The organism is Sphingomonas sp. BK580 (genome assembly GCF_014194975.1).
Classification (GTDB): domain Bacteria; phylum Pseudomonadota; class Alphaproteobacteria; order Sphingomonadales; family Sphingomonadaceae; genus Sphingomonas.
Genome location: NZ_JACIAY010000012.1, coordinates 55278 through 111715, shown reverse-complemented (window position 1 = coordinate 111715; position 56438 = coordinate 55278). Strand labels below are relative to the sequence as shown.

Sequence of the window (56438 nt, the reverse complement as noted above, 5' to 3'; positions counted from 1 at the left end):
CCATCTCGGGATCGCCGCCGAGGGTGGTAAGCGAGATGACGATTGGGCCCTCCGCGGGCACGGCGGCGAGTTGCTCCTTGAACCGTGCGTACATCATGTCGTCCACGGTGCCGTGGAGCTGGATGTGCGGGTTGGCGAGGAGCGGGTAGCGCGCCGCGTTGCTGTCGGTCATGGCGGCGGTAAGCGACGGGGCGGACGAGGGTTCCCGAGCGGCCGCAAGAAAAGGCGGGCACGGCGCCCGCGCGGTGCTCGCGTGATCTACGATTAGGAGTGTTCGAGTTCGATGCTGCGAAAAGTGCCGCGAACCGGCTCAAGCACGGCATCGACTTTCCTACGGCGCAGGCGCTGTGGCATGATCCAAGCGCGTTGCGCGTGCCGGTAAACCGATCGGCGCTGGTCGAGTCGCGCTGGCTCGTCGTCGGCCGTATCGCCGGCCGTTTGTGGACGGCCGTGGTGACCGAGCGCAGTGACCGGATCCGGATCATCTCGGTGCGCCGTGCGCGACCGGAGGAAGCGAGGGCCTATGAGCGAGCCGATGAGCAGTGAGGACTTCGATCGACGCTTCGACGCGGGCGACGACATCAGCGACCTGATCGATTGGGGTGCGGCCGAGCGGATCAACGACATCGAGCGCGTCGCGCTAGACCTGCCCGGATGGCGCGTCCGCCGGCTTGACCGACTCGCCGCCGAGAGCGGTACCACGCGTCAGGCGCTGATCGCGCGCTGGCTCGCCGAACGCCTCGACGGCGCGGCCTGACCAGGCCCTCGCCGCCGGCGAGCGCCTGGTCGAGGTCCGCTGATCAGTACACGCGCTTCTTGGGCTTGATGTACTCGACGTCGTCGGTGAGCGTGTAGTCGTGCACCGGGCGATAATCGATCGCGGTGGCGCCGCTCTTGCCGCCCCAGCCGTCGAAGGTCGCGATCGTGTGCTTCATCCAGTTGGCGTCGTCGCGCTCGGGGAAGTCCTCGTGCATGTGCGCGCCGCGGCTCTCCTTGCGGTTGGCCGCGCTCTTCATCGTCACCACCGCCTGGCCGATCAGATTGTCGAGCTCGAGCGTCTCGACCAGATCGGTGTTCCAGATCAGCGAGCGGTCGGTCACGCCGACGTCCTGCACGCCCTGGTAGATCGCCTCGATCTTCTCGACGCCTTCCGCCAGCAGCGCCGAGTCGCGGAACACCGCGCAGTGGCGCTGCATCGTCCGCTGCATCTCGCCGCGCAGCTTGGCGGTCGGCGTGCTGCCCGCGGCGTGGCGGAAATGGTCGAGCCGGCTCAGCGCCATCTCCTCCGAGCCCTTCGGCAGCGGGTTGTGCGGCGTGTCGGGCTTGAGCGTCTCCTTCAGCCGCAGCCCGGTGGCGCGGCCGAACACGACCAGGTCGATCAGCGAGTTGGAGCCGAGCCGGTTGGCGCCATGGACCGAGACGCACGCCGCCTCGCCGACCGCGAACAGGCCGGGGACGACCGAGTCGGGGTCGCCGTCCTTCAGCCGCACGACCTCGCCGTGGTAGTTACAGGGCACGCCGCCCATGTTGTAATGGACCGTCGGCGTCACCGGCAGCGGCTGGCGCGTCAGGTCGACGCCGGCGAAGATCTTGCCGGTCTCGGTGATGCCGGGCAGCCGCTCGTGCAGCACCTTGGGATCGATATGGTCGAGGTGGAGGAAGATATGGTCCTTCTCCTTGCCGACGCCGCGGCCCTCGCGCATCTCCATCGCCATCGAGCGCGCCACCACGTCGCGGCTGGCGAGGTCCTTGGCGCTGGGGGCGTAGCGCTCCATGAAGCGCTCGCCCTCGGAGTTGGTGAGATAGCCGCCCTCGCCGCGCGCGCCCTCGGTGATCAGCACGCCGGCGCCGTAGATGCCGGTGGGGTGGAACTGGACGAACTCCATGTCCTGCAGCGGCAGGCCGGCGCGCAGCGCCATGCCGTTGCCGTCGCCGGTGCAGGTGTGCGCCGAGGTGGCCGACTGGTAGACGCGGCCGCCGCCGCCGGTGGCGAGCACCACCGCGTGCGCGCGGAAACGGTGGATCGAGCCGTCCTCCATGCACAGGGCGATCACGCCGCGGCAGGCGCCGTTCTCCATTATCAGGTCGAGCGCGAAATATTCGACGTAGAAGTCGGCGTCATACTTCAGGCTCTGCTGGTACAAAGCGTGGAGCATGGCGTGGCCGGTGCGGTCCGCCGCGGCGCAGGTGCGCTGCACCGGCGGGCCCTCGCCCATGTTCTGCATGTGCCCGCCGAACGGGCGCTGGTAGATCGTGCCGTTGTCGTTGCGGCTGAACGGCACGCCGGCGTGCTCCAGCTCGTAGACCGCGGCGGGCGCCTCGCGCACCATATACTCGATCGCGTCCTGGTCGCCGAGCCAGTCGGAGCCCTTGACGGTGTCGAACATGTGCCACGACCAATGGTCGGGCGAGTTGTTGCCGAGCGAGGCGGCGATCCCGCCCTGCGCCGCGACGGTGTGCGACCGCGTCGGGAACACCTTGGTGATGCAGGCGGTCTTCAGCCCGCTCTCGGCGATCCCCATGGTCGCGCGCAGCCCCGAGCCGCCCGCGCCGACGACCACCGCGTCATAGGTGTGGTCGATGATCTTATACGCGTCGGACATCAGGCGGCGGCTCCGAAGGCGACCTTGAGGATCGAGAAGATGGCGGTGCCGGCGGTCGCGGCGGTGAACACGTTGAGCAGGATCGTCAGCACGAAGCGGTTCTCTTTGTGCGAGTAATCCTCGATCACCGTCTGCAGGCCGAGGCGGAAATGGTAGAAGACCGAGGCGATCAGCAGCGCCATCGGCACCGCCGCCCAGGCCGAGGAGAGCCACAGCCGCACGGTGGTGTGGTCATAGGACGGCAGCATGGCGATCGACGCCAGGAACCACACCAGCAGCAGGAAATTAGTGCCGGCGGTGATCTTATGGTGCCACCAGTGATGCGCCCCGGCGTGCGCGCTGCCCAGCCCGCGGACGCGGCCGATCTCGGTACCCATCACTTGACCCCCAGAAGGACAAACCAGAAGCCAGCGGTGAGCAGCACCGACAGCACGAAGGTGAGCACCGCCAGCGTGCGGTTGACCTTCAGCTCGAACGCCGCGCCGGTGTCGAGGATGAGATGGCGGATGCCGCTCATCATGTGCTGGAACAGCGACCAGGTCAGCCCCACGCCGACGATCCAGCCGAGCGGGTTGAGCGCGCCGCTCGACGTGGTGAAGACGTGGAGGAACACGCCATAGGCCTGCGGCCCGGCCGCGATCGCGGCGAGCCACCAGACGAGCAGCAGCGTTCCGACCGTCGCCATGCCGTCGCCGGTGACGCGGTGGAAGATCGAGGCGGTCATCGCCGGCGACCAGCGATAGTGCAGCTGCAGCGGGCCGCTGAACAGGTGCGGGCTGCGCGGGCGGGCGGGTTTGGAGGCCAAGCGCTGGATTCCTCAGGTGACGATACGGCGGACAGATTTGGCGCGGTCTATGCGGCCAGCGGCGGCGCGATGCAAGCTTGGTGCCGGTTACACCAGGGGGATCGATGGGCGTTGCCTAACTCACTATTAACCCGCGGAGGCTAGCTACGGTCCCGACTCTGACTCTAGCGGGAGCCGCTCCTTGTCCCACGACCTGCCGCCGATCGGATCGGTCGCCGCCGCCTTCGACCTCACCGCCCGCTTCCGCGTGTTCGACGTCGACGGCCGGCTGACCCAGGCGTCGCAGGACGTATGGGCCGCGCTGGAGCCGCGCATCCGCGAGATCGCGCAGGCCTATTGGGAACAGTGGCAGCGCTGCTTCGCCGATCGACGCTCGTGGGCGGCGCACGAGAGCGAGCGGATGGTCGATCTCGGCTGCATCTTCCTCGAGAATCGCTTCCTGCGCACGCGCGAGCGCGCCTGGATCGAGTCGATCGAACGCTCGGTCGCGGGCGCCTATGCCGCCGACGTGACGCCGATGGCGCTGCTGTCGATGATCAGCGCGAGCGATCGCGCCGCGCTCGACGTGCTGATGGCCTCGGTGGCGCGCGAGGACCCGCGCCTGCCCGAGTTGGTCGACACGCTGATGCGCCTGTCCGCGCTGGAGGGCGAGATCACCGTCGAGATGTACGCCTCCTATCGCGAGCATCGCGCCCAGGTGGCGCGCGACCGGCTCGCCGTCGAGTTCCGCGACGGCATCGCGGTGACGGTGGAGGACACCACGCGCGAGGGCGACCACCTCCGCGCCCAGGCCTCGCACGCCTCCTCGGCGGCGCGCGGGATGCTCGGCAAGACCAGCGAGGTGGCGGCCGCGGCCGAGCAGTCGGCGGTGGCGATGCGCGACGCCGCCTCGACCGCGGCCGGACTGATCCGCGCGATCGAGGATGCACGCGCCGAGGTCGAGGTCGCCGCCGACATCGCGACTCGCGCCGCCGGTCAGGCGGGCGACGCGGTCAACGTCTCGGGCGCGCTGAGCGACCATGCCAAGTCGATCGAGTCGATCCTCGGGCTGATCCGCGACATCGCCGGGCAGACCAACCTGCTCGCGCTCAACGCCACGATCGAGGCGGCGCGCGCGGGCGACGCCGGGCGCGGCTTCGCGGTGGTGGCGCAGGAAGTGAAGAGCCTCGCCAGCCAGACCGCGCGCGCCACCGACGATATCGCCGCCAAGATCGCCGCGATCCAGGCCGCCACGCGGGTGACCGTCGACACCTCGGCCTCGATCCGCACCACCGTCGCCGAGGTGCAGGAGTCGGCGACGCGGATCCGCCACGCGATGGAGTCGCAGGCGCAGACCGTCACCGCGATCACCGCCGCGGTGGACGAGACCGCGCTGGCGGCCGACTCGATGTCGCACACCATCGCCGCGATCCGCGAGGACACCGAGACGGTGGCGACCGAGATCGACCGCCTCGGCGCCGGCTTCGACTCGCTCGCCGGGCGACTCGGCGCGCTCGACGGCCATGCCGGCGAGTTCGCCAGCAAGGTCGCGGCCTGATCCTCCAGCCGAGTGAGCGTCGATGCGGATGGTCCACCACGATGAGCGCGCTCTGATCGACCGCGTCGGCGACTTCGACTGGGACGGCGGCATCCTGCCGGCGTGCCGCGAGATCGCCGGACTGCTCGACGCCGCCGACGGCTGGCGCGAGGTCGCGCGCACCTTCTGGGACTATCTGCTCGCGCTGCCCACGCTGCCCGCGGCGATGCGCGCGATCACCGGGCCGCGACTCGACGAGCAGCTCGCCCGCGCGACGCAGTATATGCGGCTGCGCTACGAGGAGCCGTTCAGCGAGCGCTGGCACGCGATGGTGATCGGCCAGGTCGACGTGTCCCAGGCCAACGGCGTGCCGCTGACGCTGCTGCTCGCCGGCCTGAGCCGTGCCCACGGGCACACGCTGCGGCTGCTCGGCGCCGGCTGCGCGGGAGACGCAGCGCGGCTCGAGCGGCTCAGCGACGTCGTGCTGCGGCTGGCGATGATGGAATCGGACCTGATGGCGTCGCGGCTCGGCGCGCTGTCGCTCGCCGCCACGCGCTCGGCGCGCGCCGAGCGCTCGGCGGCGTTCCGCACCAGCATCAGCGATGGCATCGGCGCGATCGCGGCGCGCGGCCACGTCGTGCGCGAGAAGGCGCGCGCCGCCGCGGGCTCCACCCGCGGCATGCTCGACAAGACCAGCGAGGTCGCCACCGCGGCGGAGCAGTCGGCGCTCGCGATGCGCGACGCCGCCGCGACCGCGGCCGGGCTGATCCGCGCGATCGATTCGGTGCAGAGCGACATGCGCGCCTGCAGCACCACGCTGGAGGACGCCAGCGCTCAGGCCGCGGACGCGGTGAGCGCCAGCGCGGCGCTGAGCGAACACGCCAAGTCGATCGAGTCGATCCTCGGGCTGATCCGCGACATCGCCGGGCAGACCAACCTGCTCGCGCTCAACGCCACGATCGAGGCGGCGCGCGCGGGCGACGCCGGGCGCGGCTTCGCGGTGGTGGCGCAGGAAGTGAAGAGCCTCGCCAGCCAGACCGCGCGCGCCACCGACGACATCGCCGCCAAGATCGCCGCGATCCAGGCCGCCACGCGGGTGACCGTCGACACCTCGGCCTCGATCAAGCACACCGTCGGCGAGGTGCGGCGCTCGGCGGTGCAGGTGACCGCGGCGATGCAGATGCACGCGCAGACGGTCACCGCGATCACCGCCGCGGTCGACGAGACCGCGATGGCGGCCGACTCGATGTCGCACACCATCGCCGCGATCCGCGAGGATACCAACGAGGTGACCGGCGAGATCATGTCGCTCGGCCACGCCTTCGAGCAGATCGGCGACCGCTTCGACGCGCTGCGCGCCTCGGCGGAGAGCTTCGCCGCGAGCGAGGGGTGAGGGGGCGAGCCGGGGAAGCGGTGTAGCGGGCGCCGCCGTCCGCCTCCTCACCCGCTCGCCAGGGCCGCATCTACGACCACATCCGCTCGGCCAGGGCAGCGGTCGGCTCGTCGAGAGCGCGTCTCGGCCGGCGGGACGGCGACTCGAAGCGAACGGAGGAGATGGGACGACGGCCTCAGGCAGGATCGCCGACCGGCCGGTCGCGCACGCTGCGCCCGCTCAACCCCTCTGGCCCCGCCCCCCGCTTCCGTCCTATCGCGGCGCGCATGGTCAACATCCTCCTCACCGGCGCGAGCCGCGGCATCGGCGCCGCCGTCGCCGCCACGCTCGACGCCGTCCCGGGTGTCGCGCTCGCGCGCCACGCCACCGCGAGCGGCCTCGCCGCCGATTTCGCCGACCCCGCCGCCCCCGCGCGCCTGTGGGACGCCGCGCTCGACCGGCTCGGCGGCCGGATTGACGTGCTGATCAACAACGCCGGCGTGTTCGAGGCCAACCCGCTCGACTCGGACGATTGGGTCGCGGGCTGGGAGCGCACGCTGCGGATCAACCTCACCGCCGCGGCCGAGCTCAGCCGGCTGGCGGTGCGCCACTGGCAGGCGGGCGGGCGCGGCGGGCGGCTGGTCAACGTCGCCAGCCGCGCCGCCTATCGCGGCGACAGCCCGGCGCACTGGCATTACGCCGCCGCCAAGGCGGGCATGGTGGCGATGACCAAGACGATCGCGCGCGGCTATGCCCGCGAGGACATCCTGGCCTTCGCGATCTGCCCCGGCTTCACCATGACCGGCATGGCCGAGGACTATCTCGCCAGCCGCGGCGGCGACAAACTGCTCGCCGACATCCCGCTCGGCCGCGTTGCCCAGCCCGAGGAAGTGGCGGCGGTGGCGCGCTTCCTCGCGCTGGAGGCGCCGCCGTCGATGACCGGGGCGGTGCTCGACGTCAACGGGGCCAGCTATGTCCGCTGAGGCGATCGACAGCTGGCGCGTCACCTTGCCCTGCACCCGCGCCGAGGCCGAAGCGATCGACGCCGCCGACGATCTCGCGATCGACGCGGTGCTGATGACGAGCGAGGAGGTCGAGGACGACCGCGAGCGCTGGCGGCTCGACGCGTACATGGAGCACGAGCCCGACGCCGCCATGCTCGCCGCGCTGCGCGCGCTGGTGCCGAGTGCGGCGGGTGCCGATCCCGCGGTGACGCCGCTCACCGCGCAGGACTGGGTCACGCTAAGCCAGGCCGGGCTGGAGCCGATCAGCGAGGGGCGCTTCGTCGTCCACACCAGCGCGCACCCGGTCGCCGCGCCGCCGAACGGCCGCGCCTTCCTGATCGACGCGGGCCAGGCCTTCGGCACCGGGCATCACGCCACCACCTCGGGCTGCCTCGCGATGCTCGACTCGCTGGCCGGGCGCGAGGTGACCAACGCGATCGACCTCGGCACCGGCACCGGGCTGCTCGCCTTCGCCGCGCGGCATCTCTGGCCGGGGGCGCAGGTGACCGCGACCGACATCGACCCCGCCGCGATCGCGGTCACGCGCGAGAACATGGCGGCCAACGCGGTCGACGGCATCGCGCTGGTGGTGGCGGACGGCGCGCTCTCCGAGGCGATCGCGGCGGGCGCGCCCTACGACCTGGTGATCGCCAACATCCTCGCCGGCCCGCTGATCTCGATGGCGCCCGAGGTGGCGGCGATCGCCGCGCCGCGCGCCGCGATCGTGCTCGCGGGGCTGCTCGAGACGCAGCGCGCCGAGGTGGTGGCGGCGTTCGAGCGCTGCGGCTGCGCGCTGGAGGCGGTCGACCGCCGCGGCGACTGGACGATCCTGCGGCTGAGCGCGGGCGCGACCCGCTACGTCCCCGAGCGCGCCCCCGACCCGCGCGGGCGCGACGGCTGGGCGCTCGATCTGTAGGGTGAATGTGATCGCGGGCGGTCGTGGCACTCGACCTTCCCCAACAAGCCTGTTCCCCGGCGAAAGCCGGAGCCCAGTTGGGGGACGCTGGTGAGACACACCGCCGCCTTCCCACCTGAGCCCCGGCTTCCGCCGGGGAACAAGGAAGAGGCAGAGGCCGTCGCTCAGCCGCGGGCGAGCGGCATCCCGCCCCCGCTCACACCAGCGACCCCACCGCGGTGATGAAGCGCGCCAAAGTGATCGGTTTGGAGATATAAGCATCCGCCCCCGCGGCACGGATGCGCTCCTCATCCTCACGCCCGGCATAAGCGGTCACCGCCATAACGGGGATGTGGCGCAGCGCGTCGTCGGCCTTGAGCTCGAGGATCAGCTCGTAGCCGGTGACGTGCGGCATCTGGATGTCCATCACGATCAGGTCGGGCATGAAGGCGCGGGTGCGCTCCACCGCCTCGCGCCCGTCGCGCACCGGCTCGACCGCGAAGTCGTGCGCCCGCAACAGGTCACAGAACAGCTTGAGATTGAGTTCATTGTCCTCGACAACGAGCACCCGCTTGGCCACGCGCCGCTTTCTCCTCTGACGCCAGATAGATAATGGTCCGAACCGATCCAATCCAGCCCGACGCGACGACGATCGCGCTCGACGCTCTTGCCTGGACGCTTAACGAACCGTTGCGCGCCGAACGACTGATCGGCGTGACGGGGCTGGCGCCCGACGACCTGCGCGCGCGGCTGCGCGACCCTGCCGTTCTCGCCGCGTGCCTCGCCTTCCTCGAGGCGCACGAACCCGATCTTCTCGCCTGCGCCGCGGCGACCGGCACCACCCCGGCCGCGCTGGTCGCGGCGCGCGCCCGACTGGAGGAAGCGCCACGATGACCCGACCGCTGCTGATCAGCGACTGCGACGAGGTCTTGCTCCACATGGTGCGCCACTTCGCCACCTGGCTCGACGAAGCGCACGACATCGAGTTCCGCTACGACAGCTGGGAACTCGCCAAGAACATGCGGCGGCGCGGCGGCGCGCCGCTGACGCAGGAGGAGATGTTCGGCTATCTCGGCGGCTTCTTCCCGGCCGAGATGGCACGACAGACGCTCGTGCCGCACGCCGGCGCGGCGCTGGCGCGGCTGGCCGAGCGCGCCGACATTGTCATCCTCACCAACCTCGAGGACCAGTGTCGCACGCACCGGGTCGAGCAGCTCGAGCGGTTCGGGATCACGCATCGGGTCGAGTGCAACCAGGGCGGCAAGGGCGCCCCGGTGGCGCGGCTGGTGGCGGAACACGGCGACCCGGTCACCGTCTTCGTCGACGACCTGCCGCACCATCATGAGTCGGTGGCGAAGCACGCGCCCGGCGTGTGGCGCCTCCACATGATCGCCGAGCCCGCGCTCGCCGCGGGCGTGCCCGCCGCCCCGCTGGCACACGCGCGGATCGATGACTGGCGCGCGGCCGAGGCGTGGATCGCGGCGCGCTTCGCCGCGGCCGAGCACGCGCCCGCGCTGGAGGCGGCGGCGCAGGCCTGACCGGGGCGGGTTGGCCCTTCTCACCGGGGTACCGAGGTACCGGCGACAAGCGGACGCGATATCGACCTCGACCCGTCCCCGACTTGACCCGCGAGGGCGCGCGCCGCAGGGGAAGCGCATGACCGATCGTATCGACCGCGCGCTCGCCGAGCTCGGCCTGACGCTGCCCCAGGCCGCCGCCCCGGTGGCCGCCTACGTCCCCGTCGTCGCCGCGGGCGGGTTCCTCCACGTCTCGGGCCAGCTGCCCTTCAGGGACGGCGCGGTCGTCACCGGTCGGCTCGGCGACGACGTCTCGCTCGAGCAGGGCCAGGACGCGGCGCAGCGCTGCGCGCTGATGCTGGTGGCGCAGCTCAAGGCGCATCTCGGCTCGCTCGAGCAGGTCACGCGGGTGGTGAAGCTGGGCGTGTTCGTCAACTCCACCGCCGACTTCACCGACCAGCCGAAGGTCGCCAACGGCGCCAGCGAGCTGATGGTCAAGCTGTTCGGCGACGCCGGCAAGCACGCGCGCTCGGCGGTGGGCGTGGCGGCGCTGCCGCTCGGCGCCGCGGTCGAAGTCGACGCCATCGTCGAGGTCGCCGCGTCGCTCTGAGCGGGGCCGCGCCGGTCGCTTCCGCGAGCCCGTCCGACTCGGCGGACGTAGTCGCGGCCGTCGCGACGACCTGCGCGCCACCGTCATCCCGGGCCTGACGCGGGATGACGGTGGCGCGCGGGGTGAGCGACGGCACCGAACCGCCGGCGGAAACCGCGCCCACCGCGCCTCCGTCCTTTAACCCCCGCCCGCTCGCGCCTAACTTAGGCAGCGATGACCTCGCTCACCGCGCGAATCGCCGAGGGGGTCGGCGCCCTCCCCGCCGACCAGTGGGACGCCTGCGCCGGCACCGCCAACCCCTTCCTCGGCCACGCCTTCCTCAGCGCACTGGAGGAGTCCGGCAGCGTCGGCGGGCGCAGCGGCTGGCAGCCGATCCCCATCGTGGTCGACGGCGCCGACGGTGCCCCGGCGGCGATCGCGCCGGCCTATGCCAAGAGCCACAGCCAGGGCGAATATGTCTTCGACCACGGCTGGGCCGACGCGTGGGAGCGCGCCGGCGGCGCTTATTACCCCAAGCTCCAGGTCGCGGTGCCCTTCACCCCGGTGCCGGGGGCGCGGCTGCTGCTGCGCGACCCCGACGCGGCACCCGCGCTGATCGCCGCGCTGGAGGCGGTGACCGACCGCCACGATCTCTCCTCCGCGCACGCCACCTTCGTCGCGCCCGACCAGATCGCGCGGTTCGAACGCGCCGGCTGGCTGATCCGCGAGGGCACGCAATATCACTGGCAGAACCAGGGCTTTGCCAGCTTCGACGACTTCCTCGGCGCGCTCGCCAGCCGCAAGCGCAAGGCGATCCGCAAGGAGCGCGCCGCCGCGGTGGAGGGGCTGACGATCCGCCATCTCAGCGGCGCCGCGATCGGGCAGCGCGAGTGGGACGCGTTCTGGCGCTTCTACCAGGACACCGGCAGCCGCAAATGGGGTCGCCCCTATCTCACCCGCGCCTTCTTCCCGCTGCTCGGCGCGGCGCTGGGCGAGCGCGTGCTGCTGATCCTGGCCGAGCGCGACGGCGTGCCGATCGCGGGCGCGCTCAACCTGATCGGCGACGACGCGCTGTACGGCCGCTACTGGGGCTGCACCGAGGAGGTGCCGTTCCTCCACTTCGAGCTGTGCTACTACCAGGCGATCGACGCCGCGATCGCGCGCGGGCTGAAGACGGTGGAGGCGGGCGCGCAGGGCGAGCACAAGCTTGCCCGCGGCTATGTCCCGGTGCCGACGTGGTCCGCGCATTACCTCCCCGACCCGTCGTTCCGCCGGGCGGTGGCGGACTTCCTCGTGCGCGAGCGCGCCGCGGTGGCGCAGGAGCAGGAGTTCCTGGGAGAGATGACGCCCTTCCGGCGGGGATGAAGCGCCGATCCTCCCCGCTCGCGGGGAGGAGTTGCAGCGTCACCTACCCGGCAGCCCTACCGCTCCTGCTCCACCCGCAACCGCTCTAGCCGCTCCTGTTCGCGCTCCTGCCGCTCGCGCAGCCGCTCAAGCCGCTCGCGGCGACGCTGCATCCGCTCGATCAGCCACTTGGGCACGCCCAGCTCCTCGTCGCTGGCGTCGATCGCGGGCGCGTCATGGTCGACGCGGAACAGCACCGAGTTGCTCGTCGGCGAGCGCCACACCGGCACCAGCCCGGCGGTGAAGCGCGGGTTGTACGCCGGCGGGCGGATCAGCCAGACGTAGTCGAAGGCGTCGCGCGGGAAGCGCGCCAACGCGTAATTGGCCGGCCGCCACCACTCGTACGGGCATTTGACCGAGGTGACGATCTGCGTCGGATCGTGCGCATAGGGCCCGGCATCGGGGTAATGGACGGTGAGCAGCTGCGCCCCCGCCATCGACCATTGGTCGTCGGTATAGGCGAGCCGCCGCTCCAGCGCGATCGCGGGCAGATGCTCCAGCCGCGACATGCGCCAGGCGTTGACACAATTGTGCCCGACGAAGCTGATCAGCCGCGCCCCGATCGGCACGTGCGGCAGCGCGGCGAGCTCCGCGTCATAGTCGGCGTCGAAGCGCGCGAAGCTGATCGTCGTCGCCGCGAGGCGCACCCCGTAGAAGCTCAGCCCCGCCGCCGCGAGCAGAGCGGCGTGGCGCAGGTCGGCACCGGGCTTGGGCCGGATCGCGATCACCGCCACCGCCACCATGAAAGGCGCCATCCGCATATCGGCATAGGCCGAGCCGAAGACGATGCGCGGCAGCAGGATGTACACCAGCAGCATGAACAGCGCCGAGAGGCCGAGGTGGCGCGAATAGCCCATCCGCGGGTCGCGCACCGCCTTGAACAGCACCAGGTAGATCACCGCCATGCTGGCGACGTCGAACCACATCCAGCGGTCGCGCAGCGCCATCACGATCCAGGCGATCTTGGTGTTCCAGTAAAAGAAGTCGGCGGTCTGCCCGGTGACGTCGGCGCCCGAGCGCCACGCCACCATCAGCACCATCGGCAGCGCCAGCGGCACGCAGCCCAGGCCGGCGCGCACCCAGCTCTCCAGCCAACCCGCGGCGCGCGCGCTACGCAGGTCGTGCTGGCGGATCAGCTCGCTCGAGAAGGCCAGCACACCCAAGACGCCCCAGCCGAAGGTGTGACACACCCACAGGATGCACGAGAGCGGCACGAACAGCAGCGCGCGCAGCCCGAAGCGCCCCTGCCGCGCCAGCCGCAGCCACAGCCCGAACAGGCACAGCGCCCAGGCCATCGACAGCGCGAAGTTCACGAAGCCGAAGTGGAACGGATAGCCGTAGGCGAGTGGCAACGCGAACAGCGCCGTCGGCGGGATGCGCCCATGCACCTCGCGCGCGATCCACAGCAGCCCGCCGACGGTGAGCGCGGGGACGGTGAGGATGATCAGCTTGACCGCCGGCTCCAGCCCGATGAGCGGCGCGAGCGGCTCGATCAGCAGGTCGACACCGAGGTTGCCGATCAGCGACCAGCGGAACCGGTACCAGTCGGTCAGCCACGGGTGCGCGCCGCGGTCGAGCTGGACGCGGTAGCGCCCCATGTGGCCGGGCAGGTCGACGATCGGGGGGATGTCGGGCCACAGCAGCGGCACGCACGCCGCCACCATGGCGGCGAGCACGAACCACCGCGTCTGCCACCAATGGAGCCGGTCTGCCTGCATCGCGAGCGCCTTAGTGGCGCGCGGCCCCCGCGGGCAAGGGGTCGCGCACCACCCGCCAGGCGAGCACGGGACCGCGCACGGGCAGCGGCGCCAGCCACGCGACCCGCTCGCCGCGCTCCAGCCGCGCCCACAGGCCGTCCGGGGCGGCGGAGCGGTATTGCGCCAGCTCGGGCAGGCCGGGGCAGGCGGCGAGGTAATCGGCGCCGCTCGCCGCCACGATCGCGCGCGCGCGCGCGGGCGGCAGCGTGAAGCCGAGCAGCACCCGCTCCATCGCGCGCGCGCCGCGGTGATAGCCGCCCGCGATCGCGCGATGGCGCGTGCTCACCAGCAGCTCGGGGGTGAGGTCGAGCGGCGCGAACACGCTGCCGGGCGGCAGCGCGGCGAGCGCGCGCACGTCGGTGGCGGCGGCGCAGCTCGGGCGGCGCGAGTCGCCGCGCGCGCGCTCGACCGGGCCGGGCACGAGCAGCAGCGCGGCGGCCGCGACCTGGCCGGGCGAGGCGAGCAGCAGCGCGCCGAGCGTCGCCAGCGTGCGCGGCAGCGGCGCGGTGAGGCGGCGCGCGCGCGCCAGCAGCGTCGCGAGCAGCACCGCGGCGCCGGGCACCGCGAGCGCGTTGGCGGTGGCGGCGGCGCGGCTCACCCACAGGGCGATCACGGTCGCGGCGAGCAGCAGCAGCAGGTAGAGCCACCAGCGCTCGCGCGGGGCGGCGGTCAGCGGGCGCGGCGGCAGGCGAAGCAGCGCCAAGGCGGTGCCGGCGAGCCCGGCGAGCGGCAGCCCGATCGCGGCGGCGGCGAGCGCGGGCGGCTGGTCCCACACGGGCCGGCCCTCGAGCACGCTGAGATACCAGAGGCGATAGACCAGCGGCGGCAGCGTCGCGAACGGTCCCGCGAGGCAGCCGGGGGCGAGCAGGAGCAATGTCGCCGCGGCGGCCCCGCCCGCGAGCGCGAGCAGGACGAGACGGAGCGCGAGCTGCACCGGTGTTCCTGCGAACGGAAGAGCTAGCGCTGAGCGCCTCCCCCATGGGGTCGGGGTGGGAGCTCGCCGCGAGCGCAGCGGACGCGGCGGCGCCCCACCCCCTGCCTCGCCCCTGAAGGGGAGAAATGTGTCCGATCCCGCCACTCCGCCTCTGACATCGGGCGTGACGAGCGACCCAGGTCCAAACCCAGAGACATCGAAGCACGTCCGGGAGGACGGAGGAGCGGAGGCGCGCGCACGGCCCGCCACCGATAGCCCCACGCCCACCGCGACCGTCAAGCCCGCCGCGGCGACCCACAGCACCGCCAGCCACGCGGGCGCCATCGCGTCGCACGCCGGCCGCGCCCACAGCGGCCCGCGCGTGGCGAGATGGAGCGCGCTCGCCGCGCCCGCCAGCGTCCAGCCGAGCGTCACCACCATGCCCCCGCGCGCCGGCCGCCACACCCAGCCGAGCGCGGCGATCCCGGCGGTGGCGGCGGCGATCGGCAGCCCCTCGAGCGAGATCGTCAGCAGCACCGCCAGCGCCGCGCCCGCGAGCGCGCCGGTGCGCCGCGTCGGCGGCGCCAGCAGCGCCGCGGCGGCGGCGAGCGCGGCGGCGACCTGCCAGCCGTGATGGTCGATCCGCAGCGGGCGCAGCTGGAACAGGAGCGGCGAGGCGAGCGCCACCAGCAGCACCGCGTACGGCACGCGCGCGCGCCCGGCGAGCCGACGCGTCAGCAGCGCCGCGAGCGCGGTCACCGCCAGCAGCGTCAGCAGCGGCACCAGCACCAGCGCCACGCGCTCGGCGCCGCCCGCGCCCAGCAGCGGGCGCAGCGCCAGCATCGCGCCCGCCAGCGGCAGGTCGACCAGCCGCGACCAGTGCATCGGGAAGTCGCCGCGGTTGAGCCGGTGCTGCGCGACGTCGAACCAGCCCTGCCCGCCGAGCCAGTCGCGCACCTCGAGCAGCCGCATCGCGTCGTCGGCGTCGAGGAACAGCCGCACTCGGATCGAGTCCCAGCTCGCCGCCAGAAGCAGCAGCGACGTCAGCAGCCAGCCGGCGAGCACCGGCGCGGCGGGATGCCGCCGCAGGATCATCGTGTCATGCCGCGCGGCGCACGTCCGCGCCGAGCCGCTCGGGCACCTGGCGCAGGCTGGACAGCGCCGCGGCCTCGCCCTCGCGCCCGCTCTCGTGATATTCGGCGTCCTCGTTGACCGCCCAGGTGTCGTACACGCGCGCGCCGGCCTGGATGTTGCGGACCGTCAGCATCGCGGTCATCATCGCGTGGTCCTGGTTGTTGTAGCGATGCATGCCGTTGCGGCCGACGCAGTGGAGCGTCGGGTAGCGGCCCTCCAGCTCGCGCCGCAGCATGTCGACGTTCTGCGCGTAATCCTCGTCGTAGACGGGATAGGCCTTCTCCTGCCGCACCACGGTGCCGCCGACGACGTGCGACGGGTCGCACAGCCCCAGCGCGGCCATCTCGCGCGTCGCCAGCGCGACCAGCTGCTCGTCGCTCGAGGTCCACAGCCCGTCGCCCTCGAAACAGAAATACTCCAGGCCGACGCACGCGATCGCGGGATCGGGCACCATCTCGGGCGACCAGGAGCGGAAGTTCTGGATGCGGCCGACCTTCACCTTGGGATCGTGGATGTAGATCCAATTGTCCGGGAACAGCTCGGGTGAGCGGATCATCAGCGCGACGGTGAGGAAGTCGCGATATTTCAGGTTGGCCGCCTCGGGCAACGCCGCCGGCAGCGGGTGGAGCCGGCTGGCGAGCTCGCGCATCGGCGCCGAGGAGATCACGTGCGCGGTGTTGACCGTGGCGATACCGGCGTCGGTGTCGGCGCTCACCGTCCAGCGCCCGCTCGCCGCATGGTGGTGGAGCTGGCGCAGCGAATGGCCCATCAGCACCCGCCCGCCGCGCTCGACGACGCGGTCGCGCGCCGCCTCCCACATCATCCCCGGCCCGAGCCGCGGGTAGCGGAAATTCTCGAGCAGGGTCTTGGCCTGCATCCCGTCGTTGGGGCGCTTGTTGAGCCCGAGCGAGCGCTTGACCCCGTCGATCACCGCCTTGCCGAGCGACAGACCCTTGATCCGCTGCGCCGCCCAATCGGCGCTCATCTCGTCGCACGGCATGCCCCATACCTTCTCGGTATAGGTCTTGAAGAAGATCGAGTAGAGCTTGTGACCGAAGGCGTTGACGGTCCAGTCCTCGAAGCTGCGCACGCGGCGCCGCGGCAGCAGCCGCGCCTTGGCGAAGCTGGCCATGCACAGCGCCGAGCGGACGATGCCGAGATGCCCCAGCGCCTCGAACGCGCGCAGCGGGTAGCTGTAGAACTTGCCCTCGTAATAGATGCGGCTCATCCGCGGGCGCTCGATGAAGTCGTGCGGCAGGATCTCGTTCCAGAGATCGACGACGTCCTTCGACTTGGAGAAGAAGCGGTGGCCGCCGATGTCGAAGCGGAAGCCCTGGTGCTCGACGGTGCGGCTGATCCCGCCGACGTAGCGCTGGTCCTTCTCCAGCACCGCGACGCTGTAGCCCGCTTTGGTGAGCAGATAGGCGGCGGTCAGCCCCGCCGGGCCGGCGCCGATGATGGCGACGTCCACCGTCTCGCCCGTCTGTGCCGCAGAAGTCGCGCCGATCGCCGTCATCACCCTCGCCCGATCCTGTGACCCGTGATGGCGAGGGGATGACGGAATTTGGTTGAGGGGTGGTTAACGGTGAAGTCCGCGCGCCCGTTCAGCGCGGGTCAGCGGCGGCTTGACCGCGATGCGCGCTTCAGGTGCGCTCGACCTGTCCGCGCGTCGGCGCGGCCGGAGGAAAGCGGATGCGAACCCGACACCTGCTGATCGCCGCGGCGTCGACGGCGGCGCTCCTACTGGCAATCAGCCTGAGCGTGGGCTCGTCCCGCGGACCGCGCGCGTCGAACGTGTCGATCCGCGTCGTGCGGGGCGCCGGCTCGACGACGCCGCTCGCCGTAACCGTTCCGCCCGCGCCATCGCCGTCATCCGCGCCGATCGCGCCGCCCTCCCCTTCCGCGACGGGCGACGCGCTGCTCGCCGACCTGCTCGCCGGGGACGAGGTCGTACCGCTCGCGGCGAGCACCGCCGCCTTCCACCGCCGGCTCGCGGCCGAGCCGCGCGACGCGCGCTGGGCGACGGAGAACGAGCGCGCGATCGCGGAGGCGACGCGTGCCGTTCCCTATCTCGACGCGCGCGTTCCCGCGCAGGTGCGGTGTGGCGCTACGCTGTGCGAGCTGGTCGCCGCGGTCGCGCCCGAGGCCAGCGCGAGCAACCGCCGCGTCGCGGAAGAGGCGCTCCAGCGCGCCGACCTGCTCGATCCCGCGCACCGCTCGGCGCTGGCGGTGGCGCAGACGCAGGTCGCCAGCGCCACGCCGCACCACCCCGACGGCGGGGTGCTCGTCCGCTATTTCTCGCGGGTGCGCTGAGGCCGCGGCGGGCGGTGGTCGCCGCTCGTGCGATCGGCCGAGGCGCCGGCGTCCATCCTGCTTGCTTGCCGAAACGCCGCGACGGGCACGCGCCCGCCGCGGCGCGCGGCTCAGTGCTTCGACCCGGCGCTGCTCGGCTCCTCCGCGGGTGCCGCGTCCTTCCTCGCGAAGGTGGCCGGCGTGTAGAACAACGGCGACCAATCGAAGTTGAAGTTCTCGCCTTTGTTGAGGAAGTCGATCCCCAACGGACGACCGGTGGAACGCGTACCGAGCACGAGCTGCGCTACCGACTGACGATCGATCGGACCAAAGTCCTTCGTGTCGCGCGCCAGCATTTCGGCGCCCGAGGCCATCATCGCCTCGTCCCAGCGGAGTGCCTCACGCACTTCCGGTGTCGCACTGTTATAAAGCACGTTGACCGCCAGGACCATGCCGCGACGATCAAAGCGATGCATGACGTCATTGTCGAATGGCGCAAGGGCGACGCGCGCACGCTCGGTGAATTCACCTCTCGCCCACCCACTCTCGTCGTCGGTGAACTGGTGATTGCGGTTCAATGCGATCGAGGCGAGTTCCTGATCGGAGAACGATGAGAAGTCGGCGCGCACGCCTTGCTCCGACATGTCGTACTTGATGCGCGTACCGGCCTTGCGCGCCTCAGCATATTTAGCGTCGAGCAGCTGGCGCGCGCGATTGCCCGTGTCGGCGAAGCTCTCTTTGTCGACCGAAGACACGGACGCCTGCGTCGCGGACGCGTCTCTGGTCTTCGTCTCGCCAGCTTGACGAACCGAGCCGAGCGCCGGCGACGAGGGTGTGGCGTTGGCCGCGCTGCTGAGTGTTGCTGAAATTTGCATTGTTACCTCCGTTCGCTGATGCGCGCAGTCACTTCATCGAGAAGACCGCGGCGAAGTCGCCATCCGTGGCGGTGGTCGTCGTGTCCTTCGATTCCACCTTGCAGGTGGGTGAGCCCGAGTTCGCGGTCGCGTTCGCCGTACCCGTCCAGTAGCCCGCCGCCCCGGTCACGGAATTGGGGTTGGTGTAGATCGTACTGATCACGAAGCGACACACTCCAGCGTCGTTCTTGTAATCGACATAAGCGGACGAAACTCCGGGACCGCAATCAGTGCTGGATTTAAGTGACGTTTCCCCAGGATTTATGTCGCTGGGAGTGGGCGATAGAGTGCCACAGAAACTTGTCTTGCTTACACTGATCCTTTTGTTGCTCAAATTCTTGAACGTCATCGAGACCTTAGCCGCGGAGGCGGGTGCGCTCGCGATCGAGGCTGCCACCAAGATGCACAGGCCGAACTTCCGCATGACCGATACTCCCAACGCCGGCACAGACGCCGGCGCTTCGGCAGTTATCTTATGTATAAAATGCGGGTCCAACGAACTTTAATAAGTGCTTGATTGTGGGTGGCACCGCTGAAACTATCTCTTAATCAACGCCGTGGCCGCCAATTTTCACCACGACTATCACGTCCCGCTGGCTCAATCCGGCGAGACGCGGGCCCGCCGCTACCGTGCGCTCGCCCGCTGTCCTACGTCGCCCGCCTCCGGCTAAGATCGCGCCGTGCCGTTCCCGCCGCCCTCGCCCCGTCCCGCGCGCGACCCCGCCCGTGACTCAACATTCGCAACATTCGCTCCAACAGGACTCATACATTCGCGCCCGCCCGCGCGCGCCCTCGCCGCACCATCCCCACCGCGCCGCCGCATCCTCGCCCAGATCGCGCGCCACCCACGGCGGCGGTGGCGCGGGCGTGCGCGGCTGGGCTATAGCGAGGGGTGATGCGGCTTCTTCTTCAACGCTTGTCGGCGCTGCTGGCGCTCTCCTCGCTCGTGCTGTCGCCCCTTCCCGCTAGCGCGCAGGGCAACAGCTTCGACCTCGCCGGCCCGGCGCTGACCATGGCGGTGACGCGCGAGAAGGTGACGCTGCCGATCGGCCAGGTGCCCTCCCTGCGCATCGGCGACCAGCTCGAGCTCAAGGCGGACCTCCCCGCCGACCAGGCCGCGCGCTACCTGCTCGTCCTCGTCTTCCTGCGCGGCGCGACCAACCCGCCGCCCAAGAACTGGTTCTACGAGGCCGAGACGTGGAACCCCAAGAAGGCGACGCTCAGCGTCAAGGTGCCCGAGGGCGCGCAGCAGGCGATCGCGCTGATGGCGCCCGAGACCGGCGGGGGCTACAACGCCTTGGTCAAGGCGGTGCGCGGCCGCCCCGGCGTGTTCGTCCGCGCCGCGCAGGACCTCTACCAGGCCTCGCTCGACCGCGCCCGGCTGGAGACTTTCGTCAACGGCGTCGCGCGCGTCGAGGAGAGCGCGCCCGAGCGGCTCGTCCCCGTCTCCACCGCGCTCGCGGGCTCGCTCGGCATCAAGCTCAACGCCGACTGCCTCGCGCGCAGCCGCGCGCTCCAGGCCTCGTGCCTGACGCAGAACCGCGACGGCATGGTGCTCCAGACCGGCGGCGGCGCGGCCTCGATGATCGACGTGATCGGCGGCACCACCACGCAGTTCGCCTACAGCCTCGCCGCCACCAAGGAGGGCGGCGCGGGCGAGTTCAGCCCCTATATCTCACTGGCACGCGACTTCGCGCGGCTGTTCGGCGTGTTCCGCAGCGCCGACTATCAATATGCCCCGGCGCTGGCGGTGGGGCAGAACACGCGGCTGCGGCTCCAGCTCAACACGCCGCCGTCGTTCCAGAACCCCAAGTCGGTGCTGGTCGCGCCGCTGCCGCCGATCGGATCGTCGCCGCCCCCGCCGCTGCGTGCGGCGCTCAAGGACGCGGTGTGTCTCGCCAAGCCCGGCCTGGTCCTCCCGCTCGAGGACGCGCCTCTGGTGTTCGCGACCGATTACGCGCGCGCGCTGACGCTGCGCCTCGCCTTGGCGGACGGCAGGACGGTGGAGCTGCCGGTGGCGGCCGACGCCGAGCGCGGCGGCCTCGTGGTCGGGCCCGACGCGCAGAAGCTGGGCGGCAGCACCATCGGCGAGGCGGTGCTGACCGGCCGCTGGGGCTTCGACAGCTTCACCGGCCCGCGCTTCCCGCTCCAGAACGGCGCCCCCGCCGCGTGGCAGCCGAAGCCCGACGACACCGTCGTGGTCGGCCGCGACGCGCCGCTGACGCTGCGCGGCGGCGCCGCCGCCTGCGTCGAGCAGGTCGCGCTGCGCGACCGCTCGGGCACGATCAAGCCGGTCGAGTGGAAGGCCAGCGCGCCCGACGAGATCACCGCGACGCTGCCGCTGCAGCGCGCGCGGCCGGGCGATCTCACCCTGCTGGTCTCGCACTTCGGCGCCAGCGCGCCGGCGCAGCTGACGCTCAAGGGACAGAGCGAGGCGAGCCGGCTCGAGGGCTTCACGCTCTACACCGGCGACAAGGAGGGGCGGCTGGTCGGCGCGCGGCTCGATCAGGTCGCCTCGCTCGAGGTGGCCGGGCTCACCTTCACCGCGGGTGCGCTGTCACGCGACATGAGCGGCGGGGACCGGCTCGCGCTCACCACCGAGGCGAATACCGAGACGGTGCCGACCGGGACGAGCGACGCCAAGGTCACGCTCAAGGACGGGCGCACCACCGCGGTGCGCGCCACGATCACCCCGCCGCGGCCGCGGCTCGAGCTGGTCAGCCGCAGCGTCGCCGCGCCCGCGACCCCCGGCCGGCTCGCGCTGGAGCTGCCCGCGTTCGCCCTCGCGCCCGAGGCGACGCTCACTTTCTCGGCGCGCGCGGTCAACACGCGGCTGAGCGCGGGCGACCTGATCGAGGTCGCGACCGCCGACGACAGCGCCAGCGCCAAGCTCAGCGTGGCCAGCGGCAAGCTTCAGCTGATCGGCAGCGACGTCGCGGTCGCCAGCCTCACCCCGCGCGAGGCGCTCGGCGCCGCGGCGACGGGGCCGCTCAAGCTGCGGCTGGTGCAGGGCGAGCTGGTCGGCGACTGGCAGCCGCTGGCGCGCGTGGTGCGGCTGCCCGAGCTGACCGAGTTGCGCTGCGAGGGCGCGACCTGCGCGCTGCGCGGCTCGGAGCTGTTCCTGATCGCGCAGGTGGCGGAGGACGCCGGCTTCCAGAAAGCACAGAACGTGCCGCTCGGCTTCGTCGGCGGCGAGCTGACGGTGCCGCACCCGATCGACGGCGCGCTCTACCTCAAGCTGCACGACGCGCCCGACGACGCGGTCAAGCTGGTGGTGCCGGCGGCGATGGCGAAGAAGGCGAAGTGAGGGGCCGGGGTGACGTCCGCCAGGCGCGCGCCGCACGTTCCTGGTCCCCGGGGTCCGCTGACCCGCCACGGCCGCGGCCGCCGGGCACGCGGCACCGTGGTGTCCGGCACCCGTGAAGGATGACGCTCTCGTCGAGGAACGGCGCCGCAACCCGCACCGACCCGCGACCGTTAGCGCCGACGACGGACGACAGCGGGGACGGCGCGATGGGCAAGAAGAAGGCGGTCGAGCGAGCGGCGGCGCGCGAGCATGACGCGCTCGCCCCGGTGCGCGCGCTCGCCGGCAGCACCGCGGTACGCGCGCTCACCCCGCTGGCCAAGGCGACCGACGAGCCGCCGCTGCTCGCGCTCGGGCTCGGCACGCTCGCGCTCGGGGCAGTGCTGCGCCGGCCGGTTCTGGCGCGCAGCGGCGCGCGGATGGTCACCAGCCACCTGCTCGCCACCGGTCTCAAGACCGTGATGAAGGCGAGCGTCGATCGCGTGCGTCCCAATGCCGCCGGGGACCACCCGACCGTGGCGAAGGGCCATGGCACGGACGACACGACGCGCAACGCGTTCCCCTCCGGCCACACCGCCGGCGCGGTGGCGATCGCCGAGGCGGTGCGCCGCGAGGTGCCCGGTGCGGCCGTGCCGGCGCGGCTCGCCGCCGGCGCGGCGGGCGCGCTGCAGGTGACGCGCGGCGCGCACTACGCCAGCGACGTGGTGGCGGGCGCGGCGATCGGCTGGCTCTCCGAGCGGCTGGCGAGCTGGGCCATGGCGGCCGTCGGCGGCGCGGTCGCGCACCGCACCGAGGCGCGCGCCGAGGCGGAGACGGAGGCGCATCCGAGCTGAGCCGCTGCGCGGCGGGGAACCGCACTCTCCGCTGCGTCGCGTCGTCGCGCGGACTGCCCGCCTTCAGCCCCCGCGCAGCGCGAGCGCGCGCGCGAACACCGCGTCGAGCGTTGCCGGGGTCAGCCGCCCGGTCTGCTGGTTGTAGCGCGAGCAATGATAGCTATCGATCACCACGCGCCCATCGGGCAGACGGTGCTCAGCGCCGTGCGCGAAGCGCGCCTTGGGCAGGCGGCCGCCGAGCGCCTTGATCGTCGACTGATGCGCCAGCTGCCCCAGCGCGACGTACACCCGCGCCGCGGGCAGCGCCGCCGCCGCGGCGGCCAGGAAGGGACGGCAGGCGCGCGCTTCCTCGGGGGTCGGCTTGTTCTCCGGCGGCAGGCAGCGCACCGCGTTGAGGATCAGCGCGCCCGCCAGCGTCGGCGCGCCGCCGTCCGGATCGGCGGTCGCGAGGCCGAGGCGCGCCAGCGTCGCGAACAGCAGAGCGCCCGCGGCGTCGCCGGTGAAGGCGCGGCCGGTGCGATTGGCGCCGGTGCGGCCGGGCGCGAGCCCGACGATCACCAGCCACGCCGCCGCGTCGCCCAGCGCGGGTACGGGCGCGTTCCACCAGTCGGGCTGCTCCAGCCGCAGCCGCTCGCGCAGCGCGACGAGGCGCGGGCAGCGCGGGCAGTCGGGCGGCGGCTCGGTCGCGGCGAGCGGAGAGGGTGCCAAGTCCATCGCGGTGCGATAGGCGCACCGGCATGAAGCGGACAAGCGACGCGCAGCGCTATGTGATCGGCGTCGGCAGCAACCGGCGCGGGCGTCACGGCGCCCCGCGCGCCGAGGTGGCGGCGGCGCTGGCGCTGCTCGGCGGGACGGCGGCGCCGATCCGCGCCAGCGCGCCGCTCGGCCCCTCGATCCGGACCTTCGCCAACAGCGCGACGCTGATCGCGAGCGACGAGCCGCCCGAGGCGCTGCTGGCGCGGCTCAAGGCGATCGAGCGCGATTTCGGGCGGCGTCGCGGGCGGCGTTGGGGCGCGCGCGTGATCGACCTGGACGTGATCCTGTGGTCGGGCGGACGGTGGCGCTCGCCGCGGCTGACGATCCCGCACCCGGCCTATCGCGCGCGCGCGTTCGTGCTGGCGCCCGCCGCCGCGCTGGCGCCGCGCTGGCGCGACCCGGCGAGCGGGCGGACGCTTCGCCAGCTCCAAGCCCGGTTGACCAAGCCGCGCGCGGTGCCTAGGCCGGCGCGCACCGCGTGAGGGTCCGTAGCTCAGTCGGTAGAGCAAGCGACTTTTAATCGAGAGGTCCCGGGTTCGAGCCCCGGCGGACCCACCACGCGGTACCCCTTTCGTCCTCCGCCGCTCGCTGCGACGCCGCCCGCCGCGCCTTCGTCGAGGCGCCGCTTCCACCGGCCGCTCAGCGCTCGGACGGGACGATCACTTCGCGCAGCGTCGCGAAGAAGGCGGCGGGATCCTCCACCTGCGGCGCGTGGCCCAGCGAGTCGAGCCGTACCAGCCGCGCGCCGGGGATCCGCGCCACCGCCTGCTCCGCCGCCTGCGGCACCGTGCGCACCGCCGCGCGCGCCTCGGGCGGCGCCGAGCCGGCGCGGAAGGCGGTGAGGTCGCGCTGCCCGATCAGCAGCACGGTGGGGACCGTCAGCCGCGGCAGTTCGGCGGCGACGGGCTGGGTCTGGATCATGTCCGACAGGCGCGCCTGCGCGTCGCGCACGCGGTCGCCGTCCGCACCGGCATATTGCCCCGCCAGCATCGCCACCCAGCGGTCGTAGGCGGGGCGCCAGCTGCCGTGATAGTAGTTGCGAAGCTGATAGGCCTTGATCGTGGCCGCGCTGGTCTTCGCCTCCTCGACGCGCAGCGCGCCCAGGTCGGTGTAGGGCACCCCCTCGGCGAGCGTGTCGTTGAGCCCGAGCGGGTTGACCAGCACCAGCCGCGCGACCCGGTCGGGATAGAGCAACGCGAAGCGCGTCGCGAGCACGCCGCCGGTGGAATGGCCGACGAGCACGACCCGGCCCGCCCCCGCCTGCTGTAGCAGCGCGCGGGTCAGCGCCGCCATGGCGTGGAAGCTGTACTGATAGCCCGCTGGCTTGGAAGATTTGCAGAAGCCGATCTGGTCGGGCGCGATCACGCGGTAACCCGCCGCGGCGAGGCGCCGCGCGGTGTCGTACCAGGTCGCGGCGCAGAAATTCTTGCCGTGGAGCAGCACCACGGTGCTGCCGTTGGGCGCGGCGGACGGCGGCACGTCGAGATAGGCCATGCGCACGTGCGCGCCCTGCGAGTCGGCGGCGAACCAGTGCACCGGCGCGGGGTAGGCGAACCGCTCGAGGTCGGCGCCGAGCGCGACATCGCGCGCCGACGCGCCCGCGGGGAGAAAGGTTGCGGCGGGAGCGAGGCAGAGCGCGGCGGCGAGACGGAGGTGAGGCATGATCGAGGGAACCGCCGGGCGCGGCGGGGTATCCGCAGGTCGCGCGCGTGCGGACGAGAGCGCGGTGTTTCGGCGCGGGCGGGAGCGCAGGACCAGACGCGTGACCGCGGGCGGCCCCACGCTGCGACCTTCGCCGAAGCCATGCGCTCGATGACCCGTCCTGCGCCAGATGGTACCGACATTGAGGGAGAGCCTTACCGATCCTCCCCGGAAAGGGGTGAATCAGCTCGATGTCGATCTGGCCCAGCGCCCGCCCGTGCCGCGCAGCAGGGACGCGGTGATCGCGCGCGCCTCGGCGTCGATCGGCCCCGCGGCGACGGGGCGCCCGGCGCGGCGGTACCAATAGGCCGCGTTGGCATCGTCGCCCTCGACGCGATGGAGCCAGGCGTGGACCCAGGCCCCCTCGGCGCTCGGCTCGTCCTGCGCGATCGCGTGCGCCGCCTCCCACTCGCCGCGTGTGCCATGCCATAGCGCGCGGAGCAGTCCCCCGGCTACCGGGGGCTGGTCGTCGCCGAGGAGCGCGAGCGCCGCGTCGTCGGTCATCGCGCCGCCGCCTCGGCGTACCGCCCCACCATCTCGCCGCGCGCGAGCACGTGCCCCGCCGCCGCGGCGAGCAACTGGTCGCGCGTCGCGCCGAGCGGCAGCTCGATCATGCGGTCGAGCGCCAGCACCTGGAAGTGGTAGGCGTGCGGCCGGTCGCCCTTCGGCGGACGCGGGCCGTACCAGCCGACCGTGCCGCGCGTCGTCGCGCCCTGCATCATGCCCTCCAGCGCACCGCCGCTGAGCCGGTCACGCTCCTGCAGCCCGGCCGGCAGCGCGTTCGTAGCCGCCGGGATGTTCCATGCCAGCCAGTGCACCACCGGTTTGGCCGAGCCGTCCGGATCCTCGACCAGGATCGCGTAGCTCGCCGCGCCGTTCACCGCGCCCCAGTGCAGCGCGGGCGAGATGCCGAGGCCATATTCGCTGTGCTCGCGCGGGATCATGCCCTGGTCGGCGAAGGCATCGGCGGTGACCGCGATCGCCGCGCCGCGCGCCGCGGTCTCGGGCCGCGCCAGCGCGAGCGGCACGTTGGTGCCGCGCGCCGCCTGCTCGCGCATCGGCCCCGCCGGCGGCTCAAGCGGCGCGGGCTGGCCCGTGGCGCCGTCGTAGCTGATCCGGTAGAGGATGCCGTTGGCGTCGTCCGAGAGCAGCAGCGAGCCGTCGCGCAGCACCGCCACGCCGCACGGCCGGCCGTACTGGCTGGTGCCGTCGCGGCTCATGAAGCCGCTGACGAAGCTCTCCACCCGCGTCGGGCGCCCGGCGGCGTCGAAGCGCACGCGCGCGAGCTCGTAGCCCGAGGCGGGCTTGCGGTTCCAGCTGCCGCGCAACGCGACGAAGGCGTCGCCGGCCGCGTCAGGGCCGAAGCCGCCGCCCGGGTGGAAGGCCCATTGCATCCCCGCCGAATGCGCGACGTGCATGAGCGTGGGCGCGGTCGAGGCGGCGGCCCAGCGCGCCGCGGTCAGCCCGCCGGGCGGCTCGTCCTGCGGGTTGCGCCGGCCGTCCTCGAACACATAGGGCCAGCCGTAGCGGTGGCCGCGCTCGATCAGGTTGATCTCCTCCCGCTGCATGTCGTTGCCGAGCCAGTCGATGCCCTGGTCCCAGCCCCACAAGGCGCCGGTGCGCGGGTGCCAGCCGAAGCCGATCGTGTTGCGCAGCCCCGACGCCCAGACTGAGCGGCGCTTGCCGTCGAGACTGGCGCGCAGCAGCGTCGCATTCTCCTGGCTCGACTCGTCGCAGGCATTACAGGTCGAGCCGACGCTGATGTACAGCATCTCGTCGGGACCGACCGCGAGCGTGCGGTTGAGGTGCTGCCCCGCGTCGGGCAGGTCGTCGATCAGCGTCTCCACCGCGCCGATCCCGCCGTCGGGGCGGAGCGGCGCGCGGAACACCTCGTGCGCGGTCATGAAGTAGAGCTGGCCGGCGTGGATCGTCAGCCCGTGCAGTCCCGGCCGGTTGACGATCACGGTCGGCGGGCCGTCGGCGCGGCCGTCGCCATCGGCGTCGACCAGGCGGATGATGTCGGCCTCGGAGCGGCGGCTGACGTACACCGAGCCGTCGGGCGCGACCGCGAGCATCCGCGCGTTGCCGAGGTCGCTCGCCCACACCGCGGCGCGATAGCCGCGCGGCACGCGCAGCGAGGCGGCGAAGTCGGCGCCCGGCTTGCGCGGGGTGAGCTCGTAGAAATGCGCGGCGACCGGCCGCTTGTCATTGTCCTCGGGGCTGCTCTGCGCCGCGGCGCTCAGCGGAAGGAACAGGGCATAAGCGAGCAGCGCGGCCTTCATCGTCGTCTCCCGGTGGCGATGATGCCATAATGCGCCGCGCCGCCCGCGGCTCCGCCGGCACCTAGGCCGATCGAGGACGCGGGCGGCACGCCGCGTCGGAGGGGCGGCTCAGGCCAGCGCGGCGGGGCGCCGCCGCCGCAGCGCGCCGCCGACCAGCGCGAAACCGGCGATCATCATCGCCCAGGTCGCCGGCTCGGGCACCGCGGCGGTGTAGCCGAGCTTGACCAGATAGGATTGGTTGGGCCCGTCACCGTCGTCGCTGACCAGATAGATGTTGCCACCGTCGTCGAGCGTGACGCCCTCGAATTTGCCGCCCTGGTTCGCCGGATCGACCAGCGACTTGAACCCCGACAGATCGTAGGAGCTGACCAGCGCGCCCGCCTTCGTCACCTCGAGCAGCTGGAACGAGCGACCGCTGAGCAGCAGCAGGTTGTCGCCGAAGGCCGTGCCGGCGAGCGCTCCGTTCGACAGCACCGCGATGTCGGACAGCCGGTTGAGCCCGAGCGGCGCGGGATCGAACAGCGAGCTGACGGTGCCCGTGCCGCCGGTGAAGTCGACGTCGGTGATCTGCCACACCGTCTGGGGTGAGGTCTCCTTCACCCCGTAATAGGCGCCCGTGGCGCGGTCATAGGCAATGCCCTCGAGCCCGCTGTTGCCCGCGTTCGGGCCGACGCTCACGGTAGGGGCGTCGGGATAAGCGGTGTAGGTGCGGGTGTCGCCGCTAGCGCTCACCTCAGCGATCAGCGCCATGTCCTGGTAGCGCTCCTCGGCGACCGCGTAGCGCCCACCGCCGACATAGGCGAGCCCCTCGGGATCGCACTGCGCCGAGCCGAGCGAGAGACAGCCGTTGAGGATGATCGTGGCGGTCTTGTTCCCGGCCAGGTCATATTCGCCCCACACGCTGCGACCGGTTTTGTCCTCCTCGTCGTTGGTGACCATCAGCCGCCGGGTGTCCCAGTCGTAGGCGACGGCGCTGGCCTCCTGGGTGTCGATCGGCTTGGCGTAGCTGACGGTATAGTGGTCGAGCAGGCCCGTCGCCCCGGCCGGCGTGGCCCCGAGCACGGCAGCGATCAGTCCCGCGCGCAGCAGCATCGTCTTCATGGCTCTTCCCCCGCTCCGTCCCTCGCGCCCCGTCCCGGTGGCGTGGACCCGCCGGGTCTCGGCGCGCGCGGTGACGGCGTGATGACGACTTCGTTAACCATCAGGCGGGACCGCGCCTGAGCCCGGGGGGGACGGTTGATTTAGTTGTTATACTTGGGTTCTTTTCCGCGTGCGCGTCGTTGACGAGCGCCGGACTGACCCGGCGATGAGAAGGAGTCCGACATGGCCGTCAAATTCGCCGGGACGATGAACGCGATCAACCGCGGCCTGGAAAGCACCAAGCCTGCCAAGGGCGCGACGATGGTGGAGGATTGGGAGGCCGCGCTGGCCGAGGTGGACACGCCCGGCGCCAAGGGCATCCTCCGCGACCTCGCCTCGCTGCGCAAGCAGCTGGAGAAAGGTGAGCCCGACGCGGACCGCGTACACGACCTGCTCCACCGCCTCGGCGCTGCGACCACCAAGATCGCGGACAAGGCCGACAAGCAGCAGGACAAGCTCAAGGCACTCGGCGAGGCGCTGAGCGAGGCGGGCGAGGAGCAGCCCGACGAGGAGGAGGACGCCGCGGCCGCCGCGGCGCCGAAGCGCGCGCGCACGAAGAAGTGATCCGCGCGGCGGGCGGGGGCGCGGCCCTCGCCCGCCCGCACCCGCCGATTGCCGCCCGCGCCCGCCGCACGCTAGGGCGCACGCTCGACCGGCGGAGACGAAGATGCGCGTGCTGATGGTGGGGTTGGGCGACATTGCCCGCAAAGCGTACCTCCCGGTGCTGGCGACCCGCGGCGACATCGAGCTGCACGTCGCCACGCGCGACCCGGCGGTGCGCGCGCACGTCGCACTCGAGCATCGCCTGGCGCACCAGCACGCCAGCCTCGACGCGGCGCTCGCCGCGGACCGCTTCGACGCCGCCTTCGTCCACGCCGCCACGCCGGCGCACCCGGACCTCGTCGCGGCGCTGCTCGAGCGCGGCATCGCCACCTTCGTCGACAAGCCGCTCGCCGACACGCTCGCGGCGGCGGAGGTGCTGGTGGAGCAGGCGCGGCGCCGCGCCGCGCCGCTCATGGTCGGCTTCAATCGTCGCTTCGCGCCGGACTACGCCGCGCTGCGCGGGCGTGGCTCGCTGATCATGCTGGAGAAGCACCGCCACCGCCAGCCCGACCGCGCGCGTCGGGTGGTGTTCGACGACTTCATCCACGTCGTCGACACACTGCACTTCCTCGCGCCCGCGCCGGTGCGACGGCGCGTGGTCGAGACGCAGATGACGGACGGGCTGCTCCACGCGGTCACGCTCACGCTCGCGGGCGACGGCTTCGCCGCGATCGGCGTGATGCACCGCGACAGCGGACTCGACGAGGAGCGGCTCGACGTGCTCGGGGCGGGCGAACGCCACACCGTGCTCGACCTCGCCGAGCGGATCGACACGGCGGGGACGCAGCAGCGCCGGCGTCGCGGCGACTGGACCGCGGTCGGTCGCCAGCGCGGGTTCGAGGCGATGTGCGACGACTTCCTCATCGCCGCGCGCGAGCGCCGCCCCGTCGATGCCGACGCGATCCTGCGCACCCACGCTGTGTGCGAAGAGATCGTGCGCCACGCGGAGGCGGCGGGGTGAGCGCGACCGCGACGACCTCGGTCGCCTAGAAGCTCTGTCCTGAAAGGAGAGGTGGCAGGCCGGAGGCCGGAGGGAGCGGTGTCGCGGTTCGTGCGGGTCGCTGGACTCGTGACGGTAGGCACCCCTCCGTCACGCCGCGCGCGCCACCTCGCCTGGGAGGGGAGGATCGTCCGCGCACCCGCATGGCGGGACCGCCCAGCTCGGCCGGCCGGGACGCCGTTCCGCCCGGCCCGCAGCGCTCCTCACCGCCGGCAGTAATCGCCGTTGTCGGCGCGCTCCACGGCGTTGCCCGCGAGCGCGCCCGCGCCGGCGCCGAGCACCGTGCCCAGCGTGCGGTCGCCGCCGCGGTCGATCGTGCGGCCGAGCAGTCCGCCGGCGATCGCGCCGACGATCGAGCCCGTCGTGCCACTCTGGCAGCGCCCCCCGCCGTAGCGGTAGCGGCGATCGTCGTAGCGGCCGCGGTCGTCGTAGACGCGGCGCTCGTAGCGCTCGTAGCCGCGGTCGTCGTAGCCATAGGCGGGCTCGCGGTTCCAGCCGTCGCGATAGGCCTGGCGATAGGCCCGTGCATGGTCGCGATAGCCGTCGTCGTCGTAGCGGCGCTGGTCGTCGTCGCGCTGATCATAGTCGCGCTCATAGACCTCGCGCTCGTGATAGCGCTGTGCCTGCGCCGCGACCGGGGTGAGCGCCGCCGCCGCCAGCGCGACCGATCCCATGGCGACCGAGAATTTCCCCAGCATCGTTCCAGCTCCTGTCCCTCACCCGCCGCGCGCCGGTCGGCCGCGACGAGGCTCGGGATAGGAGCCGGCGCTTGAGCGCGGGCTGAATGCGCGCGTTAGCCGCGGTTCAGCCAGCGCGCCGCCCCGGTCCCGCTCGCTCCGGGCAAGCTACTGGCGCGCATCACTTACCTGCCAACAGCGTGCGATAGGCGCTCGCCACCAAGGGATATTGATTGTCGCTCAGCTTGCCCGAATAATCGGCGTTCGAGTTCCAGTAGGACGCGTAGACCACCTTGTGCGCGGCGAACCAGGCGAGCGCCAGCGTCACATAGGGCGCGTCCGAGTCGCGGCTGACGCCCCATTCCGCATAAGCGGTCGGCTTGCCGTGCCGCGCGGCGAAGTCCTGGTGCCAGGCGAGGCCGTACCGCTCCGACACCTTGTAGTTGAACGCGGCGACCGGATCGGCCGGATCCCACTCATGCTTGTAGTAGAAGTCCATGCCGATCAGGTCGACGACGTCGTCGCCGGGGTAGCTGTCCTCGGGGTTGGTGCCGAAGTCGCCCAGGTTGGGGGTCCACTCGAAGCGGAAGCGGCCTGACACGCCGCGGAAGCTGGCGACGAAGCGGCGGTAGGCGGCGCGATAGTCGGCCTCCTTGCCCTTGGCCGCCCAGGGCTGCCAGTCGCCGTTGAACTCCCAGCCGGTGCGCACCGCGATGGTCGAGTCACCGGGGCTGTTCGCGAGCAGGGCCGCGGCGGCGGCGCGCCAACGCGAATCATAGTCGCCCGCGGCCGCGGCGGCGAGCGTGCCGCCCTCGGCGAACAGCGGGATCGACCAGTAATGCGTGCGCGCGACGTTCTTCCAGCGGTCGGCAAGCCAGCCGATCGAGTCGGACCAGTCGGCCCAGCCATTGCGGCCGCTGAACAGCTGGACGCCGTCGGTCTCGCGGCCGAGCCACGCCTCATAGGCGGCGAGGTCGGGTACGTCGTTGCCGACATAGACGACCGACTGCACGCCGGGCGCCGCGGCGACGGGGGTCGCGACCGGCGCCGGCGTGGCGGCCGGCGCGGGAGGCGGCGTCGGCGTCGGAGCGGGGATCGGCGTGGGCGTGACGACCGGCGCCGCGGACGGCGCCACCACCACCGCGCTCGCGACGCCGGCCGGGCCGCCGCCACCGCCGCAGCCGGCGAGCAGGAAGGCCGCGGCGAGCGGCACGAGGGGGCGGAGCTGGGTCATGGCGGCGCGATCACTCTCGGCAAGCGGTGCGCCGGCTGGTAAAGGAGCTAGGTTGTCATCCGGTTAGCGCCACCGCGGAGCGGCGCGCGCGCTCGCGGGTTGGTGCCGCATGGCGCACCGCAAACCGCATCTGCCCGAGAAGATCTGCGCGAGCTGCCATCGCCCCTTCGCGTGGCGCAAGAAATGGGCGCGCGACTGGGAGCAGGTCCGCTACTGCTCCGACCGCTGCCGCGGGATCGGTGCGCGGGAGGCGTGAGGTGCCCCACTGATGTGACCCGGCGCCCCGGCACGGGCCGGGGTCCGGGTGGAGAGGGAGAGGTGAAAGGGGCCTAGCGACGATTCCCTCCCTCCCCTCCTTATGCCAAGGTGCGCACCTTGGGCTCGCGGTCCCAGTAGCGCTGCTTGGCGGCGTCGACGAACAGCTCGAGGTCGGTCACGCCAGCGTCGGGTTCCACCCCGGCCTTGTCGAGCAGCGGCTTCGAGTCCGCGTTGTGCCCGATCGCCTTCAGATGGCCGAAGGCGTCCATCACCCACTGCACCGCGGCGCCCTCCTTCACCAGCTTGGCACACGCCTCGGCGGAGAGGATCACGGCGCAGGCGTCGACCGTCACCGAGGGCTGGCCGAACAGCTGCGCGTCCGCGGTCACGGTCGAGCCGTCCGACAGCGGCACCGTGCCCACCTTGGGCGCGATCGTCAGCGGGTGCCCGCCCGCGCCCTTCACCGCGGCGATCAGCGAGTCATAGTCCTCGCGGTCGGTGCCGTCGGCGAAGAAGATGCCCACGGTGCGCCCCTCCAGCGTGTGCTTCTCGCGCGGGCCGCGGACGATCCGCAGCGCGGGCGATACCGGCATGTCCTGTACCGGTGCGGCGGTGGGCGACGCCTCGGGCAGGTCGATCGCCAACCCCTCGGCGACGCGGCGCGCGAGCTCCTCGTCGACGTTGCGCAGGTTGGCGAGCTGCGCGGTGCGGATATGCGGCAGCGACACCTTGCTGAGCTCGAACACGAAGGCCGAGGCGATATGCGCCTGCTCGGCCGGGTCCATCGAGCGCCAGAACAGCCGCGCCTGCGAGTAATGGTCGGCGAAGCTCTCCGCGCGGATGCGCAGCTTCGGCCCCTGCTCCTCGGCGGGGAAGCTCTTGAAGCCGTTCGCCGGGTCCTCGCGCGGACCGCCGGGCTCGCCGGCGAGATGCAGGCTGTTGGGCTCGTAATTGGCGCGCCCCTTGGGCACCTGCATCTGCATGTGGCCGTCGCGCTGCATGTTCATGAAGGGGCAGCCGCCGGTCTCGGTACGGCCCTTGGCCTGGTTGATCGGCAACTGGTGCCAGTTGGTCGAGCCCAGCCGCTTGATCTGCGTGTCCTGGTAGCTGAACAGCCGCCCCTGCAGCAAAGGATCGTTGCTGTGGTCGATGCCGGGCACCATGTGGCTCGGGCAGAAGGCGACCTGCTCGGTCTCGGCGAAGAAATTGTCGGGATAGCGATCGAGCACCATCTTGCCGACGATGCGGACGGGCAGCACCTCCTCGGGGATGATCTTGGTGGCGTCGAGCACGTCATAGGGCTGGCTGTTGGCGAACTCTTCGTCGAACAGCTGCACGCCGAGATCCCACTCGGGATAGTCGCCGCGCTGGATCCGCTCGAACAGGTCGCGGCGCTGGAAATCGGGGTCGGCGCCGGCGATCTTCACCGTCTCGTCCCAGATCGTCGAGGCCAGGCCCGCGCGCGGCTTCCAGTGGAACTTGACGAAGGTGCTCTTCCCCTCCTTGCTGACGAAGCGGAACGTGTGGATGCCGAACCCCTCCATCGTGGCGAAGCTGCGCGGCAGCGTGCGGTCCGACATCGCCCACATGATCATATGGGTCGCCTCGGGCATCAGCGAGATGAAGTCCCAGAAGGTGTCGTGCGCGGTGGCCGCCTGGGGATAACCGCGGTCGGCCTCCATCTTGGCGGCGTGGATCAGGTCGGGGAACTTGATCGCGTCCTGGATGAAGAAGACCGGGATGTTGTTCCCGACCAGGTCCCAATTGCCCTGGCGCGTGTAGAATTTCACCGCGAAGCCGCGCACGTCGCGCGGCGTGTCGACCGAACCCGCGCCGCCCGCGACGGTGGAGAAGCGCACGAACACGTCGGTGCGCTGGCCCTTCTTCTGGAACAGGTCCGCCGCGGTGATGTCGGCGAGGCTGTCGGTCACCTCGAAATAGCCGTGCGCCGCGCTGCCGCGCGCGTGGACGATCCGCTCGGGGATGCGCTCGTGGTCGAAGTGATTGATCTTCTCGCGATAGACTTCGTCCTCGAGCAGCACCGGGCCGCGTGCGCCGGCCTTCAGCTGGTTCTGGTTGTCGCTGATCGGCATGCCGTGGTTGGTCGTGAGCACGGGATGGTCGGCATCGGTCGCCTGATGGGTCTCGCCGCCGTTGCCGGGGGTGCGCAGGATCGTGTCGGTCATGGGAGAGGGCCTCGCTTCGATGCCCCGGGCGCGCGTGCGCGTCGGGGTGCGACAGCGAAGCGGTGGGGGCGGCCGAACGTTCCGGGGCGCAGCCGCGCGAGATCAATTATCTGTGTTTAACGTGCGCGGGCCGTCGCTCGCCTCGTCAGAACCGTACCCGCACCGAGGCGCGACAGGCCTGATCGCGCACGTCCCGGCGACGCAGCGTGGTGTCTCCGCCGAGCGTCAGCGTCGCGCGGCCGGTGTCGAGCGCGATCCCGGCGCCGACCTCGCCCCAGTCGCGGTCGCGTCCCGGCAGCGCGAACGCGACATCGGTATCCGGCACCGCGGCGAACGAGACGCCGAGCAGCGGCGACGGGTCGCGGAAGTCGTGCACCATGTAGACCGACGCCCAGGGCCGCACCGTGCTCCCGCCGGACAGCGCCACGCCGGCGCGTCCCTGCACGCTGGCGTAGCGTCGACGATCGAGCCGCAGCGCCGCGGCGCCGCCGGTCTCGCTCACCGCCCCCCGGTCGAGCGCGCTCGCGCGCAGCGCCACGCGGGGCCCGACCCGCAGCGTCCCCACCGCGCTGTCGTGCCCGGCACCGATCTCCGCGCCATAGGCGAGCGCGTGATCGCGGCTGCGCAGCGTGGCGACGCTGCCGACCAGGTCGGCGGTGCGTCGCGTGGCGTGGCGCCACAGCCCGGCGCTCTCCTGCGTGTCGAGGTACAGGCCGTTGGCGGCGGTGAGCTTGCCGTAGAGCGTGCCCTGGTACAGCTCGCCCTCGGCGCTCTGCCCCGCCGCGGCGGTGTTGCCGGTCGCGCGCGTGAACGACAGGCCCAGCCCCACCAGCGCACGACCGTCGACCGCGCCCTCCAGCCCGCCGGCGAGGTACCAGCCCGACAGCGGATCGCGGCCGCGCGGCGCGAGCGCAGTGCGCGTCGACGCGGCGCTGCCGTCGAGATAGCCGGCCGCGAGATAGGCGGCGACGGTGTCGGGCAGCCGCGTCGGCGCGGCCACGGTGGCGGCGGTGTCGCTCGCGATCGGCGGCTGGCCGGGCAGGCGCGCCGCCTCGGCCGCGGCGAGCTGGATCGGCGCGCCCGCGAGCGTCAGCTGCCCCGCGCCGGCGGCGCCGCGCCGCGGGTCGGCGGCGGCCAGCCGCGCGCGGTAGAAGCGCGCCATGTTGTCGAGCGCGAGCGCGCCGAGCGCGCGGTCCAGCCCCTCGGCGCGCGGCGCCAGCGCCTCCAGCGTGTGCTGGATCGTCGGCGCGTCCTGCAGGTCGAGGATGTCATAGACGCCCGCGAGCGCCGCGGCGTGCGGCCGCGCGCGGTCGAGCAGGGTGGCATAGCCGCGCTGCGCGCGGGTCGACGCGACCACATCGGCGTAGCGACCGGCGTCCACGCGGGCCTGCACGCTCGTGTCGCCGTAGCGTAGCGTCGGCACGAGGATCGCGCTCAGCCGCGCCGCCGCATCGAAGCGACCGGACAGGCCCTCGTCGGCGGTGAGGATCGTGTAGACGTCGCCGGCGCGGACGCGGTGCCCCGCCGCCGCCGCGAGCGCGACCGTACCGCCCAGGTTCGCTTTGCCCTCCACCGCCACCCGGTCGGCGCCGCCCGCCGCGCCGACGTCGATCAGCAGCAGGCTCTTCGACGCGAGCACCAGGTTGCCGCCGATGTGCAGCGTGCCGATCGTGCCCACCTGCCCCGGCGCGATCACGCCGGCGACGCTGGTGAGATAGGGCGTCTCGATCCGTCCGCTGCCCGAGAGCTGGCCGGCGGCGAGCAGATAGTCGCCCGGCGTGGTCAGCGTGCCGTCGACATGGACGAAGCCGGCGAGCTGGTCGACCTCGATCAGGCCGGTGAGATGGCCCGCGGACGTGAGCGCCAGCCGCGCGGCGCTGCCCGAGACGGTGAACTTGTCGACCGTGGCGCTGGTGTCGAGCGTGGTGGTGCCGGGCGCCGAGAGCGTGACGTCGAAATAGCGCGCTTTGCGGTGGGTAGTGGAGTCGGGGTCGACATTGTCGGGCACGAAGCCGGTGGCGCCGGGCAGGCCGTTGGCGAGCGTCGGCGCCGGGAGCGGTGCGGGCGCCGCCCCTTCGTCCGCGGGCGGTGATCCCCAGTCGGGGCGCTCCACCCCGTCGACGATATAGTGGCGCGTCCTGAGGTCGAAGCAGACGTCGTAATCGGTTTCCTGATCGCACACCTGGCCGAAGCTGCCGCCGCGTCCGTCGATGCCGGCGCCAGCGGTCACCGGCACGCCGTTGACGAGCTTGCCATCGGTGATCACTCGATAAGCGGGGTCGACCAGCGTCTGCCAATGCGCGGGATCGTTCCACCTGCCGTCGCCGGCCAGTGCGCCGACGTAACGATAGGGGTTGTTCGCGACGATGAAGTCCCAGAACAGATAGAGCGGCTGGTAGAAGGCGATGTTGCCGTAGCCTGCGTTCCTCTGGTGGCTGAACCAGCGGTATCCTGACAGGACGCCGATAACCGTCTTCTCGCCGTAGGTGCGGTCGAGGATGAGCGGCCCTCCCGAATCGCCCGGCGCGATCATCCCCTCCTGGGGCTGCGCCACGTCCTTGAGCAGGTTGTAATCACGCGGGTCGGCCGTTGCCGTGCCGCGTCGCGGGTCGTCGAAGTCGATGTATAGAGCGGCTGCCGCAGATTGGATCCCGTTCCCGTGAGCCCGACATCGACGTCACTGTCGGAGCCGAGCATGCCGATCATGTTCTCGGCGACCCGGCGGCGGAAGTCGAGCGGACCGACCTGGCCGGTGTCCCCGGTGCCGTAATGGCCGTAGCCGGTGATCGTCACATGATAACCGGTGCCGGTCAGCTCATCGATCGAGTCCGGCGCAGGTAGCGCGGAGAACAGCAGAGTCCACGTAGGAATGTTCTTGGCCGGCGTGTCGAGCGAAGCGACGGCGACATCGGCCTGAAGATAATTGGCACCCAGGCCGAGATCGAGCGAGTCCGCGTGATAGGCGACCTGGTTCACCGTGTAGATCGCGCCGGCCGTGTCGGTGCGGTGCAGCGTCGACCCCTCCGTGATCCAGCGCCGCTGAGCGGCGCGGTTGTTGCCGTTGAACGAGAATGCGATGTGGGTCTGATCGTCGCCGACGCCGTATTTCGACGCCGCCGCCTCGTTGACGCAATGCGCCGCGAACACCACGGTGCGCGGGTTCACCAGCGTGCCGGTGCAGACGTCGACATAACCGCCGCCCTCGTCGATCGTCATCTGGCCGACGCCGTTCACCCCGGCGGGATCGAGCGCCGTCACAGGGGTACCAGGGTCGCTGATCACGATCGCCGGCGCCCGCCCCATGCCGCTCGGGTCCGCCGCGACCTGCGCGCGTGCGCCTGCCGGGACCAGCTCAAGCGCGGTGGAGAGCAGCAGCAGCGCGCGACAGCTACGTCCGGCAAGTGACGGCATCATCTTCGGTCTCCTTTCCCTTGCCCGCGTGCGGCGGCTTGAGTCAGGATAGGAAGAGGGCGGACCGTCGCTCGCGCCCCGGCCAGATTATTTCATCAACCGGTCATTCCGCCTCAATCCAGGTTCGGCCGCAGCAGCCGCGTCGCCTGCCGCACGTCGACGCCGAGCCGCTGGGCATAGTCGGCGACCTGGTCCTCCCCGATCCGCGCCACGCCGAAATACTCCGCCTGCGCGTGGCCGAAGTAGAAGCCGCTCACCGCCGCGGTCGGCAGCATGGCGTAGCTCTCGGTCAGTTCCAGCCCGACGTTCTTCTCGGCCTCGAGCAGGTCGAACAACGTGCGCTTGAGGCTGTGCTCGGGGCAGGCGGGATAGCCCGGCGCGGGGCGGATGCCGCGATACTGCTCGCGGATCATCGCCTCGTTGGTGAGCTGCTCGTCGGGCGCATAGCCCCACAGGTCGGTGCGCACGTGCGCGTGGAGCCGCTCGGCGAACGCCTCCGCCAGCCGGTCCGCCAGCGCCTTGAGCAGGATGTCGTTGTAGTCGTCGTTGTCCTGCTTGTAGCGCGCGAGATGCGAGTCGATGCCGTGGATGCCGACCGCGAAGCCGCCGATCCAGTCGCCCGCTGGGTCGACGAAGTCGGCGAGGCACATGTTCGCCCGCCCCTCGCGCTTGGCGATCTGCTGGCGCAGGAACGGCAGCCGCGTGGAATGCTTGTTGCGGCGGTCGAGGTCGGGGGTGTGCATGCCGGCGGGCACGCTGCCGCCGTCGGGCGAGCGCGTGTCGACGCTGTGGCGGTCGTGCACCCACACGTCGTCGTCGTGCCGATGGCACGGCCACAGCCCGGCGACGCCGCGCGCGGTGAGCCACTTCTCCGCGACGACGCGATCGAGCATCGCGCGCGCGTCGGCGTAGAGCGAGCGCGCGCTCTCGCCCACCACCGCGTCGTCGAGGATCGCGGGATAGTTGCCCGCCAGCTCCCAGGCGCGGAAGAAGGGCGTCCAGTCGATGTAGTCGGCCAGGTCGGCCAGGTCCCAGTCGTCGTAGACGTGGACGCCGGGCCGCTTCGCCGGGGGCGCCTTGAGCGCCATGTCCGCCGCGAAGCCGCGCTTGCGCGCTTCCTCCAGCGGCAGCAGCGCGTTGGCGCCCTTGCCCTCGCGCGCGTCGCGCACCGCCTGATACTCGGCCGCGACGCCGGCGACGAAGCCCTCTGCCTGCGTCTCCGACACCAGCGCGGTGGCGACGCCGACCGCGCGGCTGGCGTCGAGCACGTGCACCACCGGTCCGGTGTACGCCGGCGCGATGCGCAGCGCGGTATGGACCTTGGAGGTGGTCGCGCCGCCGATCATCAGCGGCATCGTCATGCCGGCGCGCTGCATCTCCTCCGCCACGGTCACCATCTCGTCGAGCGAGGGGGTGATCAGCCCGGAGAGGCCGATCATGTCGGCGTCCTGCTCGCGCGCGGTCTCGAGGATCTTCGACCAGGGCACCATCACGCCGAGGTCGATTACCTCGAAGCCGTTGCACTGGAGCACGACGCCGACGATGTTCTTGCCGATGTCGTGGACGTCGCCCTTCACCGTGGCGATCACCATCCGGCCCTTGCCGCGCTGCTCGGCGCCGCCCGCGGCCTTCTCCGCCTCGATGTACGGCAGCAGGTGCGCCACCGCCTTCTTCATCACGCGCGCGCTCTTCACCACCTGCGGCAGGAACATCTTGCCCGAGCCGAACAGGTCGCCGACCACGTTCATGCCCTGCATCAGCGGGCCCTCGATCACCTCGATCGGGCGGCCGCCGCGCGCCGCGATCTCGGCGCGCGCCTCCTCGGTGTCGTCGACGACATGCGCGTCGATCCCTTTGACCAGCGCGTGCTCGAGCCGCTTGACCACGTCCCAGCCGCGCCACTCCTGCGCCGCCTTCTCGGCCACCGCGTCGGTGCCGCGGAAGCGCTCGGCCAGCGCGACCAGCCGCTCGCCCGCCTCGGGGTCGCGGTTGAGGATCACGTCCTCGCAGGCGGTGCGCAGCTCGGGGTCGATCGCGTCATAGACGTCGAGCTGGCCGGCGTTGACGATCGCCATGTCCATGCCCGCGGGGATGGCGTGGTACAGGAACACCGAGTGCATCGCGCGGCGCACCGGCTCGTTGCCGCGGAACGAGAAGCTCAGGTTGGAGAGTCCGCCCGAGATATGGACGTGCGGGCATCGGGCCTTGATCTCGCGGCACGCCTCGATGAAGTCGACCGCGTAATTGTTGTGCTCCTCGATCCCGGTGGCGACCGCGAACACGTTGGGATCGAAGATGATGTCCTCCGGCGGGAAGCCGATGCCGGTGAGCAGGTCATAGGCGCGCGCGCAGATCTCGACCTTGCGCGCCTGGGTGTCGGCCTGGCCGACCTCGTCGAACGCCATCACCACCACCGCGGCGCCGTAGTTGCGGCACAGCCGGGCGTGGTGGAGGAACTGCTCCTCGCCCTCCTTCATGCTGATCGAGTTGACGATCGGCTTGCCCGAGACGCACTTCAGCCCGGCCTCGATCACGCTCCACTTCGAGCTGTCGATCATGATCGGCACGCGCGCGATATCGGGCTCGGCGGCGATCAGCTTGAGGAAGGTGGTCATGGCGTGGTGCGCGTCGAGCAGCCCCTCGTCCATGTTGACGTCGACCACCTGCGCGCCGTTCTCGACCTGCTGGCGCGCGACCTCGACCGCGCGGGTGTAGTCGCCCGCCATGATCATCTTCTTGAACGCCGCCGAGCCGGTGACGTTGGTGCGCTCGCCGACGTTGACGAAGCGGGTGGAGGATGCGGTCATGATGTTCTCTCTAGCCCCTCTCCCTTTCAGGAGCGGCAGGTTAAAACACGCCCAGCGTGTTTTTGGTTAGGCCGGGGGCCTAACCACCCTGCCGCTGGGTTGGGTTGGGGCGGTTCCTCAGGCGCGCCGGTCTCGGTGAGACGCCGACGCCCCACCCCGGCCCTCCCCTGAAGGGGAGGGAGCGCCGTACGTCACGCCGCCATGGTGAACGGCTCCAGCCCGGCGAGCCTCGTCTGCACCGGCGGCGCGGGGATCGCGCGCGGGGCGACGCCGCGGACGCGCTCGGCGATCGCGGCGATATGCGCCGGGGTCGAGCCGCAGCAGCCGCCCAGCACGTTGACCTGCCCCGCCTCGGCCCATTCCGCCACCAGCCCCGCGGTGGTCGCGGGCGCCTCGTCATAGGCGCCGAGCTCGTTGGGCAGGCCGGCGTTGGGATAGACCATGATCAGCGTGTCGCAGATCGCGCTCAGCGTGCGCACGTGCGGGCGCAGCTGCTCCGCGCCGAACGAGCAGTTGAGCCCGATCGTCAGCGGCCGCGCGTGCCGGATCGCGTGCCAGAACGCCTCCACCGTATGCCCCGAGAGGTTGCGCCCGGAGAGATCGGTGAGCGTCATCGACAGCATGATCGGCAGGTCGCGCCCGAGCGCCTCGCCCGCCTCGATCGCCGCCATCACCCCGGCCTTGGCGTTGAGCGTGTCGAACACCGTCTCGATCAGCACGAAGTCGGCGCCGCCCTCGACCAGCGCGTCGATCTGCTCGCGATAGACGTCCTTGAGATAGTCGAAGTCGATCTCGCGATAGCCGGGATCGTTGACATCGGGGCTGAGCGAGAGCGTCTTGTTGGTCGGCCCGATCGCGCCGGCGACGAAGCGCGGGCGGCCATCCTTTGCCTGGAACTCGTCGGCGAGGCGGCGGGCGAGCCGCGCGCTCTCGACGTTGATCTCGCGCACCAATCCTTCGGCGCCGTAATCGGCCTGGCTGATGCGGTTGGCGGAGAAGGTGTTGGTCTCGGCGATGTCCGCCCCGGCCTCGAAATAGGCGCGGTGGATCGACTCGGGAACCTCGGGCTTGGTCAGCGCGAGGATGTCGTTGTTGCCCTTCTGGTCGTGGCCCAGCGTCAGCGCGCCGGCATAGTCCGCCTCGGAGAGCTTCCAGTTCTGGATCTCGGTGCCGAAGGCGCCGTCGGTGATCAGGATCCGCTTCGCCGCCTCGGCGAGGAAGGTGTCACGTGGGGTCATGATAAGGTCCTGCCGGTCGTCATCGTTTACAGAGCATCCGTCACCCCGGCGAAGGCCGGGGTCGAGCCGGCCGCGTGCACCGTGGCCGTGGCGCGCGCGGCACCATGGATCCCGGCCTGCGCCGGGATGACGGGTGAGAGGCCGGCCCGCGCTGCGCTCACGCCGCCGCCGCCGCGTGCCGCGGCGCCGCCCGCACCCCCAACAGATGGCAGATCGCGTAGCTCAGCTCGGCCTTGTTCATCGTGTAGAAGTGGAGCTGCTTCACCCCGCCGGCGTAGAGCTTGCGGCACAGCTCAGCCGCCACCGTCGCCGCCACCAGCTGGCGCGCGGCGGGCAGGTCGTCGAGCCCGTCGAACAGCCGCACCAGCCAGCCCGGCACGTCGGTGCGGCACATCGCCGCCATCCGCTGGACGCCCGCGAAACTGCCGATCGGCATGATGCCTGGGACGATCTCGGCGTCGATCCCGGCCGCCGCGGCGGCGTCGCGGTAGCGGAAGAAGGTCTCCGCCTCGAAGAAGAACTGCGTGATCGCGCGGTTCGCCCCGGCGTCGAGCTTGCGCTTGAGATTGTCGAGGTCGCCGGCGAGATCGGCCGAGCTGGGGTGGCACTCGGGATAGGCCGCCACCGAGATCTCGAACGGGTGCAGCCGGCGCAGCCCCGCCACCAGCGCGGCGGCATTCTCATAGCCGCCGGGGTGCGGGGCGTAGTCCGCCGCCCCCGCGGGCGGGTCGCCGCGCAGCGCGACGATGTGGCGCACCCCCGCGGCCCAATATTCCTGCGCGACCGCGTCGATCTCCTCGCGCGTCGCCTCGACGCAGGTGAGGTGCGCGGCGGCGGGCACCGCGGTCTCGCGCGCGATCCGCGCGACCGTGGCGTGGGTGCGGTCGCGCGTCGACCCGCCCGCGCCGTACGTGACCGAGAGGAAGCGCGGCCCGAGCGGGCAGAGCGTCTCGATCGACTGCCACAGCGTCTCCTCCGACTTCTCGCTCTTGGGCGGCGAGAACTCGAAGCTGACGTCCACGTCGCCGCCGACGTCGGCGTAGAGCGGCGCGTCCAGCGCGCGGCGCGCCTCCTCGAGCTGGTTGACCGAGAATGTCATGCCGCCTTCACCTCTCGCCACGGCTCGCCGGCCTTCCGGCCGAGCCACAATTTCACCGTCAGTTCGCCGCCCTCGAGCGTCTCGGTGCGCGCCGGCAGCAGCCCGGCCGCCGCGAACCATCCCTCGATCTGCGCGTCCGAGAAGCCCAGCCGCGTGTGCGCGTCGCGCGCGCGCAGCTCCTCGCGGTCGTGCGGCGCGAAGTCCGCGATCAGCAGCCGCCCGCCCGTCGCCAGCACGCGCGCCGCCTCGGCGATCGCGGCGCCGGGCTGCTGCGCGAAATGCAGCACGTGGTGGAGGATCGCCACGTCCGCGGCGCCGTCACCGAGCGGCAGCGCGTAGAGGTCGGCCTGGCGCAGCTCGGCGTTGGCGAGCCCGCGCTCGCCGAGCTTGGCGCGCGCGAGCCGCAGCATCTCGCTGCTCTTGTCGATCCCCAGCGCGTGCGTGGCGGCGGGCGCGAACAGCTCGATCATCCGCCCGGTGCCGGTGCCGATGTCGATCAGCCGGCCGAGCGGCGCGTCGGCGAGCACGTCGCGCATCGCCGCCTCCACCTGCTCCTCGGCGACGTGGAGCGAGCGGATCGCGTCCCACTCGGCGGCGTTCGCCTCGAACCAGCCCGCCGCCGCGGCGGCGCGGTCGGCGCGCACCGCCGCCAGCCGCGCGAGATCCGCCGCGGCCTCCTCGGTGACGCCGAGCGAGTCGAGCGCGGCGAGCACGGGCGCGAGCCGCGCCCGGTCGCCGAGCGCGACGAACACCCAGCTGCCCTCCTTGCGCCGCTCGGCCAGACCGGCGTCGCACAGGATCTTGACGTGGCGCGACACGCGCGGCTGGCTCTGCCCCAGCACCTGCGCCAGCTCGCCCACCGACAGCTCCATCGCGCCGAGCAGCGCGACGATGCGCAGCCGCGAGGGGTCGGCGAGCGCGCTGAAGATGGCGAGGGCGTGTTTCATCCGGCGAGCAGATATAAAGATATCTTTATATGAGGTCAAACGATGGATGGGAGGAGCAGAGAACGCGGCCACATCTCCCCTCCCCTTCAGGGTAGGAGCCGGGGGTGGGGGCTCTCCGCGGACGCCGCGCTCGTAGATAAGCCTCAACCGGCCCTCCCCTGAAAGGGAGGGAGCAGGTCAGTTCCGTCCTCCACCCAGCGCGCCCGCCTTACCCCGCCCCTCTTGGACCCTTTCCCCCCGCTGCCGCGTTCGCGCCCCACCCCCGGCTATTGTGCCGGCGTAACGACAGGGGAGACATGTCCATGAAGCGCACGCTGATCGCCGCCTTGGCCGCCACCACCGCGCTGGGCCTCGCGGCCTGTAGCGAGAAGGCGCAGGACCAGTCCGCCGCGGCGGCGAACACGATGGCCGCCGACACCGCCGCCACCACCTCCAACGCGGTCGACGACGTCGACGCCGCGACCGACCGCGCGCTCAACTCGGCCGAGAACAGCCTCGATCGCACCGGCGCCGCGCTCAGCAACGCGGGCGACCGCACCGGCGCAGCGCTGAGCAACACCGGCGACCGCGCCGCCGACGCGACCGGCAACGCGATGGTGCGCGCGGGCGAGAAGCTGCGCGACAACTGAGCCAGACCGACCCTCGCCGCCGCCGCGACCGCACGCGCGGCGGCGGTCACCCTCGGGGAGAGACCCGCATGACCGAGCTCCGCCGTCTCGGCGCCTCCGACCTCAAGATCGCGCCGCTGGTGCTGGGCGGCAACGTGTTCGGCTGGACCGCCGACCGCGCCGCCAGCTTCGCGGTGCTCGATGCCTTCGTGGCGGGCGGGGGCACGATGATCGATACCGCCGACGTCTATTCCGCCTGGGTCGACGGTCATCAGGGCGGCGAGTCCGAGACGATCATCGGCGAGTGGCTGCGGGCCAGCGGCCAGCGCGATCGCGTGCTGATCGCCACCAAGGTCGGCATGCTGCCCGGCGAGGGCGGCGAGGCGCTGGCACCGGCGCGGATCGCGGCGGCGTGCGAGGCGTCGCTGCGGCGGCTCGGCACCGACCGGATCGACCTCTATTTCGCGCATCGCGACGACGAGGCACAGCCGCAGGAGGCGGTCGCCGAGGCCTTCGCGCGGCTCGTCGCGGCGGGCAAGGTGCGCGTGCTCGGCGCCTCGAACTTCCACGCCGCCCGGCTGAAGTCGGCGGTGGAGGGCGCGCGCGCCGCCGGGCTGCCGCATTACCAGGTGCTCCAGCCCGAATATAATCTCGTGAGCCGCCACCGCTACGAGGGCGAGCTGCAGGACTATTGCGTCACCGAGAACATCGGCGTGGTGCCCTATTACGGCCTCGCCTCGGGCTTCCTCACCGGCAAATACCGCAGCCGCGACGATCTCGCGCAGAGCGTGCGCGGCGCGAAGGTGGCCGAGTTGCTCGAGGGCAAGGGCGCCGCCGTGCTGGCCGCGCTCGACTCGGTCGCGGGCGAGGCGGGCGCGACGCTGGCGCAGGTCGCGCTCGCCTGGCTGATCGCGCAGCCCGGCGTCACCGCGCCGATCGCGAGCGCGACCTCGGCACGACAGATCGACGAGCTGCTCGGCGCCATGACGCTGTCGCTGTCGCCCGACCAGCTCGAGCGGCTCACCGACGCGGGGGCGTGAGCTAGGTCAGTCCGCCGCCGCACCCGCGGGTGCGCCCGCGTCCGGATCGGTGGCGCGGATCAGGTAGCACCGCCTCCTCCGTCGTCTTGGCTCAGGCGGAACGGCGCGCGCGCTCGGCGTACTCGCGATGGTCCGCGCCGGCGGAACCGGACCGCGCCGGCGCCGGAACCGTCCACCGCCACCCCGCGCGCGAGCCCCAGCAGCGCGAGCAGCGCCACGCCGCCGAACGGCAGCGCCAGCAGCAGCAGCCAGCGCGGCGAGCGGTCGAGGTCGCGCAGCCGACGCGCGCTCACCGCCAGGCTCGGCACCAGCAGGGCCGGCAGCGCCACCAGCGGCATCAGCATGATCCCGAACAGCAGCAGCGCGGCGGCGTTGCTCTCACCCAGCCGCATTGCCGCGATCAGCCAGGCGAGCGAGTCCTCCGGCAGTCGCGCCAGCGTCGCCGTCGCCACCACCGCGCCCGCCGCGCCGAGATGGAAGAACCAATAATCGCGCCGCGTGGCGCGCCCGTCGAAGTCCGCGTATAGCCGCCACGGTCGAACCCACTCGTCCACTCGCACCCCCTGCCCGCCGCGCGGCGGGTCCTGAGCGCATCATAGGCGGCGCGCACGACCGGCCGTGCCCGGCGCGACCGGATGTGGCGGGATCAGGCGGCGAGCGCGCGCGCGTCGGGGCCGGCGGCGCCCAGCGCGGCGATGCTGGCCGAACTCACCGGACGGCTGAACAGATAGCCCTGCAGATGGGTACAGCCCGCCAGCACCAAGGCGTCGCGCTGCGCGCAGGTCTCCACGCCCTCGGCGACGATCGCCATGCCGAGCGCCTCGCCGAGGCCGACGATCGCCTTGATGATCGCCCCCGCCGCGCGCGACGTGTCGAGCCCGCGCACGAACGACTGGTCGATCTTCACCTTGTCGAACGGGAAGCGCTCGAAATAGCTCAGCGACGAATAGCCGGTGCCGAAATCGTCCATCAGGATCTTGATGCCGGCAGCGCGCAGCCGCTCCAGCTCGACGAAGGTGCGCTCGACGTCGTGCATCACGACGTTCTCGGTCACCTCCAGCTTGAGCCGGTGCGGCGGCAGCCCGCTGTCCGCCAGCGCGGCGATCACCGTGTCGTAGACGTCGCCGGCGTGGAACTGCACCGGCGAGAGATTGACCGCCACGCCCAGATGCTCGGGCCAGGTGGCGGCGTCGATGCAGGCCTGGCGCAGCAGCATGCGGCCGAGCGGGACGATCAGCCCGCTCTCCTCGGCGATGGCGATGAACAGGTCGGGGCGGATCGGGCCGCGGGTGGGATGAGTCCAGCGCGCCAGCGCCTCGGCGCTCGCCATCGCGCCGGTGTCGACCCGGAGCACCGGCTGGTACAGCAGCGTGATCTCGCCGCGCTCCATCGCCGCGCGCAGGTCGAGCTCGAGCGCGCGACGGTCGCGCGCCGCCGCGTCCATCGACGGGTGGTAGAAGCAGATCGTGCCGCGCCCGCTGCTCTTCGCCTGATACAAGGCGACGTCGCCGCAGTGGCGCAGCTCGGAGGTGGAGGTGGCATGAGTCGGGGCCAGCACGATGCCGACGCTGGCGCCGACATGCGCGGTGCCCATCGGCGCGGGGAACGGCTGCGCCATCGCCGCGATCACCGCCTCGGCCACGGCGCGCGCGCGCGCGGCCGGGGAGTCGCCGACTACCAGCACGATGAACTCGTCGCCGCCGACGCGCGCGACCAGGTCGGTCGGCTCGATTGCGCCTGCAACCGCTCGCCCACCGCGGCGAGCACGACGTCGCCGGTGACATGGCCGAACTGGTCGTTGACCGCCTTGAAACGATCGAGATCGATCGCGAGCAGCGCCAGCTCGGTGCCCGAGACCATCAACTCGTTGAGCCGGTCGACGTAGCTGTGGCGGTTGACCAGCCCGGTCAGCGAGTCGAAATGCGCCAGCCGCAGGATCTCCGCCTCGGCGCGACGCACCTCGGTGACGTCCTCCGACAGGCCGAGCAGATATTGCGCGGGCCGGTCGGGGCCGTCGAGCACGATCCGCGTGGTGCGCAGACTCACCCGACGCCCGTCGGGGCGGGTGAACTCATTCTCGAAGCGCTGCTCCGAACTGGGGCTCGCCAGCGCGGCGCGGTCCTGCTCCTCGTAGGCGGTGCCGCACGCGGGATAGAGCTCGCGCGCGGTGCGCCCGATCATCTCCTCGCGCGGCCGCCCCATCAGCTCCTCGCCGGCACGGTTGGTCAGCAGGTAGCGGCCCGTCGCGCTGTCCTTGACGAACAGCATCGCGGGCAGATGGTCGATGATCGTGTCCAGGAAGGCGTGCGCTTCGGCATTCTCGCGCTCCAGCGCGCGCTGCGCGCTCTCGTCGCGCATGACGATGCCATAACCGCCGATCTGCTCGCCGAGCTTGCAGCTCGACAGCGTCAGCTCGACCGGGATCGTCCACCCCGCGGCGTGCCGCGCCTCGCTGGCGTGATGCGTGCTGGCGCCGGTGTCCTGCGCGAGCGTCGCCACCTCCTCGTGCCAGTGCGGCAGCAGCGACTCGGCCGGGCAGCCGATCAGCTCGAGCGGATGCGTGCCCAGCATCGCCGCGGCGAGCGCGTTGGCGTAGATGATCTTCCCCGCGATGTCGGCGTACAGCACCGCCACCGGCGCGCTCTCGACCATCTGCCGCGCGATCTCGCCGGCGGACCGGGCCAGCCGCGTCTCGATCAGCTCCACCGCGATCTGCGCGAGCGCGATCAGCGCCTCGCGCTCGGTGAGCGACAGGCGCGCGCGGCGACGTGAATCGAGCACGCTGAGCGAGCCGAGATGATGCCCGTCCGACGTGACCAGCGGGGCGCCGGCGTAGAAGCGCAGCCCGGGATGCTCCGCCACCATCGGGTGATCGACGAAGCGCGGGTCTCCGGCGAGGTCGAGCACCTCCATCAGCTCGGTCGAGGCCAAGGTATGCGCACAGAGCGGGTCGTCACGCGGCAGCTCGCACGAGGGGAGGCCGAAATGCGACGTGAACCGCGCGTGGTGCTGGTCGAGCAGCGTCACCGCGCTGTACGGCACGCCCATCACCAGCGCGGCGACGCGCGTGACCTGCGCGAAGATCGGCTCCGCCAGCGCGTCGAGGGTCTGGAGTCGCGCGAGCGCCCCGAGTCGCTCGCGCTCGCGCTTGGCATGGAGGGACGAAGCCGCGTTCATGGGCGATTCGTGCCAGCAACAGTTTACGAAACCAATAGCGCCGCGGCCGTTCGGCCCGCATCTCGTCGAAATGAGTAATTTACAGGATTTCACGGACTTTCCGTGAAGCAACCAAAGCAAGCCTCATCCTGAACGCTCAGCGTTAAGCCGTTTATACCAACCCCGCCCGCGGTCGGCGCGGCCGGCGGGCGGCGTAACGGTCGAAATGCGCCACTATATTGATCACGATCAAGCCCGCGACTGCGGCGCCGCGCGGGTCAGACCTGCGCGGCACCGAAGTCCGAGCGCCGTCGCCGCGCGCCGTGCTCGCCGCGGCGGTTGAGCGCCTGACTCACGCGGTCGAGCAGCTCGGCGCGGCGATAGGGCTTGCTGAGCACGTCGGTGGCGCGCGCGCGCGGGCCGTTGATCACCAGCTCCTCGTTGTAGCCGGTCGTCATCAGCACCGAGACCGACGCGTCGCGCTCGACCACCGCGTCGGCCAGCACCAGCCCGTTCATCCCGCCCGGCATCACCAGGTCGGTGAACAGCAGGTCGACTCGATCCCGCGGGTGGATCTCCTCGAACAGTCGCAGCGCCTGCTCGCCGTTGGCCGCGGTGGAGACGTGATAGCCCGCGCTCTCGAGGATCTCGCGCGCGATCGCGAGCACCTCGTCGCTGTCCTCCACCACCAGGATGTGGCGCGCGGTGTCGGGATCGACGATCGCGTTGGCGGCGACGTGCGGCTCGGGCGCGGCCGGCTCGCGCTTCTCGGCGTGGCCGCTCGGGAAGAGCATGCGGACGGTGGTGCCCTCGCCCGGCCGGCTCTCGATCTCGAGCCGCCCGCCGGACTGGCGCACGAAGCCGCTCGCCATCGCCAGCCCCAGCCCGGTACCGCTGCCGACGCCCTTGGTGGTGAAGAAGGGCTCGGTGGCGCGCTCGATCACCTCGGGCGACATGCCGTGACCCTCGTCCTGCACCTCGAGCACGACATAGTCGCCCGCGGCGAGCTCGACCCCGTCGCGCAGCGCGGTGCCGCCGGTGCCGTCGCCATTCTCGACCGACTGGAGCTTGAGCGGGCGGGTCGCGATCGTCACCAGCCCGCCCTTGGGCATGGCGTCGCGCGCGTTGTTGACGATGTTGAGCAGCGCCATCTCGAGCTGGTCGGGGTCGACCACCACCGGCGCGAGCCCGCGGCGCAGGCTGAGATGAATCTCGACCTGCTTGTTGACCGAGCTCTCGATCAGGTCGCTGAACTCGGAGACGAGCTGGGTCAGGTCGAGCGGGCGCGGCTCGAGCCGGGTCTTGCGCGCGAAGGCGAGCAGCTGGCGCGTCAGCTTGGCACCGCGCTCGGCCGCCGACTGCGCCGCGGCGACGTAGCGCTGCGCGCGCTCGGGATCCTTGGCGGTGGCGACCAGCTCGAGGTTGCCGTTGACCACCTGGAGCAGGTTGTTGAAATCGTGCGCCAGCCCCGCGGTGAGCTGGCCGATCGACTCCATCTTCTGCGCCTGGCGGTAGGACTGCTCGGTGTTGCGGCGGCGCGTCACGTCGAGCTGGCTGGCGAAGAAATAGCGCAGCGTCCCGCCCGTGTCATAGACCGGGCCGACGAACACCGCGTTCCAGAACGGCGTGCCGTCGCGGCGATAGTTGAGCAGCTCGAGCGCCACCGCGGACTTGTTCTCGACCGCGTGACGCAGCTCCGCCACCGCGTTGCGGTCGGTCTGCGAGCCCTGGAGGAAGCGGCAGTTGCGCCCGAGGATCTCCTCTTCCTCGTAGCCGGTGAGGTCGAGGAACGCCTTGTTGGCGAAGACGATCGGATTGTCGTCCAGGTTGGGATCGGTGAGGATCATCGGCATCCGCGTCATCTCGATCGCGGCGAAGAAGACGCCGCCGCGGTCGTTCAGGTCGGGATCGGTGATCGTGCTCTCGCGCCAGTGATGCAGACCGCTGCGCTCGATCGGCTCGTTGGCGCCGGTGTCCATCGTGCCCTCGGCCTGTTTGCCGGCGGCGAGCCCCGTGGGATCGACGTCATCGTGGGTGGACGGATCGGACGGGACGGAATCGGCAGACATCCTGCCGCGTTAGCCGGTTTGCGCGCGACGCGGAAGATGGCGGCAACCTAGGTGTACGACGGGGCCGAGATGGCCATTGCAGATCCTCCCCTGCAAGGGAGTGCCGGCTTTGGCTTGCCCCGGCACGCCAAGATGGTGTCCGGTGGACACCATCTCGCCCGCACTGGCGCGCATAGCGCGTCGGAGGGGTGTCGCGGGTGGCGAGTCCAGGGACGCCCGCGCACCGGGTCACCCCTCCGTCAGGCCTGCGGCCTGACACCTCCCCTTACACGGGAGGATGAAGGAGCCGGTCGCCCGTCCCAGTACTTGAAGCACCGAGGGGAGGACGCCAGCTCCCTTCTCCTTACGCCGCGACCTTGGCGCGGCTGGCGCGCTTGCGCTCGTGCGGGTCGAGGTAGCGCTTGCGCAGGCGGATCGACTTGGGGGTCACCTCCACCATCTCGTCGTCGTCGATATAGGCGATCGCCTGCTCCAGCGTCATCTTCTTCGGCGGGGTCAGGCGGATCGCGTCGTCCTTGCCGCCCGAGGCGCGGAAGTTGGTGAGCTGCTTCGCCTTCATCGGATTGACCTCGAGGTCGTCCGTCTTGGCGTTCTCACCGATGATCATGCCCTCGTACAGCGCCTCGCCGTGGCCGACGAAGAGGATGCCGCGGTCCTCGAGCGGGCCGAGCGCATAGCCCTGCGCCTCGCCCGCGCCGTTGGAGATCAGCACGCCGTTCTTGCGGCCCTCGATCGCGCCCTTGTGCGGGCCGTACTTCTCGAACAGCCGGTTCATGATGCCGGTGCCGCGCGTGTCCGACAGGAACTCGCCGTGATAGCCGATCATGCCGCGGCTCGGCGCGGAGAAGGTGATGCGGGTCTTGCCGCCGCCCGACGGGCGCATGTCGGTCAGCTCGGCCTTGCGCAGGTTCATCTTCTCGACGACCGTGCCCGAATATTCCTCGTCCACGTCGATGATCACGGTCTCGTACGGCTCGGTCTTCTTGCCGTTCTCGTCCTCGCCGAACAGCACGCGCGGGCGGCTGATCCCGAGCTCGAAGCCCTCGCGGCGCATCGTCTCGATCAGCACGCCGAGCTGGAGCTCGCCGCGACCCGCCACCTCGAAGCTGTCGCGGTCGGCCGCCTCGGTCACCTTGATCGCGACGTTCGACTCGGCCTCGCGCATCAGGCGATCGCGGATCATGCGGCTGGTCACCTTGCTGCCCTCGCGCCCCGCCATCGGCGAGTCGTTCACCGCGAAGCGCATCGACAGCGTCGGCGGGTCGATCGGCTGGGCGTGGAGCGGCTCGCTCACCGAGGTGTCGGCGATCGTGTTGGCCACGGTGGCGACGGTGAGGCCCGCGAGGCTGATGATCTCGCCCGCGCGCGCCTCGTCCACCGGCACGCGCTCCAGCCCGTGGAACGACATCAGCTTGGAGGCGCGCCCCGCCTCGACCACGTTGCCGTCGTTGTCGAGCGCGTGGATCGGCTGGTTGAGCTTGACCACGCCCGAGTTGACCCGACCGGTGAGGATGCGACCGAGGAAGTTGTCGCGGTCGAGCAGCGTCACCAGGAAGGTGAAGGGCGCGTCGAGGTCGACCTTGGGGGCGGGGACGTGCTCGACGATCTTCTCGAACAGCGGGGTCAGCGTGCCCTCGCGCGCGGTCGGGTCGGTCGAGGCGTAGCCGTTGCGGCCGGAGGCGAAGAGCACGGGGAAGTCGAGCTGCTCGTCGTTCGCCTCGAGCGAGACGAACAGGTCGAACACCTCGTCGAGCACTTCCTGCGTGCGCTCGTCGGCGCGGTCGATCTTGTTGACCACCACGATCGGGCGCAGGCCGAGCGCCAGCGCCTTGCCGGTGACGAACTTGGTCTGCGGCATCGCGCCCTCGGACGAGTCGACCAGCAGGATCACGCCGTCGACCATCGAGAGGATGCGCTCCACCTCGCCGCCGAAGTCGGCGTGGCCGGGCGTGTCGACGATGTTGATGCGCGTGTCGTTCCACACGATCGAGGTCGGCTTGGCGAGGATGGTGATCCCGCGCTCCTTCTCGAGGTCGTTCGAGTCCATCGCGCGCTCCTCGACGCGCTGGTTGTCGCGGAACGTGCCCGACTGGCGGAAGAGCTGGTCGACGAGGGTCGTCTTGCCATGATCGACGTGCGCGATGATGGCGATGTTGCGCAGGTTCATACGGATTCCTGAGGTGGCCCGCGGCGGCCGCGGGCGATGTCGCCGGCGCGCATAGCCGAAAGCGCGCGCGGACGCCAGCCTTCGCGGCCGCAGCATGGTGCGCGCGGGCGGGACGGGTCAGGTCGGCTCGCGCGGCGGCCGCAGATCGATCACGTCGAAGGCAACGTCCGCGATCTCGGCCCGCTGTATGGGAGGAGCGGTAGGGAACGGCCGACGTGGCAACGCACCTCACTCGACAACCCCGCCGCACCGTATTACATCCACAACACACTTGAACAGCGCGCGCCACCGCGAGACAAGAGCGCGACGCACGAAGGAGACGAGCATGGCGACCTCCCCCGGTACCGACGCCGAGCCGGCGCTGACGCTGACCCCGCCCGACCCCGTCCCCGCGGTCTCCAGCGAGCGCGCCGCCGGGCTCGTGCCGGTCGATCCCGGCACGCGCAGCGAGCTGGAGAAGCGCGTCGACGCCTTCGTCGACCAGCTGCTCGCCGAGGACGTCAACTCGCCCGAGTTCGGCAAGCGCGTCGACGCGATCACCGCGATGGGACAGAAGGAGATCCGCGACGCCGCGGGCCAGTCCAACCGCTTCCTCGACCGCCCGGTGCGCGCGATGGACAAGGAGGCCGGCGTCGGCAAGGACCTCGCCGAGCTGCGCCGCACTGTCGAGCAGCTCGATCCCGGCCGCCGCGGCAATCTCTCCAAGCCGCAGAAGCTGTTCGGGGTGATCCCGTTCGGCTCGAAGATGCGCGACTATTTCGACGGCTATAAGAGCAGCCAGACGCACATCGCCGCGATCCTGCGCAGCCTCGGCTCGGGCAAGGACGAGCTGCTGATGGACAATGCCGCGATCGACACCGAGCGCGCCAACCTGTGGGCGTCGATGGGGCGGCTCGAGCAGATGATCCACCTCGCGCGCGCGATGGACGCGCGGCTGGAGGACAAGGCCAACGAGCTCGACGCGACGGATCCGGCCAAGGCCAAGGCGATCCGCGAGACCGCGCTGTTCTACGCGCGCCAGCGCACGCAGGACCTGCTCACCCAGATGGCGGTGACGGTGCAGGGCTATCTCGCGCTCGACCTGGTCAAGAAGAACAACGTCGAGCTGATCAAGGGCGTCGACCGCGCCAGCACCACCACCGTGGCGGCGCTGCGCACCGCGGTGACGGTGGCGCAGGCGCTGACCAACCAGAAACTCGTGCTGGAGCAGGTCACCCAGCTCAACGCCACCACCGCGGGGCTGATCGACTCGACCGGCAAGCTGCTGCGCCAGAACACCGCCGCGATCCACGAGCAGGCCGCCGCCTCGACCATCCCGCTGGAGACGCTGCAGCGCGCCTTCCAGAACATCTACGACACGATGGACGCGATCGACACGTTCAAGCTCAAGTCGCTCGACACGATGAAGAGCACGGTGGAGACGCTCGGGCGCGAGGTCGACAAGTCGCGCGGCTATATCGCGCGCGCCGAGGGCGCGGCGCGCAACAGCCTCGCCAGCCCGGCCGAGCAGTTCAAGCTGGAGGCGCTGTGACGCTGCCGCCGAGCCACGATACCGACGCCGCGATCGCCGGCGCGCGTGCCGCGGCGGACCGGGTGAGCGGGCGCGGCGTGCTGACCGTGCAGCGCCGCCCGCGGCGCGGGCGCGGCGGGGCGAAGGCGCGGCTGGCGCTGATCGCGGCGGTGAACGGCGCGATCCTGCTGGTGGCGGCGTTGCTCGGCGTCGGGCTGTTCGGCGCGGTGGCGGCGATCATGGTGATGCTGGCGGCGACGCTGGCGATCGCCTTCGCCCCCGCCACGCCGGTGCCGACCCCCGAGCGGCTGGCGCGCTCCGAGCTCAAGGCACTGCCGGCGCAGACCGCGCGCTGGCTCGACGCGCAGCGCCCCTCGCTGCCCGCGCCCGCGCTGGCGGTGGTCGACCGGATCGAGCAGCGGCTCGACACGCTCGGCGTCCAGCTCGCCGCGCTCGACGAGGGCTCGCTCGCCGCGGCCGACATGCGCCGGCTGATCGGCGAGCAGCTCCCCGACTTCGTCCGCGACTATGCGCGCGTCCCTCCGGCGCTGCGCGGCACCGCGCGCGGCGGCCGCACCCCGGACCAGCAGCTGGTCGAGGGGCTCGGCGTGATCGAGCGCGAGCTCGCGGCGACCAGCGAGCAACTCGCGCAGGGCGACCTCGACGCGCTCGCGACCAAGCGGCGCTACCTGGAGATCAAGTACGAGGCGGAGTGAGCGGCGGCGAGCGGCTTAGGTCGCCCGCGACTGGCTGCACCGACGCCGCCTCCATCTGATGCCGTTGGCGCGCCGATCAGCCTGGCGCCGCGACAGGGATGGCACTCGTGCTCCTCACGCCTTTTCCTCTTCGTTCTCGCGCCTCAGCCCCGCCCTGTCGCCATCGTCCCTGTCACCGTCGCCCCCGTCACCGTCATCCCCGTCCCCGTCGGCGTCGTCCCTGTCGCCATTGCCCGCTCCGGTATTTCCTCTCCTCTACCCTCCCTTCCCGTCATCCCTGCGAAGGCAGGGATCCAGACGCGCGGACGTCCCGGCTCCATCGCTCACGTCAGCGTGTCTGGATTCCCGCCTCCGCGGGAATGACGGTGGTGGGGTGGGGCAGGCTGGGGTGAGCTGCCTCCGGCCGCGCCAGATCGCGACCGCCTCGATCGCCAGGCCGCCCGTCCTCACACCCCCGCCCCACGCCCGCCACGACCGCGGCGCGCCCGCCGCATCGTCGCCCGATCTCCGCCACAATGGAGCGGTCGCGTTCATGTTCCCGACAGAAAGCGTGTCACTTCGGCCACACTCCGGTACCACGTCGCATCGCAGCACGATTTCGCAGCAACCAAGCCGGACGCGCGCGGTTCAGTGGGTCCCCGGTCCGAGCGCCTGCGGCGTCATACACCGGACAACGAAACTGATCTTGAGGAACTCGTATGCGTAAGCTCGTTCTTGCGGCCGTCGCCGCGTCCGCCGCGTTCGTCGCCACCCCCTCGCTTGCGCAGGACGCCACCGCGACCGACACCAGCGCGCCCGCCAGCGCCCCGGTCGACAGCTCGACCGCGCAGGCGCCCCACGGCACGAAGGCGTTCGGCTTCGAGCCCTATGTCGCGGTGCGCGGCGGCTGGGAGGAGTTCCAGAGCGACAGCGTCCCGGGCGCGCCGCGCCAGAACAAGCTCAACGGCTCGCTGGTCGAGGGCCTGGTCGGCGCCAACGTGC

49 protein-coding genes, 1 tRNA gene and 1 pseudogene (2 of these 51 cut by a window edge) are annotated in these 56438 nt (G+C 71.6%); 23 read left to right on the top strand and 28 right to left on the bottom strand.

The annotated features are described in order from the left end of the window. Positions 1-172, bottom strand: partial view of an ATP-dependent Clp protease proteolytic subunit gene (locus FHY05_RS18385; protein WP_183945891.1) — the 5' portion only. 398 nt of this gene lie to the left of the window's left edge; only the first 172 of its 570 coding nucleotides appear in the window; the start codon lies at positions 170-172; the stop codon falls past the left edge of the window. A gap of 98 nt (positions 173-270) precedes the next feature. Between FHY05_RS18385 and FHY05_RS18380 the strand changes: the two genes are divergently transcribed. Further along, entirely contained in the window at positions 271-546 is a 276-nt protein-coding gene (locus FHY05_RS18380; RefSeq protein WP_183945890.1) for a BrnT family toxin, read from the top strand. Further along, entirely contained in the window at positions 536-757 is a 222-nt protein-coding gene (brnA, locus tag FHY05_RS18375) for a type II toxin-antitoxin system BrnA family antitoxin (RefSeq protein ID WP_183945889.1), read from the top strand. The genes FHY05_RS18380 and brnA overlap by 11 nt, the downstream gene beginning before the upstream one ends. Positions 758-800: 43 nt before the next feature. Here the strand turns inward: brnA and sdhA are convergent, their stop codons facing one another. The 3 genes from sdhA to sdhC are packed head-to-tail and all read right to left on the bottom strand — an operon-like array spanning position 801 to position 3408. Further along, a complete protein-coding gene (sdhA, locus tag FHY05_RS18370; RefSeq protein WP_183945888.1) occupies positions 801-2603 on the bottom strand; it encodes a succinate dehydrogenase flavoprotein subunit in 1803 nt (600 codons plus the stop codon). Next, on the bottom strand, positions 2603-2980 hold the full coding sequence (gene sdhD / locus FHY05_RS18365) for a succinate dehydrogenase, hydrophobic membrane anchor protein (protein WP_183945887.1): 378 nt from the start codon (positions 2978-2980) through the stop codon (positions 2603-2605). Before sdhD ends, sdhA begins: the two co-directional genes overlap by 1 nt. Next, the gene (gene sdhC, locus FHY05_RS18360; RefSeq protein ID WP_183945886.1) at positions 2980-3408 is read right to left on the bottom strand and encodes a succinate dehydrogenase, cytochrome b556 subunit; all 429 of its coding nucleotides are present in this window, start codon (positions 3406-3408) and stop codon (positions 2980-2982) included. Before sdhC ends, sdhD begins: the two co-directional genes overlap by 1 nt. A 181-nt stretch (positions 3409-3589) precedes the next feature. Here sdhC and FHY05_RS18355 point away from each other — a divergent pair, with 181 nt between their 5' ends. The 4 genes from FHY05_RS18355 (at position 3590) to FHY05_RS18340 (ending at position 8216) form a co-directional block, all read left to right on the top strand. After that, entirely contained in the window at positions 3590-4945 is a 1356-nt protein-coding gene (locus tag FHY05_RS18355) for a methyl-accepting chemotaxis protein (protein WP_260181691.1), read from the top strand. A 28-nt stretch (positions 4946-4973) separates the two neighbouring features. Continuing rightward, positions 4974-6317, top strand: coding sequence for a methyl-accepting chemotaxis protein (locus FHY05_RS18350; protein ID WP_260181690.1), 1344 nt, complete (start codon positions 4974-4976; stop codon positions 6315-6317). A 266-nt stretch (positions 6318-6583) separates the two neighbouring features. Further along, complete coding sequence (locus FHY05_RS18345) at positions 6584-7279, top strand: SDR family NAD(P)-dependent oxidoreductase (protein WP_183945884.1); 696 nt, start codon at positions 6584-6586, stop codon at positions 7277-7279. Beyond that, positions 7269-8216, top strand: a complete 948-nt coding sequence (locus tag FHY05_RS18340; protein WP_183945883.1) for a 50S ribosomal protein L11 methyltransferase — start codon at positions 7269-7271, stop codon at positions 8214-8216. The genes FHY05_RS18345 and FHY05_RS18340 overlap by 11 nt, the downstream gene beginning before the upstream one ends. Before the next feature lie 196 nt (positions 8217-8412). Here the strand turns inward: FHY05_RS18340 and FHY05_RS18335 are convergent, their stop codons facing one another. Next, complete coding sequence (locus tag FHY05_RS18335; protein WP_183945882.1) at positions 8413-8775, bottom strand: response regulator; 363 nt, start codon at positions 8773-8775, stop codon at positions 8413-8415. 32 nt (positions 8776-8807) lie between these two features. On the opposite strand from FHY05_RS18335, the gene FHY05_RS18330 reads away from it, so the two are divergent. The 4 genes from FHY05_RS18330 (at position 8808) to FHY05_RS18315 (ending at position 11666) form a co-directional block, all read left to right on the top strand. Next, on the top strand, positions 8808-9089 hold the full coding sequence (locus FHY05_RS18330) for a DUF3572 family protein (RefSeq protein WP_183945881.1): 282 nt from the start codon (positions 8808-8810) through the stop codon (positions 9087-9089). Then, positions 9086-9733, top strand: coding sequence for an HAD family hydrolase (locus tag FHY05_RS18325; RefSeq protein WP_183945880.1), 648 nt, complete (start codon positions 9086-9088; stop codon positions 9731-9733). The genes FHY05_RS18330 and FHY05_RS18325 overlap by 4 nt, the downstream gene beginning before the upstream one ends. Before the next feature lie 118 nt (positions 9734-9851). Further along, the gene (locus FHY05_RS18320; protein WP_183945879.1) at positions 9852-10322 is read left to right on the top strand and encodes a RidA family protein; all 471 of its coding nucleotides are present in this window, start codon (positions 9852-9854) and stop codon (positions 10320-10322) included. A 213-nt stretch (positions 10323-10535) separates the two neighbouring features. After that, complete coding sequence (locus tag FHY05_RS18315; RefSeq protein ID WP_183945878.1) at positions 10536-11666, top strand: GNAT family N-acetyltransferase; 1131 nt, start codon at positions 10536-10538, stop codon at positions 11664-11666. Between the two features lie 56 nt (positions 11667-11722). Here FHY05_RS18315 and FHY05_RS18310 read toward each other — a convergent pair whose 3' ends face one another. The 3 genes from FHY05_RS18310 to FHY05_RS18300 are packed head-to-tail and all read right to left on the bottom strand — an operon-like array spanning position 11723 to position 17025. Further along, positions 11723-13423 (bottom strand): hypothetical protein, encoded by a 1701-nt coding sequence (locus tag FHY05_RS18310; RefSeq protein WP_260181689.1) that lies wholly within the window; start codon positions 13421-13423, stop codon positions 11723-11725. 10 nt (positions 13424-13433) lie between these two features. Then, the gene (locus tag FHY05_RS18305) at positions 13434-15470 is read right to left on the bottom strand and encodes a hypothetical protein (RefSeq protein WP_183945877.1); all 2037 of its coding nucleotides are present in this window, start codon (positions 15468-15470) and stop codon (positions 13434-13436) included. A 4-nt stretch (positions 15471-15474) separates the two neighbouring features. Beyond that, on the bottom strand, positions 15475-17025 hold the full coding sequence (locus tag FHY05_RS18300; protein ID WP_183945876.1) for an NAD(P)/FAD-dependent oxidoreductase: 1551 nt from the start codon (positions 17023-17025) through the stop codon (positions 15475-15477). A 176-nt stretch (positions 17026-17201) separates the two neighbouring features. Here FHY05_RS18300 and FHY05_RS18295 point away from each other — a divergent pair, with 176 nt between their 5' ends. Continuing rightward, positions 17202-17822 (top strand): hypothetical protein, encoded by a 621-nt coding sequence (locus FHY05_RS18295; protein WP_183945875.1) that lies wholly within the window; start codon positions 17202-17204, stop codon positions 17820-17822. A 110-nt stretch (positions 17823-17932) separates the two neighbouring features. Here FHY05_RS18295 and FHY05_RS18290 read toward each other — a convergent pair whose 3' ends face one another. Together FHY05_RS18290 and FHY05_RS18285 are read right to left on the bottom strand one after the other, a co-directional pair. Beyond that, positions 17933-18676 (bottom strand): hypothetical protein, encoded by a 744-nt coding sequence (locus tag FHY05_RS18290; RefSeq protein WP_183945874.1) that lies wholly within the window; start codon positions 18674-18676, stop codon positions 17933-17935. A 28-nt stretch (positions 18677-18704) separates the two neighbouring features. Then, the gene (locus tag FHY05_RS18285; protein ID WP_183945873.1) at positions 18705-18878 is read right to left on the bottom strand and encodes a hypothetical protein; all 174 of its coding nucleotides are present in this window, start codon (positions 18876-18878) and stop codon (positions 18705-18707) included. A 732-nt stretch (positions 18879-19610) separates the two neighbouring features. Here FHY05_RS18285 and FHY05_RS18280 point away from each other — a divergent pair. Both FHY05_RS18280 and FHY05_RS18275 read left to right on the top strand, forming a co-directional pair. Further along, on the top strand, positions 19611-22022 hold the full coding sequence (locus tag FHY05_RS18280; RefSeq protein ID WP_183945872.1) for a hypothetical protein: 2412 nt from the start codon (positions 19611-19613) through the stop codon (positions 22020-22022). A gap of 206 nt (positions 22023-22228) precedes the next feature. After that, the gene (locus FHY05_RS18275) at positions 22229-22852 is read left to right on the top strand and encodes a phosphatase PAP2 family protein (protein ID WP_183945871.1); all 624 of its coding nucleotides are present in this window, start codon (positions 22229-22231) and stop codon (positions 22850-22852) included. A gap of 63 nt (positions 22853-22915) precedes the next feature. Here FHY05_RS18275 and FHY05_RS18270 read toward each other — a convergent pair whose 3' ends face one another. Continuing rightward, positions 22916-23566 carry a uracil-DNA glycosylase family protein gene (locus tag FHY05_RS18270; RefSeq protein ID WP_183945870.1) on the bottom strand — a complete coding sequence of 217 codons (651 nt, stop codon included), beginning with the start codon at positions 23564-23566 and terminating at the stop codon, positions 22916-22918. Positions 23567-23589: 23 nt separating this feature from the next. Here FHY05_RS18270 and folK point away from each other — a divergent pair, with 23 nt between their 5' ends. Next, entirely contained in the window at positions 23590-24090 is a 501-nt protein-coding gene (gene folK, locus FHY05_RS18265; protein ID WP_183945869.1) for a 2-amino-4-hydroxy-6-hydroxymethyldihydropteridine diphosphokinase, read from the top strand. Further along, a tRNA-Lys gene (locus FHY05_RS18260) sits at positions 24091-24166 on the top strand. Positions 24167-24247: 81 nt separating this feature from the next. Here the strand turns inward: FHY05_RS18260 and FHY05_RS18255 are convergent. The 4 genes from FHY05_RS18255 to FHY05_RS18240 form a co-directional block, all read right to left on the bottom strand. After that, on the bottom strand, positions 24248-25270 hold the full coding sequence (locus tag FHY05_RS18255; RefSeq protein ID WP_183945868.1) for an alpha/beta fold hydrolase: 1023 nt from the start codon (positions 25268-25270) through the stop codon (positions 24248-24250). 222 nt (positions 25271-25492) lie between these two features. Beyond that, the gene (locus FHY05_RS18250) at positions 25493-25813 is read right to left on the bottom strand and encodes a hypothetical protein (RefSeq protein WP_183945867.1); all 321 of its coding nucleotides are present in this window, start codon (positions 25811-25813) and stop codon (positions 25493-25495) included. Further along, positions 25810-27591 carry a YbhB/YbcL family Raf kinase inhibitor-like protein gene (locus FHY05_RS18245; RefSeq protein ID WP_183945866.1) on the bottom strand — a complete coding sequence of 594 codons (1782 nt, stop codon included), beginning with the start codon at positions 27589-27591 and terminating at the stop codon, positions 25810-25812. Before FHY05_RS18245 ends, FHY05_RS18250 begins: the two co-directional genes overlap by 4 nt. A 108-nt stretch (positions 27592-27699) precedes the next feature. Then, the gene (locus tag FHY05_RS18240; RefSeq protein WP_409321846.1) at positions 27700-28683 is read right to left on the bottom strand and encodes an SdiA-regulated domain-containing protein; all 984 of its coding nucleotides are present in this window, start codon (positions 28681-28683) and stop codon (positions 27700-27702) included. A gap of 231 nt (positions 28684-28914) precedes the next feature. Between FHY05_RS18240 and FHY05_RS18235 the strand changes: the two genes are divergently transcribed. Together FHY05_RS18235 and FHY05_RS18230 are read left to right on the top strand one after the other, a co-directional pair. Next, positions 28915-29295: a hypothetical protein gene (locus FHY05_RS18235; RefSeq protein ID WP_183945865.1), complete on the top strand. Its 381-nt coding sequence runs from the start codon at positions 28915-28917 to the stop codon at positions 29293-29295. Positions 29296-29398: 103 nt separating this feature from the next. After that, positions 29399-30295: a Gfo/Idh/MocA family protein gene (locus tag FHY05_RS18230; protein ID WP_183945864.1), complete on the top strand. Its 897-nt coding sequence runs from the start codon at positions 29399-29401 to the stop codon at positions 30293-30295. Positions 30296-30537: 242 nt separating this feature from the next. Here FHY05_RS18230 and FHY05_RS18225 read toward each other — a convergent pair whose 3' ends face one another. Together FHY05_RS18225 and FHY05_RS18220 are read right to left on the bottom strand one after the other, a co-directional pair. Continuing rightward, positions 30538-31032, bottom strand: a complete 495-nt coding sequence (locus tag FHY05_RS18225; RefSeq protein ID WP_183945863.1) for a glycine zipper 2TM domain-containing protein — start codon at positions 31030-31032, stop codon at positions 30538-30540. Between the two features lie 160 nt (positions 31033-31192). Continuing rightward, on the bottom strand, positions 31193-32245 hold the full coding sequence (locus tag FHY05_RS18220; protein WP_183945862.1) for a glycosyl hydrolase: 1053 nt from the start codon (positions 32243-32245) through the stop codon (positions 31193-31195). A 109-nt stretch (positions 32246-32354) separates the two neighbouring features. Between FHY05_RS18220 and FHY05_RS18215 the strand changes: the two genes are divergently transcribed. Next, entirely contained in the window at positions 32355-32501 is a 147-nt protein-coding gene (locus tag FHY05_RS18215) for a DUF2256 domain-containing protein (protein ID WP_183945861.1), read from the top strand. Positions 32502-32601: 100 nt separating this feature from the next. Here the strand turns inward: FHY05_RS18215 and FHY05_RS18210 are convergent, their stop codons facing one another. The 7 genes from FHY05_RS18210 to FHY05_RS18185 form a co-directional block, all read right to left on the bottom strand. Continuing rightward, positions 32602-34689 (bottom strand): catalase, encoded by a 2088-nt coding sequence (locus FHY05_RS18210; RefSeq protein ID WP_183945860.1) that lies wholly within the window; start codon positions 34687-34689, stop codon positions 32602-32604. 145 nt (positions 34690-34834) lie between these two features. Further along, a complete protein-coding gene (locus FHY05_RS18205; protein ID WP_311732520.1) occupies positions 34835-37243 on the bottom strand; it encodes an autotransporter outer membrane beta-barrel domain-containing protein in 2409 nt (802 codons plus the stop codon). Next, positions 37219-38103 (bottom strand): serine protease, encoded by an 885-nt coding sequence (locus FHY05_RS22670; protein ID WP_260181687.1) that lies wholly within the window; start codon positions 38101-38103, stop codon positions 37219-37221. The genes FHY05_RS18205 and FHY05_RS22670 overlap by 25 nt, the downstream gene beginning before the upstream one ends. A 110-nt stretch (positions 38104-38213) precedes the next feature. Then, complete coding sequence (gene metH, locus FHY05_RS18200) at positions 38214-40907, bottom strand: methionine synthase (protein WP_183945859.1); 2694 nt, start codon at positions 40905-40907, stop codon at positions 38214-38216. 191 nt (positions 40908-41098) lie between these two features. Further along, positions 41099-42145: a homocysteine S-methyltransferase family protein gene (locus tag FHY05_RS18195; protein ID WP_183945858.1), complete on the bottom strand. Its 1047-nt coding sequence runs from the start codon at positions 42143-42145 to the stop codon at positions 41099-41101. A gap of 157 nt (positions 42146-42302) precedes the next feature. Next, the gene (gene metF, locus FHY05_RS18190; RefSeq protein WP_183945857.1) at positions 42303-43244 is read right to left on the bottom strand and encodes a methylenetetrahydrofolate reductase [NAD(P)H]; all 942 of its coding nucleotides are present in this window, start codon (positions 43242-43244) and stop codon (positions 42303-42305) included. Further along, complete coding sequence (locus FHY05_RS18185; RefSeq protein ID WP_183945856.1) at positions 43241-44191, bottom strand: metalloregulator ArsR/SmtB family transcription factor; 951 nt, start codon at positions 44189-44191, stop codon at positions 43241-43243. Before FHY05_RS18185 ends, metF begins: the two co-directional genes overlap by 4 nt. A 302-nt stretch (positions 44192-44493) precedes the next feature. Here FHY05_RS18185 and FHY05_RS18180 point away from each other — a divergent pair, with 302 nt between their 5' ends. Together FHY05_RS18180 and FHY05_RS18175 are read left to right on the top strand one after the other, a co-directional pair. Continuing rightward, complete coding sequence (locus FHY05_RS18180; RefSeq protein WP_183945855.1) at positions 44494-44820, top strand: hypothetical protein; 327 nt, start codon at positions 44494-44496, stop codon at positions 44818-44820. A 68-nt stretch (positions 44821-44888) separates the two neighbouring features. After that, positions 44889-45839 carry an aldo/keto reductase gene (locus FHY05_RS18175; RefSeq protein WP_183945854.1) on the top strand — a complete coding sequence of 317 codons (951 nt, stop codon included), beginning with the start codon at positions 44889-44891 and terminating at the stop codon, positions 45837-45839. A gap of 59 nt (positions 45840-45898) precedes the next feature. On the opposite strand, the gene FHY05_RS18170 is transcribed toward FHY05_RS18175, so the two are convergent. From FHY05_RS18170 to typA, 4 genes and pseudogenes are all read right to left on the bottom strand, one after another. Further along, positions 45899-46393, bottom strand: coding sequence for a DUF805 domain-containing protein (locus FHY05_RS18170; protein WP_183945853.1), 495 nt, complete (start codon positions 46391-46393; stop codon positions 45899-45901). Between the two features lie 95 nt (positions 46394-46488). Beyond that, positions 46489-49077 (bottom strand): annotated as a pseudogene (locus FHY05_RS22925) (PAS domain-containing protein); the annotation flags it as partial. Between the two features lie 196 nt (positions 49078-49273). Further along, entirely contained in the window at positions 49274-51064 is a 1791-nt protein-coding gene (locus FHY05_RS18160) for a histidine kinase famiy protein (protein ID WP_221191298.1), read from the bottom strand. A gap of 343 nt (positions 51065-51407) precedes the next feature. Further along, positions 51408-53231 (bottom strand): translational GTPase TypA, encoded by a 1824-nt coding sequence (gene typA, locus FHY05_RS18155; RefSeq protein ID WP_183945852.1) that lies wholly within the window; start codon positions 53229-53231, stop codon positions 51408-51410. Between the two features lie 325 nt (positions 53232-53556). On the opposite strand from typA, the gene FHY05_RS18150 reads away from it, so the two are divergent. The 3 genes from FHY05_RS18150 to FHY05_RS18140 form a co-directional block, all read left to right on the top strand. Further along, a complete protein-coding gene (locus FHY05_RS18150) occupies positions 53557-54762 on the top strand; it encodes a toxic anion resistance protein (RefSeq protein WP_183945851.1) in 1206 nt (401 codons plus the stop codon). Continuing rightward, positions 54759-55457, top strand: a complete 699-nt coding sequence (locus tag FHY05_RS18145; protein ID WP_183945850.1) for a hypothetical protein — start codon at positions 54759-54761, stop codon at positions 55455-55457. Before FHY05_RS18150 ends, FHY05_RS18145 begins: the two co-directional genes overlap by 4 nt. Before the next feature lie 698 nt (positions 55458-56155). Next, positions 56156-56438 carry the start of an opacity protein gene (locus FHY05_RS18140; protein ID WP_183945849.1) on the top strand. The gene runs 344 nt beyond the window's last position, so the window shows 283 of its 627 coding nt (coding positions 1-283); the start codon lies at positions 56156-56158; its stop codon lies beyond the right edge, outside the window.

Coding starts and splice junctions, on each gene's coding strand:
- brnA (WP_183945889.1), top strand. CDS start 536: ATGAGCAGTGAGGACTTCGATCGACGCTTCGACGCGGGCGACGACATC.
- sdhA (WP_183945888.1), bottom strand. CDS start 2,603: ATGTCCGACGCGTATAAGATCATCGACCACACCTATGACGCGGTGGTC.
- sdhD (WP_183945887.1), bottom strand. CDS start 2,980: ATGGGTACCGAGATCGGCCGCGTCCGCGGGCTGGGCAGCGCGCACGCC.
- FHY05_RS18350 (WP_260181690.1), top strand. CDS start 4,974: ATGGTCCACCACGATGAGCGCGCTCTGATCGACCGCGTCGGCGACTTC.
- FHY05_RS18345 (WP_183945884.1), top strand. CDS start 6,584: ATGGTCAACATCCTCCTCACCGGCGCGAGCCGCGGCATCGGCGCCGCC.
- FHY05_RS18340 (WP_183945883.1), top strand. CDS start 7,269: ATGTCCGCTGAGGCGATCGACAGCTGGCGCGTCACCTTGCCCTGCACC.
- FHY05_RS18330 (WP_183945881.1), top strand. CDS start 8,808: ATGGTCCGAACCGATCCAATCCAGCCCGACGCGACGACGATCGCGCTC.
- FHY05_RS18325 (WP_183945880.1), top strand. CDS start 9,086: ATGACCCGACCGCTGCTGATCAGCGACTGCGACGAGGTCTTGCTCCAC.
- FHY05_RS18320 (WP_183945879.1), top strand. CDS start 9,852: ATGACCGATCGTATCGACCGCGCGCTCGCCGAGCTCGGCCTGACGCTG.
- FHY05_RS18315 (WP_183945878.1), top strand. CDS start 10,536: ATGACCTCGCTCACCGCGCGAATCGCCGAGGGGGTCGGCGCCCTCCCC.
- FHY05_RS18310 (WP_260181689.1), bottom strand. CDS start 13,423: ATGCAGGCAGACCGGCTCCATTGGTGGCAGACGCGGTGGTTCGTGCTC.
- FHY05_RS18305 (WP_183945877.1), bottom strand. CDS start 15,470: ATGATCCTGCGGCGGCATCCCGCCGCGCCGGTGCTCGCCGGCTGGCTG.
- FHY05_RS18300 (WP_183945876.1), bottom strand. CDS start 17,025: ATGACGGCGATCGGCGCGACTTCTGCGGCACAGACGGGCGAGACGGTG.
- FHY05_RS18295 (WP_183945875.1), top strand. CDS start 17,202: ATGCGAACCCGACACCTGCTGATCGCCGCGGCGTCGACGGCGGCGCTC.
- FHY05_RS18290 (WP_183945874.1), bottom strand. CDS start 18,676: ATGCAAATTTCAGCAACACTCAGCAGCGCGGCCAACGCCACACCCTCG.
- FHY05_RS18280 (WP_183945872.1), top strand. CDS start 19,611: ATGCGGCTTCTTCTTCAACGCTTGTCGGCGCTGCTGGCGCTCTCCTCG.
- FHY05_RS18275 (WP_183945871.1), top strand. CDS start 22,229: ATGGGCAAGAAGAAGGCGGTCGAGCGAGCGGCGGCGCGCGAGCATGAC.
- FHY05_RS18270 (WP_183945870.1), bottom strand. CDS start 23,566: ATGGACTTGGCACCCTCTCCGCTCGCCGCGACCGAGCCGCCGCCCGAC.
- folK (WP_183945869.1), top strand. CDS start 23,590: ATGAAGCGGACAAGCGACGCGCAGCGCTATGTGATCGGCGTCGGCAGC.
- FHY05_RS18255 (WP_183945868.1), bottom strand. CDS start 25,270: ATGCCTCACCTCCGTCTCGCCGCCGCGCTCTGCCTCGCTCCCGCCGCA.
- FHY05_RS18250 (WP_183945867.1), bottom strand. CDS start 25,813: ATGACCGACGACGCGGCGCTCGCGCTCCTCGGCGACGACCAGCCCCCG.
- FHY05_RS18245 (WP_183945866.1), bottom strand. CDS start 27,591: ATGAAGGCCGCGCTGCTCGCTTATGCCCTGTTCCTTCCGCTGAGCGCC.
- FHY05_RS18240 (WP_409321846.1), bottom strand. CDS start 28,683: ATGCTGCTGCGCGCGGGACTGATCGCTGCCGTGCTCGGGGCCACGCCG.
- FHY05_RS18235 (WP_183945865.1), top strand. CDS start 28,915: ATGGCCGTCAAATTCGCCGGGACGATGAACGCGATCAACCGCGGCCTG.
- FHY05_RS18230 (WP_183945864.1), top strand. CDS start 29,399: ATGCGCGTGCTGATGGTGGGGTTGGGCGACATTGCCCGCAAAGCGTAC.
- FHY05_RS18225 (WP_183945863.1), bottom strand. CDS start 31,032: ATGCTGGGGAAATTCTCGGTCGCCATGGGATCGGTCGCGCTGGCGGCG.
- FHY05_RS18220 (WP_183945862.1), bottom strand. CDS start 32,245: ATGACCCAGCTCCGCCCCCTCGTGCCGCTCGCCGCGGCCTTCCTGCTC.
- FHY05_RS18215 (WP_183945861.1), top strand. CDS start 32,355: ATGGCGCACCGCAAACCGCATCTGCCCGAGAAGATCTGCGCGAGCTGC.
- FHY05_RS18210 (WP_183945860.1), bottom strand. CDS start 34,689: ATGACCGACACGATCCTGCGCACCCCCGGCAACGGCGGCGAGACCCAT.
- FHY05_RS22670 (WP_260181687.1), bottom strand. CDS start 38,103: ATGATGCCGTCACTTGCCGGACGTAGCTGTCGCGCGCTGCTGCTGCTC.
- metH (WP_183945859.1), bottom strand. CDS start 40,907: ATGACCGCATCCTCCACCCGCTTCGTCAACGTCGGCGAGCGCACCAAC.
- FHY05_RS18195 (WP_183945858.1), bottom strand. CDS start 42,145: ATGACCCCACGTGACACCTTCCTCGCCGAGGCGGCGAAGCGGATCCTG.
- metF (WP_183945857.1), bottom strand. CDS start 43,244: ATGACATTCTCGGTCAACCAGCTCGAGGAGGCGCGCCGCGCGCTGGAC.
- FHY05_RS18185 (WP_183945856.1), bottom strand. CDS start 44,191: ATGAAACACGCCCTCGCCATCTTCAGCGCGCTCGCCGACCCCTCGCGG.
- FHY05_RS18180 (WP_183945855.1), top strand. CDS start 44,494: ATGAAGCGCACGCTGATCGCCGCCTTGGCCGCCACCACCGCGCTGGGC.
- FHY05_RS18175 (WP_183945854.1), top strand. CDS start 44,889: ATGACCGAGCTCCGCCGTCTCGGCGCCTCCGACCTCAAGATCGCGCCG.
- FHY05_RS18160 (WP_221191298.1), bottom strand. CDS start 51,064: ATGTCTGCCGATTCCGTCCCGTCCGATCCGTCCACCCACGATGACGTC.
- typA (WP_183945852.1), bottom strand. CDS start 53,231: ATGAACCTGCGCAACATCGCCATCATCGCGCACGTCGATCATGGCAAG.
- FHY05_RS18150 (WP_183945851.1), top strand. CDS start 53,557: ATGGCGACCTCCCCCGGTACCGACGCCGAGCCGGCGCTGACGCTGACC.